The organism is Shewanella carassii (assembly GCF_002777975.1).
Classification (GTDB): domain Bacteria; phylum Pseudomonadota; class Gammaproteobacteria; order Enterobacterales; family Shewanellaceae; genus Shewanella; species Shewanella carassii.
The window spans coordinates 56,992-114,662 of the sequence record NZ_NGVS01000014.1; the positions used below are offsets into that span (position 1 = coordinate 56,992).

General features: G+C 54.6%; 54 protein-coding genes (2 of these 54 only partly in view). 36 read left to right on the top strand and 18 right to left on the bottom strand.

The features are described from left to right. The 6 genes from modA to CBE72_RS08900 all read left to right on the top strand — a co-directional run. Window positions 1-766 carry the 3' portion of a molybdate ABC transporter substrate-binding protein gene (gene modA, locus CBE72_RS08875; RefSeq protein WP_100143226.1) on the top strand. The gene continues 2 nt to the left of window position 1, outside the view, so only the last 766 of its 768 coding nucleotides appear in the window; the start codon is cut by the window's left edge — 1 of its three bases falls inside, at window position 1; the stop codon is at window positions 764-766. Between the two features lie 16 nt (window positions 767-782). Further along, window positions 783-1,475 carry a molybdate ABC transporter permease subunit gene (modB, locus tag CBE72_RS08880; RefSeq protein ID WP_028780857.1) on the top strand — a complete coding sequence of 231 codons (693 nt, stop codon included), beginning with the start codon at window positions 783-785 and terminating at the stop codon, window positions 1,473-1,475. Then, window positions 1,469-2,557 (top strand): molybdenum ABC transporter ATP-binding protein ModC, encoded by a 1,089-nt coding sequence (gene modC / locus CBE72_RS08885; protein ID WP_100143227.1) that lies wholly within the window; start codon window positions 1,469-1,471, stop codon window positions 2,555-2,557. The genes modB and modC overlap by 7 nt, the downstream gene beginning before the upstream one ends. 135 nt (window positions 2,558-2,692) lie before the next feature. Further along, on the top strand, window positions 2,693-3,418 hold the full coding sequence (gene ompR / locus CBE72_RS08890; RefSeq protein WP_025010803.1) for an osmolarity response regulator transcription factor OmpR: 726 nt from the start codon (window positions 2,693-2,695) through the stop codon (window positions 3,416-3,418). Further along, window positions 3,415-4,731 (top strand): two-component system sensor histidine kinase EnvZ, encoded by a 1,317-nt coding sequence (gene envZ, locus CBE72_RS08895; RefSeq protein WP_100143228.1) that lies wholly within the window; start codon window positions 3,415-3,417, stop codon window positions 4,729-4,731. The genes ompR and envZ overlap by 4 nt, the downstream gene beginning before the upstream one ends. 90 nt (window positions 4,732-4,821) lie before the next feature. Continuing rightward, window positions 4,822-6,747, top strand: a complete 1,926-nt coding sequence (locus CBE72_RS08900) for a methyl-accepting chemotaxis protein (protein ID WP_100143229.1) — start codon at window positions 4,822-4,824, stop codon at window positions 6,745-6,747. A gap of 7 nt (window positions 6,748-6,754) precedes the next feature. Here CBE72_RS08900 and CBE72_RS08905 read toward each other — a convergent pair whose 3' ends face one another. From CBE72_RS08905 to CBE72_RS08915, 3 genes are all read right to left on the bottom strand, one after another. Next, on the bottom strand, window positions 6,755-7,228 hold the full coding sequence (locus CBE72_RS08905; protein WP_100143230.1) for a peroxiredoxin: 474 nt from the start codon (window positions 7,226-7,228) through the stop codon (window positions 6,755-6,757). Between the two features lie 81 nt (window positions 7,229-7,309). Next, the gene (locus tag CBE72_RS08910; protein WP_100143231.1) at window positions 7,310-7,834 is read right to left on the bottom strand and encodes a DUF2937 family protein; all 525 of its coding nucleotides are present in this window, start codon (window positions 7,832-7,834) and stop codon (window positions 7,310-7,312) included. 135 nt (window positions 7,835-7,969) lie between these two features. Next, window positions 7,970-8,728 carry a class I SAM-dependent methyltransferase gene (locus tag CBE72_RS08915; RefSeq protein ID WP_100143457.1) on the bottom strand — a complete coding sequence of 253 codons (759 nt, stop codon included), beginning with the start codon at window positions 8,726-8,728 and terminating at the stop codon, window positions 7,970-7,972. 131 nt (window positions 8,729-8,859) lie between these two features. Here CBE72_RS08915 and CBE72_RS08920 point away from each other — a divergent pair, with 131 nt between their 5' ends. Next, window positions 8,860-9,717 (top strand): 23S rRNA (adenine(2030)-N(6))-methyltransferase RlmJ, encoded by an 858-nt coding sequence (locus CBE72_RS08920; protein WP_100143232.1) that lies wholly within the window; start codon window positions 8,860-8,862, stop codon window positions 9,715-9,717. Window positions 9,718-9,864: 147 nt separating this feature from the next. On the opposite strand, the gene CBE72_RS08925 is transcribed toward CBE72_RS08920, so the two are convergent. From CBE72_RS08925 to CBE72_RS08940, 4 genes are all read right to left on the bottom strand, one after another. After that, a complete protein-coding gene (locus tag CBE72_RS08925; protein WP_100143233.1) occupies window positions 9,865-10,296 on the bottom strand; it encodes a hypothetical protein in 432 nt (143 codons plus the stop codon). A gap of 25 nt (window positions 10,297-10,321) precedes the next feature. Beyond that, window positions 10,322-10,990 (bottom strand): lytic transglycosylase domain-containing protein, encoded by a 669-nt coding sequence (locus CBE72_RS08930; RefSeq protein WP_373289262.1) that lies wholly within the window; start codon window positions 10,988-10,990, stop codon window positions 10,322-10,324. Window positions 10,991-11,145: 155 nt separating this feature from the next. Continuing rightward, on the bottom strand, window positions 11,146-12,180 hold the full coding sequence (locus CBE72_RS08935) for a DUF3137 domain-containing protein (protein ID WP_100143234.1): 1,035 nt from the start codon (window positions 12,178-12,180) through the stop codon (window positions 11,146-11,148). 21 nt (window positions 12,181-12,201) lie between these two features. Beyond that, complete coding sequence (locus tag CBE72_RS08940; protein ID WP_039035348.1) at window positions 12,202-12,771, bottom strand: LemA family protein; 570 nt, start codon at window positions 12,769-12,771, stop codon at window positions 12,202-12,204. 628 nt (window positions 12,772-13,399) lie between these two features. Between CBE72_RS08940 and CBE72_RS08945 the strand changes: the two genes are divergently transcribed. From CBE72_RS08945 to CBE72_RS08970, 6 genes are all read left to right on the top strand, one after another. Continuing rightward, window positions 13,400-14,998, top strand: coding sequence for an AbgT family transporter (locus CBE72_RS08945; RefSeq protein WP_100143235.1), 1,599 nt, complete (start codon window positions 13,400-13,402; stop codon window positions 14,996-14,998). A gap of 196 nt (window positions 14,999-15,194) precedes the next feature. Further along, window positions 15,195-15,599, top strand: a complete 405-nt coding sequence (locus CBE72_RS08950) for a hypothetical protein (protein ID WP_157929053.1) — start codon at window positions 15,195-15,197, stop codon at window positions 15,597-15,599. A 41-nt stretch (window positions 15,600-15,640) separates the two neighbouring features. After that, on the top strand, window positions 15,641-16,552 hold the full coding sequence (locus tag CBE72_RS08955; protein WP_025888223.1) for a cation diffusion facilitator family transporter: 912 nt from the start codon (window positions 15,641-15,643) through the stop codon (window positions 16,550-16,552). Window positions 16,553-16,785: 233 nt separating this feature from the next. Beyond that, the gene (locus CBE72_RS08960; protein WP_100143237.1) at window positions 16,786-18,972 is read left to right on the top strand and encodes an OsmC domain/YcaO domain-containing protein; all 2,187 of its coding nucleotides are present in this window, start codon (window positions 16,786-16,788) and stop codon (window positions 18,970-18,972) included. A gap of 236 nt (window positions 18,973-19,208) precedes the next feature. Then, window positions 19,209-20,330 (top strand): membrane-bound lytic murein transglycosylase MltC, encoded by a 1,122-nt coding sequence (mltC, locus tag CBE72_RS08965; protein ID WP_229671982.1) that lies wholly within the window; start codon window positions 19,209-19,211, stop codon window positions 20,328-20,330. A 285-nt stretch (window positions 20,331-20,615) separates the two neighbouring features. After that, complete coding sequence (locus CBE72_RS08970; RefSeq protein ID WP_100143239.1) at window positions 20,616-20,888, top strand: DUF4242 domain-containing protein; 273 nt, start codon at window positions 20,616-20,618, stop codon at window positions 20,886-20,888. A 1,230-nt stretch (window positions 20,889-22,118) separates the two neighbouring features. On the opposite strand, the gene CBE72_RS08975 is transcribed toward CBE72_RS08970, so the two are convergent. The 3 genes from CBE72_RS08975 to hutI form a co-directional block, all read right to left on the bottom strand. Further along, window positions 22,119-22,691 (bottom strand): hypothetical protein, encoded by a 573-nt coding sequence (locus CBE72_RS08975; protein WP_157929054.1) that lies wholly within the window; start codon window positions 22,689-22,691, stop codon window positions 22,119-22,121. A 132-nt stretch (window positions 22,692-22,823) separates the two neighbouring features. After that, a complete protein-coding gene (locus CBE72_RS08980) occupies window positions 22,824-23,612 on the bottom strand; it encodes a hypothetical protein (RefSeq protein WP_028780545.1) in 789 nt (262 codons plus the stop codon). 373 nt (window positions 23,613-23,985) lie between these two features. Continuing rightward, window positions 23,986-25,212, bottom strand: coding sequence for an imidazolonepropionase (gene hutI / locus CBE72_RS08985; protein ID WP_100143241.1), 1,227 nt, complete (start codon window positions 25,210-25,212; stop codon window positions 23,986-23,988). A gap of 145 nt (window positions 25,213-25,357) precedes the next feature. On the opposite strand from hutI, the gene hutC reads away from it, so the two are divergent. Genes hutC through hutH form a run of 3 tightly spaced genes read left to right on the top strand, consistent with a single transcriptional unit; the run spans window position 25,358 to window position 29,339 of the window. Further along, entirely contained in the window at window positions 25,358-26,080 is a 723-nt protein-coding gene (gene hutC / locus CBE72_RS08990; RefSeq protein ID WP_100143242.1) for a histidine utilization repressor, read from the top strand. A gap of 47 nt (window positions 26,081-26,127) precedes the next feature. Next, complete coding sequence (hutU, locus tag CBE72_RS08995) at window positions 26,128-27,798, top strand: urocanate hydratase (RefSeq protein ID WP_100143243.1); 1,671 nt, start codon at window positions 26,128-26,130, stop codon at window positions 27,796-27,798. Beyond that, entirely contained in the window at window positions 27,798-29,339 is a 1,542-nt protein-coding gene (hutH, locus tag CBE72_RS09000) for a histidine ammonia-lyase (RefSeq protein WP_100143244.1), read from the top strand. Before hutU ends, hutH begins: the two co-directional genes overlap by 1 nt. Before the next feature lie 119 nt (window positions 29,340-29,458). Here hutH and CBE72_RS09005 read toward each other — a convergent pair whose 3' ends face one another. Beyond that, window positions 29,459-30,142 carry a DUF3157 family protein gene (locus tag CBE72_RS09005; protein WP_100143245.1) on the bottom strand — a complete coding sequence of 228 codons (684 nt, stop codon included), beginning with the start codon at window positions 30,140-30,142 and terminating at the stop codon, window positions 29,459-29,461. A 327-nt stretch (window positions 30,143-30,469) separates the two neighbouring features. Between CBE72_RS09005 and CBE72_RS09010 the strand changes: the two genes are divergently transcribed. Further along, entirely contained in the window at window positions 30,470-30,904 is a 435-nt protein-coding gene (locus CBE72_RS09010) for a hypothetical protein (RefSeq protein ID WP_100143246.1), read from the top strand. A 137-nt stretch (window positions 30,905-31,041) separates the two neighbouring features. Continuing rightward, window positions 31,042-32,322, top strand: coding sequence for a mechanosensitive ion channel family protein (locus tag CBE72_RS09015; protein WP_100143459.1), 1,281 nt, complete (start codon window positions 31,042-31,044; stop codon window positions 32,320-32,322). Window positions 32,323-32,352: 30 nt separating this feature from the next. Here the strand turns inward: CBE72_RS09015 and CBE72_RS09020 are convergent, their stop codons facing one another. Together CBE72_RS09020 and CBE72_RS09025 are read right to left on the bottom strand one after the other, a co-directional pair. Beyond that, window positions 32,353-32,973 (bottom strand): LysE family translocator, encoded by a 621-nt coding sequence (locus CBE72_RS09020; RefSeq protein ID WP_100143247.1) that lies wholly within the window; start codon window positions 32,971-32,973, stop codon window positions 32,353-32,355. A 64-nt stretch (window positions 32,974-33,037) separates the two neighbouring features. After that, window positions 33,038-33,595, bottom strand: coding sequence for a lysophospholipid acyltransferase family protein (locus CBE72_RS09025; RefSeq protein WP_100143460.1), 558 nt, complete (start codon window positions 33,593-33,595; stop codon window positions 33,038-33,040). A 386-nt stretch (window positions 33,596-33,981) separates the two neighbouring features. Between CBE72_RS09025 and CBE72_RS09030 the strand changes: the two genes are divergently transcribed. Further along, entirely contained in the window at window positions 33,982-34,407 is a 426-nt protein-coding gene (locus CBE72_RS09030) for a YybH family protein (protein WP_229671981.1), read from the top strand. A 62-nt stretch (window positions 34,408-34,469) separates the two neighbouring features. Next, window positions 34,470-35,039 (top strand): Tll0287-like domain-containing protein, encoded by a 570-nt coding sequence (locus CBE72_RS09035; protein ID WP_100143249.1) that lies wholly within the window; start codon window positions 34,470-34,472, stop codon window positions 35,037-35,039. Here CBE72_RS09035 and CBE72_RS09040 read toward each other — a convergent pair. Both CBE72_RS09040 and CBE72_RS09045 read right to left on the bottom strand, forming a co-directional pair. Next, on the bottom strand, window positions 35,002-35,781 hold the full coding sequence (locus CBE72_RS09040; protein ID WP_100143250.1) for an NRDE family protein: 780 nt from the start codon (window positions 35,779-35,781) through the stop codon (window positions 35,002-35,004). The two genes, CBE72_RS09035 and CBE72_RS09040, sit on opposite strands and share 38 nt — an antisense overlap. Before the next feature lie 78 nt (window positions 35,782-35,859). Beyond that, window positions 35,860-37,479 carry a ZIP family metal transporter gene (locus tag CBE72_RS09045; RefSeq protein WP_100143251.1) on the bottom strand — a complete coding sequence of 540 codons (1,620 nt, stop codon included), beginning with the start codon at window positions 37,477-37,479 and terminating at the stop codon, window positions 35,860-35,862. 186 nt (window positions 37,480-37,665) lie between these two features. Between CBE72_RS09045 and CBE72_RS09050 the strand changes: the two genes are divergently transcribed. The 4 genes from CBE72_RS09050 to CBE72_RS09065 all read left to right on the top strand — a co-directional run bounded on the left by CBE72_RS09050 (window position 37,666) and on the right by CBE72_RS09065 (window position 43,619). Next, window positions 37,666-38,253 (top strand): YhgN family NAAT transporter, encoded by a 588-nt coding sequence (locus CBE72_RS09050; RefSeq protein ID WP_100143252.1) that lies wholly within the window; start codon window positions 37,666-37,668, stop codon window positions 38,251-38,253. A gap of 59 nt (window positions 38,254-38,312) precedes the next feature. Next, window positions 38,313-40,415 carry an MGH1-like glycoside hydrolase domain-containing protein gene (locus CBE72_RS09055; RefSeq protein ID WP_229671980.1) on the top strand — a complete coding sequence of 701 codons (2,103 nt, stop codon included), beginning with the start codon at window positions 38,313-38,315 and terminating at the stop codon, window positions 40,413-40,415. 100 nt (window positions 40,416-40,515) lie between these two features. Continuing rightward, the gene (locus CBE72_RS09060; RefSeq protein WP_100143254.1) at window positions 40,516-40,803 is read left to right on the top strand and encodes a hypothetical protein; all 288 of its coding nucleotides are present in this window, start codon (window positions 40,516-40,518) and stop codon (window positions 40,801-40,803) included. Continuing rightward, the gene (locus CBE72_RS09065; protein WP_100143255.1) at window positions 40,800-43,619 is read left to right on the top strand and encodes an immune inhibitor A domain-containing protein; all 2,820 of its coding nucleotides are present in this window, start codon (window positions 40,800-40,802) and stop codon (window positions 43,617-43,619) included. Before CBE72_RS09060 ends, CBE72_RS09065 begins: the two co-directional genes overlap by 4 nt. A gap of 69 nt (window positions 43,620-43,688) precedes the next feature. Here the strand turns inward: CBE72_RS09065 and CBE72_RS09070 are convergent, their stop codons facing one another. Next, entirely contained in the window at window positions 43,689-44,267 is a 579-nt protein-coding gene (locus CBE72_RS09070) for a chorismate--pyruvate lyase family protein (protein ID WP_100143256.1), read from the bottom strand. Between the two features lie 105 nt (window positions 44,268-44,372). Between CBE72_RS09070 and CBE72_RS09075 the strand changes: the two genes are divergently transcribed. Both CBE72_RS09075 and rlmF read left to right on the top strand, forming a co-directional pair. Then, entirely contained in the window at window positions 44,373-44,780 is a 408-nt protein-coding gene (locus CBE72_RS09075) for a flagellar basal body-associated protein FliL (RefSeq protein ID WP_100143257.1), read from the top strand. Next, a complete protein-coding gene (gene rlmF, locus CBE72_RS09080) occupies window positions 44,773-45,852 on the top strand; it encodes a 23S rRNA (adenine(1618)-N(6))-methyltransferase RlmF (RefSeq protein ID WP_100143258.1) in 1,080 nt (359 codons plus the stop codon). The genes CBE72_RS09075 and rlmF overlap by 8 nt, the downstream gene beginning before the upstream one ends. Before the next feature lie 42 nt (window positions 45,853-45,894). Here the strand turns inward: rlmF and CBE72_RS09085 are convergent, their stop codons facing one another. Both CBE72_RS09085 and CBE72_RS09090 read right to left on the bottom strand, forming a co-directional pair. Continuing rightward, a complete protein-coding gene (locus CBE72_RS09085; RefSeq protein ID WP_100143259.1) occupies window positions 45,895-46,800 on the bottom strand; it encodes a helix-turn-helix transcriptional regulator in 906 nt (301 codons plus the stop codon). Between the two features lie 24 nt (window positions 46,801-46,824). Next, complete coding sequence (locus CBE72_RS09090) at window positions 46,825-47,655, bottom strand: formate dehydrogenase accessory sulfurtransferase FdhD (RefSeq protein ID WP_100143260.1); 831 nt, start codon at window positions 47,653-47,655, stop codon at window positions 46,825-46,827. A gap of 275 nt (window positions 47,656-47,930) precedes the next feature. Between CBE72_RS09090 and CBE72_RS09095 the strand changes: the two genes are divergently transcribed. The 10 genes from CBE72_RS09095 to CBE72_RS09140 all read left to right on the top strand — a co-directional run. Beyond that, window positions 47,931-48,389 (top strand): DUF3305 domain-containing protein, encoded by a 459-nt coding sequence (locus CBE72_RS09095; RefSeq protein WP_100143261.1) that lies wholly within the window; start codon window positions 47,931-47,933, stop codon window positions 48,387-48,389. Further along, window positions 48,389-49,015: a DUF3306 domain-containing protein gene (locus CBE72_RS09100; RefSeq protein ID WP_100143262.1), complete on the top strand. Its 627-nt coding sequence runs from the start codon at window positions 48,389-48,391 to the stop codon at window positions 49,013-49,015. The genes CBE72_RS09095 and CBE72_RS09100 overlap by 1 nt, the downstream gene beginning before the upstream one ends. Before the next feature lie 150 nt (window positions 49,016-49,165). Beyond that, window positions 49,166-50,830: a 4Fe-4S binding protein gene (locus CBE72_RS09105; RefSeq protein ID WP_100143461.1), complete on the top strand. Its 1,665-nt coding sequence runs from the start codon at window positions 49,166-49,168 to the stop codon at window positions 50,828-50,830. Between the two features lie 10 nt (window positions 50,831-50,840). Then, window positions 50,841-51,497: a TorD/DmsD family molecular chaperone gene (locus CBE72_RS09110; RefSeq protein ID WP_025889566.1), complete on the top strand. Its 657-nt coding sequence runs from the start codon at window positions 50,841-50,843 to the stop codon at window positions 51,495-51,497. Between the two features lie 75 nt (window positions 51,498-51,572). Further along, window positions 51,573-51,770, top strand: a complete 198-nt coding sequence (locus tag CBE72_RS09115; RefSeq protein WP_025010612.1) for a twin-arginine translocation signal domain-containing protein — start codon at window positions 51,573-51,575, stop codon at window positions 51,768-51,770. Between the two features lie 18 nt (window positions 51,771-51,788). Next, a complete protein-coding gene (locus tag CBE72_RS09120) occupies window positions 51,789-54,638 on the top strand; it encodes a molybdopterin-dependent oxidoreductase (RefSeq protein WP_100143263.1) in 2,850 nt (949 codons plus the stop codon). 27 nt (window positions 54,639-54,665) lie between these two features. Continuing rightward, on the top strand, window positions 54,666-55,262 hold the full coding sequence (fdh3B, locus tag CBE72_RS09125) for a formate dehydrogenase FDH3 subunit beta (protein ID WP_039035146.1): 597 nt from the start codon (window positions 54,666-54,668) through the stop codon (window positions 55,260-55,262). 45 nt (window positions 55,263-55,307) lie between these two features. Next, window positions 55,308-56,306 carry a formate dehydrogenase subunit gamma gene (locus tag CBE72_RS09130; protein ID WP_071239162.1) on the top strand — a complete coding sequence of 333 codons (999 nt, stop codon included), beginning with the start codon at window positions 55,308-55,310 and terminating at the stop codon, window positions 56,304-56,306. Window positions 56,307-56,678: 372 nt separating this feature from the next. After that, window positions 56,679-56,876, top strand: coding sequence for a twin-arginine translocation signal domain-containing protein (locus CBE72_RS09135; RefSeq protein ID WP_100143264.1), 198 nt, complete (start codon window positions 56,679-56,681; stop codon window positions 56,874-56,876). 18 nt (window positions 56,877-56,894) lie between these two features. After that, window positions 56,895-57,671 carry the 5' portion of a molybdopterin-dependent oxidoreductase gene (locus CBE72_RS09140; RefSeq protein WP_100143265.1) on the top strand. The gene runs 2,076 nt beyond the window's last position, so only the first 777 of its 2,853 coding nucleotides appear in the window; the start codon lies at window positions 56,895-56,897; the stop codon falls past the right edge of the window.

Here is a 57,671-nt window from a genome sequence, read left to right on the forward strand (position 1 = left end):
GAAGTCCCTGTTTCGTCCTGCCCTGAGTCTAGCTCTGGGGCTGCTGTTGGCCTTTAACGTCAGTGCCAAGGAAAAAGTCACCGTCTTTGCCGCCGCCTCTCTCACCAATGCTATGAATGAGTTGGGCGCCGAATATGACCGCAAGCATGACACTGAAACCGTGTTCTCTTTTGCGTCATCTTCGACGCTGGCCCGGCAGATTGCCCAAGGTGCGCCCGCCGAGCTGTATCTGTCGGCCAACCAGAAATGGATGGATTATCTCGATGAAAACAAAGCTATCGACAGTGATAGTCGGGTCACTCTGTTGCGTAACACGCTGGTGCTGATCGCGCCGAAAAGCAGTGCGCTGAACCAGGTTGAAATCTCGGCTTCCTGGGATCTCAAACAGGCATTGGGTAACAGCCGGATGGCGGTTGGCGATCCAGATCATGTGCCGGCCGGTCGCTATGCCAAGCAGGCGCTGGAAAACTTGGGTTTGTGGCAACAGGCCGAACCTCTGCTGGCCAGAGCCAATAGTGTTCGCGGCGCCTTGGCGTTGGTCGAACGCGGCGAGTCATCTCTGGGGATTGTCTATTCCACAGATGCCAAGGTTGCCAAAGGGGTCAAACAGCTGGCGGTATTCCCGAAAAAGACTCACAAGCCAATCAGCTATCCCATGGCACTGGTGGGTAAAGAGCACAGCAAAGGTGCCGAAGGTTTCTATCAATTCCTGCAGTCTGACGCCGCCAAGGCGGTATTTGCCAAATACGGCTTCGGCGTAAACTGAGAACTTGCCCTTGAGCATATTGACCGACTATGAAGTGGCCGCCTTGTTGCTCAGTCTCAAGGTGTCCACAGTGGCTGTGCTTTGCAGCCTACCGCTCGGCATTTTGTGTGCTTGGGTGCTGGCGCGGCTGGAGTTTCCCGGCAAGTCTGTGCTCGATAGCCTGATCCATCTGCCTCTGGTGCTGCCGCCTGTGGTCATAGGGTATTTGTTACTGGTCTCCATGGGCCGCAGCGGTTTTCTCGGTGGTTGGCTCTATGACACTTTTGGCTTCAGCTTCAGTTTCAGCTGGCGCGGCGCCGCGCTGGCGGCCGCGGTGGTGTCATTCCCGTTAATGGTTCGTGCCATTCGTCAGGCGCTCGAAGGGGTAGATGTGCGCCTGGAACAGGCGGCGCGCACCTTGGGAGCTGGCCGACTCAAGGTCTTCTTCACCATTAGCTTGCCGCTGACCGCGCCCGGCATAGTCTCGGGCATGGTGCTGGCCTTTGCCCGCAGCCTCGGGGAGTTCGGCTCCACCATTACCTTTGTTTCCAACATACCCGGTGAAACCCGCACCATTCCCTTGGCCATGTACTCCTTTATCGAGACCCCGGGCGCCGAGGCCGAGGCGGCCAGGCTGTGTGTGATTGCGATATTGATTTCACTGGCCTCGCTGATCGCTTCCCAATGGCTCAGCAAGCGGGCGCAACAGAGGACGCTGGGACAATGCTGAAAATCGCTATCAGACAACAGCTGGGGCAAACCTTGCTGGATGTGGACACAGAGTTACCCCTCTCTGGGGTCAGCGCCGTTTTTGGCCGCTCGGGTGCCGGCAAGACCTCGCTGGTCAATATTCTCGGTGGCTTGGCAACGCCGGATGCCGGAGAGATCCGCTTGGGGGAGCGCTGGCTGTTTCATAAAGACAAGAAGATCAATCTGCCTCCGGAGCGGCGTAACGCCGGTTTTGTGTTTCAGGATGCCAGGTTGTTTCCCCACTACCGGGTGCGCGGCAATCTCAACTATGGCCGCAAGGATAAAGACAGTCGCGAGTTTGACACAGTAGTGCAACTCTTGGGGCTGGAGAAACTGCTCGATCGTTTTCCCTTCACTCTCTCCGGTGGGGAAAAACAGCGGGTCGCCATAGGCCGGGCCTTGCTGACCCGCCCAGAGATCCTATTGATGGATGAACCGCTGGCATCGCTCGACTTACCGCGCAAGCGCGAGCTGTTGCCCTACCTACAGAGGCTCACCGCCGAACTTAAGCTGCCGATTATCTATGTCAGCCACAGTCTGGATGAGATCCTGCAACTGGCGGATCAGATGCTGGTGCTGGACAAGGGTCGCTGCGTCCTCAGTGGCCCGCTGGAACAGGTGTGGGACAGTGACGAGCTGAGACCTTGGCTCAGTGCCCAGGAACAAAGCTCACTGCTGAGTGCCACAGTGGCCGAGAGTCATCCCGAGTATGCCATGACCCGTTTGCAACTCGCCGACGGTAACAGCCTGTGGGTCAATGAACTGTTACCCCAACAGAATAAGCCGATACGGGTGCGGGTTCACAGCAATCAGGTTTCTGTGTGCCTGCAGGTGCCGAGTGGCAGCAGTATCCGCAATATCTTGCCGGTAACCCTGGAAGAGGTGAGCCGGGTCGATAGCCGCGACTATGTGCAACTCAGGCTGAGGTTGGCGGGGATGCCACTGTGGGCCAATATTACCCGCTGGGCCCTCGATGAGTTGGCGTTGCAGCCCGGAATGTCGCTCTTCGCCCAGATCAAAGGGGTCAGCCTCACGGCCGCCGACTTGGCTCGTTCTCACTGAGGTACAACAGAAGATCAACTACTGTTACAAAGTCTCGGGTGATTTTTGGTATTAAAATGGCTAAATTTAAGATATTTAGCCATTTTTTTAGATACTATTGTGCAAGTTGCAGGCTTGGCACTCGAGGAATAGCCCATGGGACAAGAAACCTCCAAGATTCTGGTTGTCGATGATGATATGAGGCTGCGGGCCTTGCTGGAGCGCTATCTGATGGAACAAGGCTATCAGGTACGCAGCGCCGCCAATGCCGAGCAGATGGATCGCTTGCTGGAGCGGGAGAACTTTCACCTGCTGGTGCTCGACCTTATGTTGCCGGGAGAGGATGGCCTGTCCATCTGTCGCCGCCTGCGGCAACAGGGCAACCCTCTGCCGATAGTGATGCTGACCGCCAAGGGCGATGAAGTCGACCGCATCATAGGTCTGGAACTCGGTGCCGATGACTATCTGCCAAAACCCTTCAACCCCAGAGAGTTGCTGGCACGGATCAAGGCGGTGATGCGCCGTCAGGTGCAGGAGATCCCCGGTGCGCCTTCGCAGCAGGAAGAGATGGTCAGCTTCGGCGAGTTCAGCCTCAACCTGGCCACCCGCGAGATGTACCACAACGAAGAGTCCATCGCCCTCACCAGTGGTGAATTTGCCGTGCTCAAGGTGTTGGTGACTCACCCTAGGGAGCCACTGTCCCGCGACAAGCTGATGAATCTGGCTCGTGGCCGCGATTATTCGGCGTTGGAGCGCTCCATCGACGTTCAGGTTTCCCGGCTTAGGCGGCTGATTGAAAAGGATCCCGCCAACCCGCGCTATATCCAAACGGTTTGGGGCCTGGGGTACGTGTTTGTGCCAGATGGTGCCGCCCGTAAATGAAGCTGCGCTGGTGGCAACGCCTGTTGCCCAGGAGTGCCTTCAGCCAAACAGTCATGCTGATAGGCTGCCTGCTGCTGATCAATCAGCTGGTCTCCTATTTGACTGTGACGGTTTATTTCATTAAGCCCAGCTACCAGCAGATCAACCAGCTTATCGCCCGCCAGATCAATCTGTTGTTTGTCGATGGGGTCGAGGTGGGCCGGGAACACCTCACCATAGTGGACGCCCTCAATGCCAAGGTGCGCGACGATGGCATGCATGTCTATAACCAGAAGCAGGCCAGGGAAGCCGGTATCGAGCGGGCGACCTACTATGGTTTCCTCTCAGCCCAGATGTCGGAATATCTCGGTGGCCCGGCCGAAGTGCGTATTGCCCAGAGCAATCTGCTGCAGATCTGGATCCGCCCGCCTCAGGCTCCTTCCATCTGGATTAAGGTTCCCCTCAATGGTTGGAACGAAAATGTATTGTCGCCCCTTAACCTCTATCTGCTGGTGATAGGCGCTTTGAGTGTCGCCGGTGGCTGGTGGTTTGCCCGGCAACAGAACCGGCCGCTGCGGCGGCTGCAAAAGGCGGCTATCTCAGTTTCCAGAGGCAATTTCCCTGATCCGCTGCCGCTGACCGGCTCAAGTGAACTTGTCGAAGTGACCAATGCCTTCAACCGCATGTCCCAGAGTATGAAACAGCTGGAGCAGGACAGGGCGCTGCTGATGGCGGGGATTTCCCACGACCTTAGAACCCCCCTGACCCGAATTCGTCTGGCTTCCGAGATGATGGTGGACGACGATGCCTACCTGCAGGAGGGCATAGTCAAAGACATCGAAGACATGGATGCCATCATCAATCAGTTTATCGCCTATATCCGCCAGGATCAGGAGAGCATTCGTGAGCCGGAACAGATCAACCGTTTAATCCGCGAAGTGGCCCAGGCCGAGAGCAACAGAGTCGGTGAGATAGAGCTGGTACTGGCCGAATGCCCCGAAGTGCCGATGCAGAGCCTGGCCATCAAGCGGGTGATCGGCAATCTGGTGGAAAACGCCTTCCGCTATGGCCGCGGCTGGATCCGGATCGCTTCCCAGGTGGAAAAACACCGCATAGGTTTCAGTGTGGAAGACAATGGCCCGGGTATTGCCGAGAGCCAGATCCCCAAGCTGTTTCAGCCCTTTACCCAAGGTGACAGCGCCCGCGGCAGCGTTGGCTCAGGGTTGGGACTGGCGATCATCAAACGCATCATAGACAGGCATCAGGGCAAGGTCATTCTCAGCAATCGCCCCCAGGGTGGGCTGCACGCTCAGGTGTGGTTGCCGCGAGATTAACACGCCATACGCTTTATTGCCGATTGTCATTCAACTGTCATGCTCCAGTCATAAACTGCGCTCAGTTCAATCAATTGGGCGCAGTTTGCCATGAAGATTTCCACCCTTTCTCTCGGCGCTTCGGCGTTATTGCTCTTGTTGGCGGCCTTGCTCGCCTCACTGGTGCTCTGGAGCAGTGAACAGAGACAAGAGGCAGAACTGCAGAGCCAGACGCTGCAAGGCTTGCAGCAAGAATTTTTGGTGGATATCCGTGCCAATTTGGATAAGTATCTCGCCAGTGGCGATGCCGGGCGATTGGAACAGGCCAGAGCCCAGCTCAATGATATTCATGACCGTTTGCCGGCAGATTCACAGTTGGCACAGGAGCTGGCGCAATTGGTGACGGCTCTGGATGGCAAATACCGCGCCGCCGGCAAGTTGGCCGGAAATCCCAGGCAGCTGTTGGCCCATGCCGAAACCGAAATGTTGGACAACAACAAGCGCCTGGTGGATTACGGCGATCAAGGGCTGGCAACGGCGCCACAAGCAGCGCATGAATACCTGCAGCTCAGTCGGGAGCTTCCGCCGCTGGTTTACCAGTTGTCACAGCTGACCCAGGATTACCTGCTCGGACGGGAGCAAAGACTCAAGCCTTACCTCGACAGCACCATAACTCAATTGGCCGACTGGCATGACAGACTCAGCGCCTTGCCACTGCTTGGTCTCTATCGCACAGTAGAGGCCGATGAATTTGCCCTGGGTGACGATGAACCCGAGCGCGAGGAGATAGGCGAGAGCTACCGCGCCGAACTTCTGAGTCTCAGCAGTCGCTACGCCAAGGAAGTGACCAATACCGAGCAGCAACTGTTGGATAACCGTCAGATGCAGGATGCGCTGCGCGCCGATATGCACAAGTTGCAGCAGAACTTGCTGACCATGGCCGCTGAGCAGCAACAGCGTACCGACAAGCTCAAACACGAGCTGCAGCTGTGGCTCTATCTGGCTTTGGCTGTGCTGGCCTTATTTGCCGTGGCCTATTTGATTTTGCAACAGCTCAGGGTGGTGAAGCCGTTGCAGCTGCTCAACACCGCCTTTAGTCAACTGAGTGAGTCCAATACCCGCGAGCGTCTCAATATCAGTCGCCGCTGTGAAACCGGCCAGATAGCCGCCCACTTCAATGCTCTGCTGAATCGTTTCGAGTCCGAGGATGAACAGCAGCGGCAGCAATTGGCACGTATCTCCCAAAGCCTATCGGCGCTGGTGCAAAAAATCAGTGAAATGGCCGGCAGTACCCGTGAGACCCAGCAAGTGGTGGATCAGGCCCGGCAGCAAACGCTGCAGCTCAGTGAATTGGCCGGACTGGTGAGTGACAGCTCAGCTGCGCTGGCCTCCCGTGCCGGCAATACCGCCGAGCAGATGCACCAGAGTGAACTCGAAGCGCAGCAGATGCTGGAAGCCACTGATTCAACCCGCACCGCAGTTGCCGAGTGTCATCAAGCGCTTGCCAGTCTGGATGATTCAGTGGCGGCCGTGGCGGGAATTATCGACGTGATAGGTAATATTGCCGGGCAGACTAATCTGTTGGCGCTCAATGCCGCCATAGAAGCCGCCCGTGCCGGTGAGCAGGGGCGAGGCTTTGCCGTGGTGGCCGATGAGGTGCGCAGCCTTTCCAGTCGCACCCAGAGCTCGCTCGATGAGATAGGTGCCATTCTCAATCGGCTTACCAATGCCAACAAGAGTCTGGGGCAGAGTATGGATGGCATAGCCGAGGCGAGCGACAGGCAGAGACAGAGAGCCGAGAGTCTGAAACAACTGGCGCAGGAGGTGAGACAGCAGGCTTTTGCCATGGCGAGCGGGACTCAGCAGGGCACTGAGTATGCCCAATCGCAGCTGGCGCATCTGCAATCCTTCTCCAGCGCCATGGAACAGCTGCGCAGCCAGGCGATCACCGCCTCAGAGCAAGGGCAGGCAATCGCCTCTCAGGTGGCTGCAGGTGTCGCCGAGATAGAACAGAATCTCGGCATTAAAGCCGCCTGAGTCGCGATTAGAGGCTCGCCAGTATGGTTTCAGCCTTGCTGACTTCGAAAGTCTTGGGCGCTTCCACATTCAACAAAGAAACCACGCCATCGTTTATCACCATGGCATAGCGCTGCGAGCGTAAGCCCCCGAAGGCGCCAGTGTCCATTTCCAGCCCCAGCGCCTTGGTGAAGGCACCATCTCCGTCGGCCAACATCATGATCTCACCGGCGTTTTGGGCTTCACCCCAGGCTTTCATCACAAAGGCATCGTTAACCGATACACAGGCAATGATATCGACGCCCTTGGCCTTGAGTTCATCGGCCAGCACCACATAACCCGGCAGGTGAGCTTCGGAGCAGGTGGGGGTAAAGGCACCGGGAACAGCAAATAGCACGGCTTTCTTGCCGGCAAACAGTTCCTTAACCTTGTGGTTGATCATGCCTTCTTTACCGAGTTGGCTCAGAGTGGCATCCGGCAGAGTTTGACCTTGTGCAATCATGGTATTTGTCCTTTCTGTGGGAGTTACAAACCATCATAGCCGTTAATGGAATGGACAAACACCGACATTCTACAGGGGCAATCAGGCGGCAGCCGGCCGCCGCCGAAACAGCGCCCGCAACGCCAGCCAGCATAAGCTGAGAAGCAGTTCTGCCGAGGCTGCAAGCAGCAGGCCACTGAGTAGGCCAATGGCAATGGCATCGCCCCTGAGCAGAATATTGTGGCTGTAGTTGTCCCAGACTTCGCGGCGGATATCCGCCTGTGGCGCAAACGCCAGTTGCAGGTAGGGGCTGTAGAGACTCTCGCGGAAGTCGGCCAAGGCCTGCTGCAACTCGGAGCGGCGTTCTACCATGGCGTTGAGCTTATCGCCGCCGGAGGTAAATACCGGATCTTTGTTGGTCACATAATGGGCGATAAGCTTATCCAAATCGCCATCGAAGAAACGGTCAGCGTCGCGCTGAAACCCGGCCAATTGGGTTTGGATCTCGCTCAGGTGGGCCTGCAGGCTCTTGCCGTATTGATCGACAAAGCCGGGGAGTTGGATCCCCGCCAGTACCCCCACAAAGAACAGCAGCAGTCTGAGATAGTCGCGTATGGTTCTAAGCATCATGTCTCCCTGAGTTTCGGCCAAACCAGATTGCCGCAGCCGCCCTGTATCTTATCTGACCGCTTCTGGCTTTGTTGCCCATAGCACCCGGGGCTGCAACCCAGATGGCTGCTGACTCAAGTGTATGGCTTGGTCTCAGTTCATCGCCGCCTTGACATAGACATCGAAGCGGTTTTTCTTGGTGGCGATAACTGTGCTGGGTTTAACTCCGGCCAGGTCTTCGGCATAGTCCGGCCGTTTGACCACTACCCGCTTGCTCGCCAGTGCCAACGCCGGGGCCAGCAAGCCGTCGGCATCGGTATCTGCGCCGACCAGGGTCTGAAATACCCGCATCTCTTTTTTTACCAGTGCCGACTTGTCTCTGTGAGGATACATGGGATCCAGATAGACCACATCCGGTTGCGGACTTATCTGGCTCAACGCCTCCAGACTGGAGTCGTGCAGCAGCACCATTCTTTGCTGCATCCAGGGGCCGATCTCGCTGTCCCGATAACCGCGGCTGAGACCGTCTTCCAGTAGCGCGGCCACCAAGGGGTTACGTTCAATCAGCGTCATTTGGCAGCCAAGGCTTGCCAGCACAAAAGCGTCACGGCCAAGACCGGCCGTGGCATCTACCACTGAGGGGCAGGCGCCTTGCTTGAGACCGACCGCCTTGGCTATGGCCTGGCCACGGCCACCGCCAAACTTACGTCTGTGGGCCACGGCGCCGCCGACAAAATCGACACAGATACCGCCAAGCTTGGGTTCGTCACGCTTGAACAGGGTCAGCATTTCCTGCTCAAACCCCAAGGCAAACACAGAGTCTTCTGAATGCTTCAGGCCCCAGCGCTCGGCAATGGCGCACAGACGCGGCTCCTGGGTATCAAAATAAATGCTATGGCTTGGTTGCTTCACTGTGTTTGAGTCCTTGGCTGAATTGGCGCCATTATGCCAAATGCCAACCTGACTGAATACGTTCAGCTGCAACTCGCAGGCAGAGCCGCTATAATGCCGCGGTCATTTACCCGTCAGTCATTGGGGAACCCATGCTCAGCTACCGTCACGGTTTTCATGCCGGCAACTATGCCGATGTGCTCAAACATTCCATCTTGTTGCAGGCGCTGAGCTTGTTGCAGAAGAAAGATAAACCTTTGGTTTATATCGATACCCATGCCGGTGCCGGTGGCTATGCGCTGGAAGATGATTTCGCCCAAAAGACAGGGGAATATCTGGAAGGTATAGGCAAGCTCTGGCAGGAAACGAGTGTGCCGCAGGCGATGACTGCTTATCTGGAGGCGGTGCGCCATTTCAATGAAGGCAATGAGGAGCAGGCCACGGACGAGCTGGCCTGGTATCCCGGATCTCCGGCGATAGTGGATATGCACCTTAGAGAGCAGGACAGAATGCTGCTGCACGAGCTGCATAATACCGATGTCGAATTGCTGCAGGAGTATTTTGAAGGTGCCCGTCAGGTGAAGCTGGTTCACGGCGACGGTCTGCAGGGCCTGTTGGCCGCCGTGCCGCCACTGGAGCGTCGGGCACTGGTGCTGGTGGATCCCAGCTATGAGCTCAAGAGTGACTATCAGGATGTGGCCGATACCCTGATCAAGGCCCATCGCAAGTTTGCCACCGGGGTGTATCTGCTCTGGTATCCGGTCGTCAATCGGGCCCAGACCGAAGCCATGCTGACGAAGCTGAAAGACAGCGGCATTCGGCGCCAGTTACGGATAGAGCAGAGTATCAAGCCTGACTCGGATGAATTCGGTATGACGGCGGCGGGTCTGTGGGTCATCAACCCGCCCTGGCAGTTGGATACCCAGGCCGAAGAGCTGCTGGAATGGCTTCACCCCAGGCTCAATCAGGGTGGCGGCAGCGTCACTGTCACCTGGGAAGTGGGCGAGTAAGCTTGGTTCCATCATAAAAACTTTTGGCCGGGTCACCGGGTATTAATTGGATACTAAGTCGGGTACCAAGCTGTGTACTAATTGCCCGGCCTGTTAACCGTGGCCTTTACGGCGTCTAAGCGACTGTGTGATAGCGACTGTGGTGAGTTATTCCGACAGTGCTTTCAGCTCGGCCAACGTCGCCTCATCTATGAGTCCGAGCGCCAGCGCCTGCTGTGGATTGGTCTCTATCATATAGGCACTGATACTCATCATATTGCGCAGCGCCATGCCGTTGGGGCCATCGTAAGCCGGCTGCTCGCTCCACTGGTCCTGAGCCCAGGCAGCCCAAGTGGCCTTGAGGCTGTAGCCCGCCTCACAGAAGATGGTGCGGGTCAGTTGGCTGCCCTTATCCAGCATCTCCTCGTCGTTCATGCTGTTGTCTAGCTCGCCCTTATGGCTTTGCATGACTTGCTTTACTGCCGTTATCGCTTCGGCGGTTGCGGGAACCGGCCCAAGTTGGCTGTCATCACAGGCTATTACGGTGGAAAAGGGCATCAGCAGACAGGCACAAAGGCCTAGGGACTTGAGGTTAAACATCTTCACTTCCTTGTTGTTGCGCCTCTCAGGCACGGCTCAAATTGCGGTAGCGTTCCAGCAAAATTTTCACCCGTTTCACATAGGCGCGGGTTTCCGGGTAGGGTGGCACGCCACGATATTGGCTCACTGTGGTAGGGCCGGCATTGTAGGCCGCCAGCGCCCGGGTCATATCGCCATCGAAACGGGCCAGCATCTGCGCCAGATAGCGGCTACCGGCATCAATATTCTGTGATACCACAAAGGCGTTGCTGACACCAAGCTCTTTGGCGGTATCCGGCATCAACTGCATCAGCCCCATGGCGCCGGTACGGGACAGGGCCTTGGCGTTGAAGGCCGACTCGGCGTGGATCACCGCCCTAATAAGCGCAGGGTCCAGATTGTAGGTTTGGGCGGCGAGGGCGATTTCGGCGGCATAGTCACTGCCAAACAGAGGGATTGCCTGCCAGTTCACCTTGGAGTCCGGTCGGCAGGCGAAGCAATCATAGAGAATGATCTGATATTCCTGGCTGCCGGGGGGCTTGTCGCTGAATGCCATTACACCGTTGGCCTGGCGGTACTGATAGACTTTACGCTTCGGCAGGCTGCTGTCGCTGATGCCGTGTTCCGAGTAGCGCGCCACTATACGGGGTTTGGCCGAAGGCTCTTTAGCTATAGCTGAAGGGTTTTCACTCATGGCTGAGGACTCTTTACCCATAGCTGAAGGCTCTTTACTTATAGCTGAGAGTTCTTCACCCATAGAGGCCTTTTCCGAAGGCATAGGTATCTCGGTGTCGGCAAGCGCAGCAAAGGGTAGCGCCGAGCTCAGCAGCCAGAGTAGCAAAGAGATGAGTCCTTGGCCGGAAGTGTGCTTCACGCCTGATAACCCGTCCGTGTTTCCAGTTTCAATATGTCAATGATAGCAAAGAGTTGCTGCATTTCACTGTGGATCTGGCTGAACTCCTTTTCGAAGGTGGCTCCCTCAAAGATGGAGGCGGTCTCGAATCTATCCTTGTTACTGGGAAACAGGATCAACAGCTGCCTGCCGTGGAAGGCGCAGCGCAGATCCCGGCCGAACTTCTTGCTCAAGTCCAGCAAACGCTCCATAAACAAGGGGTTCATCAACACCCGGCCATTGATCTGATTGTCGGCGAAGACATCGAACTCTTTCTCGAACACAGGATCTTCCAGCTTCATCTGCTTCAGCCCCGAATAGCTGGAAGAGAGTTTCCCCAGCAGGCCGCGGTCGCGGATCAATACCGCATGACAGCCGAAGTTTTGTGGCACGGTAAAGGTCATGGCCAGTCCCTTGAATACCTCGCTGGTACGCTTCTTATTCTTGCTATCCCGATATTCTGACTTCAGCACTAATTCACTGATCCCCAGTTCGACCTGTTTATAGCTACCGGTAATAAAATCGCTGGCGCGAGCTATGTCATGCTTGGGCAAAATGCCGGCATCGCGAAATGGTCGCAGTGGCAAACCATCGTTGGGACTAAAGGTAAAGTCGTCGCCGAAATAGCGAAAGATCAGCGGAAACAGATCTTTTTTAACCTGTGTTTGAAACGCCTTGATGGGTTTCTTACACCAGAAAAACATCAGCAAAGCCGGGGTAAGGGCGAGGGCAAACGAAGCTTCCGGGCCAAGGGAACTGTAGTACATAAGGTCGTACCAATAGTGCCAAACCAGCAGCAGAGTCACCACAAGTGTCAGTACAAACAGGGCTACCCGAGTTCGGCACTGCTTGAGGCTCTTGATCCTCAGTCTTTCATATTGACTGGCCTTGGGCTGTATATGCTGGCGATAGTATTGTTGCAGCTTGGGCAGGTCTTCGCTGGGGGCCTGTAGGCCTTTTCCCGGGCGTACCGGGGAAATCTTGGCCCCCATCAGGAAGGTGATAATATTCACGGGTCAATCTTTTACTCTGTCTCAGTTCAAGTAGTCGCCGGCATTGACCGGGCTTTTGGCGCTTTCATCCGCCTCATAGAAGGGCAGAGCCTGTACCTTGGCCATTGAGGCTATGATTGAACCCGGGAAGATTTCCACTGCATTGTTGAGTTCAGTGACCGCCGAGTTGTAGAAACGCCGCGCCGCGGAGATATGGGCTTCCACTTCGTTATAGGTCTGCATCGCCTGCAACATGGTGTTGTCTGACTTGAGCTCGGGATAGTTTTCTACCGACACCATCAACTGGCCGACACGGTTGTTGAGCTGGTTGGCCAAATCCAGGTGTTGTTTTACTGCATCTTTGTCGGCCGGATTGTAGCTTTGGGTCAGTTGAGTGCGCAATTCGGTGATCTCGGTCAGCAGCTGTTTTTCATGATCCATAAAGCGCTTGGCTATCGTGAGAATATTGGGCAGCAGATTGGCCCTTTTCTTGAGCTGGACATCTATGCCGGAGAGGGCTTCACGGGCCGTGTTGCGTTTTTTTATCAGGCTGACATACCAGAGATAAATCAGTATCACGGCGATCGCCAGTATCAACAAAAATCCATCCATATTTGCTAAAGTTCCCTGCAGTTTTTTTTGAACTGCGCCAGCTAATCATAAAATGGCCGCAAATGCATCTTTGTTGTGATTTTGAACCAGTGCTGACCCCTTGACGGCGAGTCTTGCCAAATCAATGAAAAACATCACTTATATGGCTTTAAAGATAGATTTAAGCAAAAGCTGGTAAATCAAAGGCTTGGACTGTACATTTTTAGTGCATAGAAACATTATCTAAATGATTTATTTGAAGTATTTATCTATTTTTGAGTGGTAAAAAAACAGCAGTTTTTGACTCAAGTCTGTCGGAAGCCGCCATAGACCCTGGGAAAACTGTTTACCGTGCGTCAAAGCGAAGAAATGGAATCATACTATTTGCAAACAGCTTTTATTATGTTCAGGCAAGGTTCAGACAGCGTGCTGTAAATTGTAATGACACAACGTTGGGGCAAAGCGAATAGTTCAGCGAATTTGCCTTTATGGACCCGCCCTGGGTCCTTTTTTTTGCTTCAATTTCCCTGCAATTTTTCCAGGTTAAGTTTCAGTTAAAAGTGTCACGGCAAAATGGCCGGCCGCTTGTCGTAGATGTTACGGCCATGAAAATAGAACCGGCAGCCGAGCCGGCAGACAGGGAAATCAGATGCAGTCCAATCATTCTCAGCAACCGCTCGAAACCGCCAAGAGTGGCTGGTTTATCCGCTTCCTCAATGTGGTCGAGCGCCTGGGCAACCTTTTGCCCCATCCCATCACACTATTTGCGCTGTTTTGCGCCGCCGTCATCCTGATCTCCGGCATTGCCGGTTATTTTGAAGTCACAGTGGTGGATCCTCGCCCCGAAGGCGCCAGTGGCCGCAGCGCCGATGGCCTGATCCATGTGGTCAGTCTAATGAATGCCGAAGGGCTGCGGATGATAGTCTCCAACCTGGTGACCAACTTTACCGGTTTTACACCGCTGGGCACTGTATTGGTGGCCTTGCTCGGGGTTGGGATTGCCGAACGTTCCGGACTCTTGTCCGCCGGCATGCGGGCGCTGGTGATGGGAGCCTCCAAGCGCCTGGTTACCCTGACCATTGTCTTTGCCGGAATCGTCTCCAATACCGCCGCCGAACTGGGTTATGTCGTGCTGATCCCCATGGCGGCGATGATCTTCCATTCTCTTGGCAGGCATCCCTTGGCGGGGTTGGCGGCGGCCTTTGCCGGGGTATCCGGTGGCTACAGTGCCAACCTCCTACTGGGAACCGTGGATCCCCTGTTATCCGGGATCACCGAAGCGGCGGCGCAGATGATAGACCCTGACTACACTGTGGGCCCCGAGGTCAACTGGTACTTCATGTTTGTCTCCACCTTTGTGATCTCTTTCCTCGGCGCCTTGGTGACAGAGAAAATCGTTGAACCCAAGCTCGGTCGCTATGATGTCTCTGAAGCCAGTGTCGATTTGGAACAGCAGCGGATGGAAACCGTCACCGAACTGGAGAAAAAGGGGCTGAAAATGGCTGGTTTGGCGGCGCTGCTGCTCGGCGCAGTCTTGGCCTTGACTGTGGTACCCGAGTGGGGCCCACTGCGTCACCCCGAGACGGGAGAAGTGGCCGGCTCGCCGTTTCTCAAGGGAATTGTGGTGTTTATCTTTGTCTGCTTTGCCATTCCCGGGCTGGTATACGGCAAGGTGGTGGGCACCATGAAAAAAGATACCGATGTGATTAACGCCATGTCCCACAGCATGAGCACCATGGGGATGTATATCGTATTGGTGTTTTTCGCCTCGCAGTTTGTGGCCTTCTTCAAGTGGACCAATCTGGGCGCCGTGTTGGCGGTGACCGGCGCCGACGCCCTCAGTGCCCTGGGGCTGACCGGGCCGATAGTCTTCCTGCTGTTTATCATGATGTGTGGCTTCATCAACTTGATGCTCGGCAGTGCCTCGGCCCAGTGGGCAGTGACGGCGCCGATATTTGTGCCCATGTTGATGTTGGTGGGTTATGCGCCGGAAACCATTCAGGCGGCCTATCGAATAGGTGACTCAGTGACTAACCTGATCACGCCCATGATGAGCTACTTTGGCCTGATCCTGGCGGTCGCCGCGCGCTACAAGAAGGACCTGGGGATAGGTACTCTGGTGGCTACCATGTTGCCATACACGCTGGTGTTTTTCGTCGGTTGGACCCTGTTCTTCTTCCTCTGGGTATTCGGCTTGGGACTGCCGGTTGGCCCAGGTGCGGCTACCTACTATTCACCGGCGGGCTGATAGCCAGCAAGGGTGAATGACTGAGGATTTTAGTGGAAAGGGGCTTAGGCCCCTTTTTGTTTACAGCGCAAGGCGGGGGTTTAACTGTGTAAATGAGGACGAAAATGGTTACTGTTTTGCTGTAAGTATAAGCAGTTGTTGAACTTTTTCTATTGTCATACACTATCGGGCCCTTTGGTTTGTTGGTTGGGCCCGCATGCGTTTTTCTTCTGCACGTCTGTTGCTGCTAATGGCTTGGTTGGCCACGAGTTTTACCCTGGCCGCCGAGATAGGCGACACGGCCGTGGTCGGTAAACTCTATTTCAGCGGCGCCGAACTGCCCGGGCAATTGACTCCAGAGGGGGCCGCTTGGTGGCCGGAGCCTATGTGGTTGCTGTGGCTCATGGGCCTTGGCAGCTTCTTTTGCCGTTTTCGTTGTTTTGCGCTCTGGCTGCTTGCTTTGCTGGCGTTGCAACTCAAGTTTGTTATTCGGGTCGACGACAGCCTGCTGTGGAGCAGTTGGCTAGTGCTGCTATTGCCTACACAAGTGTTGTTTGGCCTGATTCTGCTGTTGATTGACCGGGGCGAGGGCGCACGAGCCCAGGTAATCACCTTTGACTGACGATAGTCCAAGTCCCAAGCCGTATTGAGGGAGAATAATAGATGTCCAGAAAAGCCAGGGCCGCCATGGTCTCGGTCTGCTCCAATATTTCGCTGATCATCATGAAAGTGGCGGCGGGTATTGTCAGTGGCTCGGTCAGTATCATTTCAGAAGCGATTCACTCCGCCATGGATTTGGTGGCGGCCTTGATCGCCCTGTTTGCCGTGCGCCGCGCAGATGTGCCGCCGGACTGGGATCATCCCTACGGCCACGACAAGATAGAGAATGTTTCCGGGGTTATTGAGGCGCTGTTGATTTTGGCGGCGGCCGGTTGGATTATTTTCGAGGCCGTCGGCAAGTTGCTCAGCCCCTCAGAGGTGGAAGGCCTGGGCTGGGGGGTATTGGTGATGCTGTTGTCGGCGCTGGTTAACACAGGTGTCAGTGCCTATCTCTACCGGGTGGCCAGGGAAGAGCAATCGGTGGCACTTGAGGCCGATGCCCTGCACCTTAAGGCCGATGTGCTCACCTCTCTCGGGGTCGCCGTGGGGCTGCTGCTGATCTGGGTGGGCGGTTATTTTGGCCATAACCTGGCGCTGCTGGATCCCATAGTGGCCATAGGGGTGGCGCTGTTTATTCTCAAAGAAGCGATAAGCATGCTGGATCAGGCCTTCAAGCCGCTGCTGGATCACAGCATCAGCGAAGAGGAGCTGAACCAGGCCGCCGAGATAATCGCGCACCACTGTCCCAGCGAAGGGGGCTTTCACGACTTGCGCGGCCGTCAGGCGGGCAGACGGCGCCATATCGACTTCCATCTGACCTTGCCCAAGGAGATGAGCGTTGGCCATTCCCATGCCATTTGTGACCGTATCGAGCAGGCCTTGATGGCTGCCATTCCCCATGCGGCGGTGTTTATCCATGTGGAGCCGCTGGAAGAGCAGCCCGAAGAGGAAGGCTTACTGCAACAGGGCGCCTGAAACGGCGCCCGCGTTGGGCATCTGTCCGGGGGCATTAGCAGCCCTCAGGGCCGATGGCCGGTTTTGAGTTCCCTCCTGGCGGGCTGAGCCAACAATGACTTTTGCCGTTAAAAAGCGGATAATTCCCCCAATTTTGCTCAATTTGACCCAGATCACAGCCGGTCGCCGGTTTTACCGCTGCGGCGAGTGTCATAGGGCGAGCGGGAAACCCCGCCGGAACTCGGAACTATCCAATGGAAATCAAAGTAAATTTTCTCGACAACCTCAGACTCGAAGCCAAGTTTGATGACTTCAGTGTCATTGCCGACCAGCCAATCCGCTACAAGGGCGATGGCTCGGCGCCGAGCCCGTTCGACTACTTTCTCGCTTCATCAGCGCTGTGCGCCGCCTATTTTGTGAAGGTGTACTGTGTTGCCCGCGATATTCCTACCGAAGGCATACGTCTGTCGCAAAACAACATAGTCGACCCGGAAAACCGTTATAACCAGATCTTCAAGATTCAGGTGGAACTGCCGGACACCATCTCTGACAAAGACCGTGAAGGCATACTGCGTTCCATCGACCGCTGCACCGTGAAAAAAGTGGTTCAGACCGGCCCCGAGTTCCAGTTGGAAACCGTGGATAACCTGGATCAGGACGCCCAGGCGATGCTGATGCTGAAGCCGGATGACAGCCACAGCACTTTTATTCTGGGTAAGGATCTGCCGCTGGAGCAGACCATAGCCAACATGACCAACACCTTGGCCGAACTGGGGATGAAGATAGAGATCTCCTCCTGGCGTAACCTGGTGCCCAATGTTTGGTCGCTGCATATCCGTGACGCCGCTTCGCCCAAGTGTTTTACCAACGGCAAGGGCGCAACCAAAGAGAGCGCGCTCTGCTCGGCTCTGGGCGAGTTTATCGAGCGTCTCAGCTGCAACTTCTTCTACAACGACCAGTATTTCGGCCCCGAGATCGCCAACGCCGAATTTGTTCACTATCCCAATGAGAAGTGGTTCCAGCCCGGTCCCAACGATGAGCTGCCAGCCGGTATCCTCGATGACTATTGCCTGGAAATCTACAACCCGGATGGTGAGCTCTGCGGCTCCAACCTTATCGACACCAACTCGGGCAATGTCGAGCGCGGCATCTGCGCCATTCCTTATGTGCGTCAGTCCGATGGCGAGACTGTGTATTTCCCCTCAAACCTGATTGAAAACCTGTATCTCAGCAACGGCATGAGCGCAGGTAACAACCTGGATGAGGCCAAGGTGCAGTGTCTGTCCGAGATTTTCGAGCGGGCGGTGAAGCGCCGCATCATAGAAGATGAGCTGGTTCTGCCTGAGGTGCCGAAAGCCGTGCTGGCCAAGTATCCTTCGATAGTGGCCGGCATAGAGGCGCTGGAAGCCCAGGGTTTTCCGCTGGTGATCAAGGATGCCTCCCTCGGTGGCCAGTTCCCCGTCATGTGTGTGACCCTGATGAACCCCCGCACCGGCGGCGTGTTTGCCTCCTTCGGCGCCCACCCCAGTTTTGAGGTGGCGTTGGAGCGCAGCCTCACCGAACTGCTGCAGGGCCGCAGTTTCGAGGGCCTAAACGATGTGCAAAAGCCTACTTTCAACAGCATGGCGGTGCAGGAGCCGGAGAACTTTGTAGAGCACTTTATCGATTCCAGCGGGGTGATCTCCTGGCGCTTCTTCAGTAGCAAGCCGGACTATGAGTTTGTCGAATGGGACTTCTCCGGCAGCAACGCCGAAGAGAGCCAGAGCCTGTTCGGGATTCTTGAAGAGATGGGCAAAGAGGTCTATATCGCCGAGTTTACCGAGATAGGCAATGCCTGCCGGATCCTGGTGCCAGACTTCTCCGAGGTGTATCCGGTATCGGATCTGATTTGGGACAACACCAACAAGGCGCTGGACTACAGAGAAGATATTCTTAACCTGCATCGCCTCAGCGACAGCCAACTGCAAAGCCTGTCCGAGCGCCTCGAAGACAGCCAATTGGATATCTACACGGATATCATCACCCTGATAGGCATAGAGTTTGATGAAAACACCGTCTGGGGCCAACTGACGATACTCGAACTCAGGCTGCTGATCTGCCTGGCCATAGGTGAGCTGGAAGAAGCGCTGGAGCTGACCGAAACCTTCCTGCAGTACAACAACAATACCGTCGCTCGTGGTCTCTTCTATCAATGCTTGCAGGCGGTGTTGGAGATCAGCCTGGACGATGAGCTTGAGCTGGACGACTACCGTTACAACTTAGGGCGCATGTTTGGCCAGGAAACTCTGGATGCCGCCATAGGGTCGGTCAATGGCACAGTGCGCTTCTACGGCCTGACCCCAACCAATATGCAGCTCGAAGGCCTGGAAAAACACCAGCGGCTGATCGAAAGCTACAAGAAGCTGCACGCCGCCCGCGCCAGAGTGGCTGCCAAGAAGTAAGCTAACGAAAGGGCATGCTGCTGGCCAGTTGCCATTTGTATTCAAAGCCAACCCCAGCGGGTTGGCTTTTTTGCGATGGGCTCTGCTGTTGTTTGTAGCGTCATTCCTTCAGGGCTTTAGGCCCCGAGAGTATTTGTCGTTAAGCAGCAGATTTATACTTTGTCGGCTTCATAACATTCAAATGCGGGTCGCTTATGGATAATGACAATTTGTTTTATTGAGGGATGATTGACGTTTTGAAAAACCTATGGCTTTTGTTGTTGCCGCTAATTCTGTCTGCCTGTGCCCAGCAACCGGTAACCTGTGTGTGTGACAATCCTCAATCCAATCGCCCTCCGGTTCCCGTGGTCGCCATTTCGCCTTCTCAAGAGCGGCAGGCGTTTGAAAAAATCGTCAAATACTTCGCCTCTCAAGTCAAAAAACAGTGGGGCGATGATAACTATATGGTGGCCAGTAAACATCAATATGTGAAGTACATAGATGGCTACCGTACCCGAGCCCATATTGACTTTGACAAGGGCAAGATTTGGGTCAGCACCGTTTCTCGCCATCAGCCCAAGGCCAGATTAAAAAATGCCATAGTGGAAACGCTGCTGATGCCAGCTGATCCAACCAAGATAGATCTATTCAGTGACAAGAGAGTCATGATCTCAGGCAAGCCATTTTTGCTTGGGCAAGTGGTTGATCATGATGGTAAATCAATAGAATGGCAGTGGCGTGCCAACCGTTTTGCCGAGTATCTGTTGGCCAACAAGCTGGTGACGAAAAAGCTGAAAAAGGGGCAAGCCTATTATGTTGAAATTGACATGGTGCGTGACCACCTCAGTCAACGTGAATATCAGTACGCTCATTTGATCCGCGAGGCTTCCCGCCGCTATCAAATCAATGAAGATCTCCTGTATGCCATCATCAAAACCGAGTCCAGCTTTAACCCCTATGCCGTCAGCCACGCCGGGGCCTATGGGTTAATGCAAGTGATCCCCAAAACGGCCGGGGCCGATGTATTCAAGCTCATCAAGAATCGCAATGATATTCCAACCAGAGACTACCTATTTGATCCGGCTAATAATATTGATACCGGTGCGGCCTATTTTCATATTTTGAAGAATCGCTATCTCAAGGATGTCAGCAATCCTTCTTCGCGGCATTATTCGATGATTTCGGCCTACAACGGTGGAACCGGCGGTGTGTTGGCGACATTTGATCTCGACCGGCAGCGGGCGATGCGGGAACTCAATGCGTTGACACCCTCGCAAGTATACAAGGAGTTGACTACGGCGCATCCCAAGGCCGAAGCCAGAAGATACTTGCAGAAAGTACTGTATTTTCAAAAAGAATTTAATAGCGGTAATTTATAGTTTGCCTTCAGGCATAAGCGCCTATCGCTACCTCTGCTGATGAGTGGCTAGTTCAGCCATCAGAGCCTGGGAGGATGTACATCAGTTCTCGCAGCGTTCTCTTTTATAGAGAGTTGCGTGCATAACCATTGGCGCTCAGACCGCCTGACTTCGGCATGCCGGAGTCAGAGTTTGGCCGCGTTCACGGCGGAGTTTGGATCAACATGCCCCCGTTTGAACGCAGACCCAAGCGGAAGCCGCCCCCTTCAGGAACTATACTCAGAAAGATCCCGTAAGGAGGTTGTTATGCCTAAATTTATCATTGAAAGAGACTTACCCGGGGCCGGAGGTTTATCCGCCGCTGAGTTTCGTGAAATCTCGCAAAAGTCCTGTGCCGTGTTGGAAGAGATGGGGCCGAAGGTCCAGTGGCTAGAGAGCTTTGTGACCCCGGATAAGGTGTACTGCGTTTACATAGCCCCCAATGAGGCTCTGGTGCGTGAACATGCCGAAAGGGGCGGTTTTCCTATCAATGCCGTCAATGAGGTGAGACGTTCAATCGACCCAACGACAGCGGAGTAACTCAAAAGGGGCTTTGCATGTTCAAAGTCCCTTGTATCCCCAAAGGTATGCCGGATTGTTGCCAACGTTGCCACTTGGCTTGAAGCCATGATAGCCGCTGTGCCAGCGGCCTAAAGTCGTGGAGCTTCGCCCCACACCCGACCAAGAAGGGATCAACAGCAATCCCCTCTTGGATCTCCCTTGCCGCCCCACACGGTGTCGAAAGCCCCTCGGCCTAATGGCGCAAATAACTACCGCTTCAGACGTTCATCCCTGATTCGACTGTCGCTGCTTCGGCATCCAAATCCTTCCATGGATAAAGGCCAGCTCGCCTTCCTNTTCATCCCTGATTCGACTGTCGCTGCTTCGGCATCCAAATCCTTCCATGGATAAAGGCCAGCTCGCCTTCCTTGGCTCGCGCCCATAAGCACGCTCGCCACCGGCGAGCATTCGCCCTCAGCCACGTTATTTGCGCCAACGGCTTTCGGCGACACCGAGGGGGAGTAGGTGCAATTCTTCATCCCAAAGTGTCGTATTCAGCTGCAGATATACGCCTAATTCCAGGCGCAGGCGGAACTGTGACCTTCCGAGCCAGGGATGGCGAGGCAGAGCTTACAAGGATGTACTCGCAGCGTGTCACAGGATCGCCTGTGCGAGAGCGCACCGCAGGTGATGGGTTACATCGTGGCCGGAAGTTCGGCCAATACTAACTTAGATACTTTTAGCTGGAAGCTATGATAGCCGCTGTGCCAGCGGCCTAAAGTCGTGGTGTTCCACACCACACCGGGCAAGGGGCTTTGCTTGTCCAAAGCCCCTTGCATCCCCAAGGACACCCCGACGTAGCCGAAATCCCCGCTGGCTTATGAAACAAATTGGCTACACTCAGGACTCGCCTCCGTGCTCGACCTTCGAGCCTCGACATCCCTGTCTCGGCTACGCCAATTTGCAACAACGCCCGCGGCGGCTCCGAAGGGGGAGCGGTGCCATTCTTTAAGGTTTAAATGTACTGACTCAACACTATTTGACAGTTTTGATTTGATCGTAAACCTACATTCGGCGCTCATGCAGCTCAATTCTAAATAGCTGTTCCTAAATGTAGGTCACTGGCCTCATTAGTCATCATCGTGCTTAGTTTAGCATCCTTTAGCAAGGAGCCTTGTAGTACAGGGCTTTCCGAGTGTATGCGTATAAACTCAAGCCAAATAAGGCTTTCAGCAGGGTGTAGCACAATTAGGAACACTTATTTAGACATTAGCTTAATTCTGCAAGCTGGACAGCTTTTCTCGTTATTATGAATTTTCTGGTTCCTTTACTGCCGAAATCTAATCGAAGAATGCCAAACTCCACCAGAGTTTTAAGATCATCTTCTAGGAACCTAGGTTCTTTTATCACAAGTTGGCCTGCGCCATCTATTAATATGAGACTTGGAGTCATACTTCCCAATTGACTAGACTCCCAACATTCTCTAGCACCAGACTCACTGAACTGCTTAATGATAGAAATAGCTTGTTCTGAAAAAATACTGTCTGGACGAATCGTTGTGGCAAGATTAGCAAAACAATCAATATTAATCGCGATCGAGGCTAAGATTTGATCTAATGAATCTAATCGTTCAAGTAGATCTTGATGGTTTAAAAGCAAAAGGGCTTGGATCTCATTACCTAATACTCGATTGTGTTCAATACCAGAAACCACATCAATGTGATGTCTTTCTTTTAACCAACCAATAAACTCAGACAATTCCCTTCCAGAGTTCTCGCCTTTGAAATTACAAAGTAATCCAACAATGGTTGCAAAACTAGTTGCAATAGATATCGGCTCCATGCCAAATTCCCCAATGATTTTCACAGTGTACACAAAGTGAACTATTATTGAAATTTGGTCAACACGTATAAGCTTTCGACCAAAATTTTTCTGGCAGAAAGCTCGCAATGGGGCTCTTTGCTAGGTGATTTCTCAATCTAGCTCCATGCATGTCTGGCTTTTTAGTAACTTAAATATATCTGGACGTTCCTGTAAAAGAACATCGGACGCCATGTCTTGTATAAATGGAGCAACCCAATATTGTGAACCTTCAGGCGGGGTCATACCTACTTCTAAGTGATCCACATAATCTGATGACATCATATAGCTCTCATTTATTGTCAGTATGTATGACATATTTAAAATAAACACGTCACGGACATCCACCCTGAGTTGGTCTAAATGATGGAGACGCTCATCCATATAAACTTCACCGTCATTGAGCATCAGTAATGCAAAAAAATTATAATGCATATTATCATTACAACGCTCTCTGATACCGTCATATCGTTTATCAATTTTGAGTAATGAATTTAGATCAGATAAAGACGCCGAGCTATCAAGGTATTTAGACATCTTAGGCATTCTCGGTAATGGTTTTCTACCATGTAGCCAGTCATTTATTTCTGTAATGTAGTAACCGGAACGCCCTACATTATCATTTATATATAAATTGGTATATGCATTAACCATAACTGAGTCATAGTATTTTCTTAGAAGAGCATAAGCATCATTCATCTTTCCTTCTTTTAATACTAATCTTATTGACTCAATTGTGCCTTTCATCGACATGAAAACATATGTGTCCATATTAATTATTGAAGTTGTTCCAATAGTGATGAACCCCATCACTGCATCAGAAAGATTTTCGTAAAACTGTGCGTAATAGTTCAGTTCTTCGAATATTTGGTGATTAACATAATTATCGTCTGTTGATTGCATTATTTTATACTCTATCGACGCACACTGGAGAAACCGTCCCTGTCCGCGATGCTTTGCGGGCTAACACTGAGTCTTGTTATGCGATTTAAGGGCCACAGTTAGCATGCATATCAGATTGCCAATCTCTAAGCCCTCCAACTACTAGATCATACTTTTCTGGCTGCTCGGTAAGCAGAGTCATTTGATCATGCGAACCAATTTAGGCCAATCTGTCAGATATGGTCACGTCAAGGAAACGAAACTGACAGATTGGATCCATGCTAATCCAGTTAAAACTGATGAGTCAAAGCTGTGCAGCTATTCCCTGGCGCTGGGATGTCGGCGCGCAAGCCGACAGCAGGTCGGTGACCTGCCATCCAATCACTGGCCAAACTTATTGATGAATAAGTTTGCCCCCCTTGATGACATCCACCAACGGATTCACGCCGTAGCTGTAGGCCAGTTCCGCTGGGGTTGAGATCCGCCACAGGCAGAAGTCGGCCTGCATGCCGACAGCAAGCACACCCACTTTGGACTCAATACCCAAGGCTTTGGCGGCGTTGCGGGTGACACCGGCCAAGGCCTCTTCCGGCGTCAGATGGAACAGGGTGCAGCCCAGGTTGAGCATCAACAGGGTTGAGCAGATGGGGGACGTCCCCGGGTTGAAGTCGCTGGCCAGTACCATGGGCACCTGATATTGGCGCAGCAAGGCTATCGGTGGCAGCTGGGTTTCTCGCAGGAAGTAAAAGGCGCCGGGCAACAGGGTGGCGCAGGTGCCACTCTCGGCCAGGGCCTTGACCCCGGCTTCATCCAGATACTCGATATGATCCACAGACTTGGCCCCCAGATGGGCGGCCAGCATTGAGCCGCCCATGTTGGAGAGCTGCTCGGCGTGCAACTTGATATCCAGCCCTTTGGCTTTGGCGGCGCTGAGAATGGCTTCTGTTTGCTGCAGGTCGAAAGCGATATTTTCACAAAACACATCCACGGCATCGGCGAGATCTTCCGCCAATACCTGAGGTAGCATCTCCTCGATCACCAGATGCACATATTCCTGCTCCCGGCCTTGATATTCGGGTGGGAAGGTGTGGGCACCCAGGAAGGTGGTGACCACATCCACATGGTGGTGTTTGCCCAGCTCGCGGGCGACCCTGAGCAACTTGAGTTCGGTGGCGGTTTCCAGCCCGTAGCCCGACTTTATCTCCACCGTAGTAACCCCTTCCTTGGCCAGGGCGTTGAGGCGGCGACGAGCCTCGTCGAACAGTTCGACCTCGCTGGCCTCACGACAGGCCTTGACCGTGCTGATAATGCCGCCACCGGCACGGGCGATTTCTTCATAGCTGGCACCCTTGAGACGCAGCTCGAACTCGTTGGCGCGGTTACCGGCAAACACCAAATGGGTATGGGCATCTATCAACCCGGGCGTCAGCCAGCCGCCTTTGCCCTTGTAAACCGGAGTTGCCAGCACGTCGAAGGCAGGCAGTTCGCTGCGCTTGCCAATCCAGGCTATTTTGCCGTCTTTTACTGCCAGGGCTGCGTCTGTGATGGCACCATAAGCCTCTGATACAGAAGGGTCCATAGTGGCAATATTGATATCTATCCAAACCTGATCCCAGGACATGCTTGCTCCTTGTTGTTTGCCTTACGCTTGCCTTAATGATGGCAATTGTTGTGATTTTGTGAGCCAACTTGTATTTACTTGTATATACAAGTTAGGATTATAGCCGAGTTTTTGAGCAGATTGAAACCAACACAGAGTCGATTCGATGAGCACAGCCAAGTTCGCCCGCATTAAACAGTACATCTCAGACCGCATTGAGTCGGGTGAATGGGTGGAGCACTCCAGGGTGCCTTCCGAAAACCAACTGGCGGAGCTGTTTGAGTGCAGCCGGATGACGGCCAGACGGGCATTGACCGAGCTGGTGGACAACGGCGTACTGGAGCGCAGTCAGGGGCTGGGTACCTTTGTGGCCGAGTTCAAGTCGCAGTCATCCATGTTGTCTATCCGTAATATCGCCGATGAGATCAAGGCCCGCGGCCATGGTTACAGCGTGCAGGTGTTGGAGCTGACCGCCATAGAGGCCCTGGCGCCTATCGCCATCGCCCTGGGGCTGGAGACCGGCAGCCGGGTGTTTTACTCGGTGCTGGTGCACTGTGAAGAGGGGCTGCCGCTACAGCTCGAGGAGCGCTTCGTAAACCCTCAGTTAATCCCCGACTATCTGCAGCAGGATTTCAATTTGCAGACCCCTCATGAATATCTGTCGCAGGTGGCGCCTTTGACCGAAGCACGCCACACCATAGAGGCGATAGTCGCCAATGAACAGATACGCGCTCGCTTGGCGATCCCCGCCAGCGAGCCCTGTTTACAGATACTGCGCCGCACCTGGTCACGCCAGGGGGTGGTGAGTTTTGCCCGGCTGATCCATCCCGGCAGCCGCTTCCGTCTCGGAGGGCATTTGACCTTCAGAGGCGAAAATAAAGCTAAATAAAAACAACAAAATAAACCACAAGACAAGCAACAGAGGAATGGAAGTTTATGGATAAGAGACATGATCCGGCGCGCAAAATCATTGCGCCGACCGGCACCACTCTGAACTGTAAGAGCTGGCAGACCGAAGCGCCGCTCAGAATGCTGATGAACAACCTGCATCCGGATGTGGCCGAGCGCCCCGAGGATCTGGTGGTTTACGGCGGCATAGGCCGCGCCGCCCGCGATTGGCAGTGTTTCGACAAAATCGTCGAGGTGCTCAAGCGTCTGGAAGAGGATGAAACCTTGCTGGTGCAATCCGGCAAGCCGGTGGGAGTATTCAAAACCCACAGCGATGCCCCCAGGGTACTGATCGCCAACTCCAACCTGGTACCCCACTGGGCCAACTGGGAACACTTCAACGAGCTGGATAAGCAAGGGTTGGCTATGTACGGCCAGATGACCGCCGGCTCCTGGATCTACATAGGCACCCAAGGCATAGTCCAGGGCACCTACGAAACCTTTGTGGCCGTGGCCAAGCAGCATTTCGACGGTGAAGCCAAGGGCCGCTGGATCCTGACCGGTGGCCTGGGCGGCATGGGCGGTGCCCAGCCTCTGGCCGGTACCATGGCCGGTTTCTCTGTACTGGCCTGTGAAGTGGACGAGACCCGTATCGATTTTCGTCTGCGTACCCGTTATCTGGACAAGAAGGCCCACAGCCTGGACGAGGCACTGGCGATGCTGGAAGCCGCCAAGGCCGAGGGCAAGCCGGTTTCCGTCGGTTTGCTGGGCAATGCCGCCGATATCTTCAGTGAGCTGGTTGAGCGCGGCATTACTCCGGATGTAGTGACAGACCAAACTTCGGCGCACGATCCGCTGAATGGCTATCTGCCTCAGGGCTGGACGCTGGAGCAGGCCAAGGAGATGCGCCTCAAAGACGAGGCCGCTGTGGTCAAGGCCGCCAAGGCTTCCATGGCGGTGCAGGTTCAGGCCATGCTGGCGCTGCAAAGCCGTGGCGCCGCGACCCTGGACTATGGCAATAACATCCGCCAGATGGCGTTTGAGGAAGGCGTGGCCAACGCCTTCGATTTCCCCGGTTTTGTTCCCGCCTATATCAGGCCGCTGTTCTGTGAAGGCATTGGCCCGTTCCGCTGGGCGGCGCTCAGTGGTGACCCTGAGGATATCTACAAGACAGATCAGAAGGTGAAAGAGCTGATCCCGGACGACCCACACCTGCACAACTGGCTGGATATGGCTCGTGAACGTATCGCCTTCCAGGGGCTGCCGGCCCGTATCTGCTGGGTTGGCCTCAAAGACCGCGCCCGTCTGGCGCTGGCCTTCAACGAAATGGTGAAAAACGGCGAGCTGTCGGCGCCTGTGGTCATAGGCAGGGATCATCTGGATTCCGGCTCTGTGGCCAGTCCCAACCGGGAAACCGAATCCATGCTCGATGGCTCGGATGCCGTCTCCGACTGGCCACTGCTCAATGCGCTGCTCAATACTGCCGGTGGCGCCACCTGGGTGTCGCTGCACCATGGTGGGGGTGTCGGCATGGGCTTCAGTCAGCACTCTGGGGTTGTGATCCTCTGTGACGGCAGCGAAGCCGCCGCCAAGCGGGTCTCCCGGGTATTGTGGAACGATCCGGCCACGGGCGTGATGCGTCACGCCGATGCCGGCTATGAGATTGCCAAGCGCTGCGCCAAAGAGCAGGGCCTGGATCTGCCTATGTTGGAGGACTGATGATGACCACTCAAATCACTCTGACACCGGGAAGCCTGACCCTGTCTGAACTGCGCAGCATCAGCCGCGCGCCCACCCAGCTGCAATTGCACCCGGAATCGCTGGCGGCCATCAACAGCAGCGCCGCCGTGGTGCAAAAAGTACTGGATGAGGGCCGCACGGTTTACGGCATCAACACAGGCTTTGGCCTGTTGGCCAACACCAAGATTGCCCCGGCGGATCTGGAACTGCTGCAGCGCTCTATCGTGTTGTCCCACGCCGCCGGTACCGGCCAATTGATGCGCGATGAAACCGTGCGGCTGATGATGGTGTTGAAGATCAACTCGCTGTCCCGCGGTTTTTCCGGGATCCGTCTCGAGGTGATCAACTTCCTGATCGCCCTGGTCAATGCCGGTGTCTATCCTTGTGTTCCCGAGAAGGGCTCAGTGGGGGCCTCGGGCGACTTGGCGCCGCTGTCGCACATGTGTCTGCCGATCATAGGCGAGGGCGAAGTGCGTTATCAGGGGCGTATCATGCCCGCCATTGAGGGCTTGAGTATCGCCGGGCTGAAACCGATTGAATTGGCTGCCAAAGAGGGCCTGGCCCTGCTCAACGGCACCCAGGCATCGACGGCGCTGGCACTGGAGGGCTTGTTCCATGCCGAGGACCTGTTTGCCGCCGGCTCTGTGGTCGGCGCCATGAGTGTCGAGGCGGCCATGGGCAGTCGCAGCCCGTTCGACCCGAGAATTCATGCGGTGCGCGGCCAAAAGGGCCAGATAGACTCGGCGGCTGTATTCCGTCATCTACTGGGGAGCGGCTCCGAGATTGCCGAGTCACACGCCAATTGTGAAAAGGTGCAGGATCCCTACTCCCTGCGCTGTCAGCCTCAGGTGATGGGCGCTTGCCTGACGCAGATCCGTCAGGCGGCCGAAGTGCTGGAAATTGAAGCCAACGGTGTGACAGATAACCCACTGGTGTTTGAAGATACCGGCGAGATCATCTCAGGCGGTAACTTCCATGCCGAACCCGTGGCCATGGCGGCGGATAATCTGGCGCTGGCGATTGCCGAGCTGGGGGCCATCAGTGAGCGCCGCATTGCGCTGCTGATCGATTCCAACCTTTCCAAGCTGCCGCCATTCTTGGTGGAAAACGGAGGGGTTAACTCGGGCTTTATGATTGCCCAGGTGACAGCCGCGGCACTGGCCAGTGAGAACAAGACCTTTGCTCATCCGGCCTCTGTCGACAGCTTGCCGACCTCGGCCAACCAGGAAGATCATGTTTCCATGGCGACCTTTGCCGCCCGCAGGCTCAAGGATATGGCGGAAAACACCCGCGGCGTGCTGGCAGTGGAACTGCTGGCTGCGGCCCAAGGGCTGGATTTCCGCGCGCCGCTGCAGCCAAGCCCGGCGGTGGCCAAGGCCAAGGCTGAACTGCGCGAGCGGGTTGCCTTCTATGACAAGGACAGGTACTTCGGTCCGGACATCACCAAGGCCACTGAGCTGTTGGCGAGTGGGCGCTATAACGTCTATCTGCCAAAGGAACTGCTGCCAAGCAGCCTCTGAGCCGGGAATCGTTACAAGGTCCTGTGGGCCCTTGGGCACCTTAGGGGCAAAAGTCTGTATATAAAACACAAAGAGCGCCATTTGGCGCTCTTTGTTTATTAAAATAAATCAATGCCGTGTTACCAGGCATCCAATTCTGTGATCTTCAGATTCAGCAGTTGTTTCTGCCACTGGTTTTTATCTACCCCTTCAACCCAGATCACCGAGGATTGCCGCTGCTGGCCCTTGCGCAGATAGGTTTCCGGCATACGTTTGATGGCACGCCAGACCTGTAGCTCCTCTTCTTTCATCTTGCGACCCTGATCGTTGTAGAAGCTGGCGCTGATCAGTACGCCAACCATATCTTCACTGCTGTTGCTGCCAAGTTCGAAGGTCAGGCCCAGCTTGTCGCCTTGCCACTGTACCTGCTGCAGTGAAACGCTGATCCCTTCTCTGGCTGTCTTGCCAAGTAGTCCGGGAGTGGTCATGGCGCTCTGGGTCAACTGTTCGACCACGGCGGTTTTGCTTGGATCTGGTTTGGCGGCCATTTCCACTGCAGCTGCTGTGGCGGCTGTGGTATGGGCGGCCGTATTCGGCATCTCGGCCACCACTTCTTCAGTGGTCGTTTCGGGTTCGGCGGCGCTGATCACAGCTTCAGTGAGCACATACTCCCAGGTGAAATCATCTTTGAGTATGATTCTGGCGCCGTTTTCAAGAGTGACTTCGGCCACCTGGGCCGGCTCGGCAACGGCAAAACTTGAGCCCAATAGTAACGCCAGGGCACTGATGGCAAAGCCGGGTTTGAAAAGGTTCTGTTTGGACATGAGAAAATTCGTTTGGCTGAATCCTGGGTCAACAATAACTGCGGGCGCCGCGGCTGGCAATGAGGTTGATGGCATTAATGTATGATGAGCAAGCTCGACCTTGGGCCCTGGGAATTTTGCCAAGGCCTGTTTGTGGCTATGCTTGAGTCGAACCTCAGAGCATAAAGCGAATCTTGATGAGGTCATTTGACTCGGCGTGGTTTGATCCATTCATTAGTTTGATTAGTGAAACAATCAAAGAGTTTGTAACTCTTTGGTCAGCATTTACTTACAGAATGCCCCTCTATATGATCCCGCCAGTAGTCTATTTAAAAGTATGGAGTGGGTATGCCGTCGAATCTGAAGGCCTGGTTGTCGAAGGCCCTGCAATTTGGCGGGGGGTGTTTTTACCTGTTATTGGCCTCATGGAGTCTGTTTCATGTGGCCGGATGGGTTGGTACCTTGCCCGAGCACAGTCAGCACTGCCAGGACTCGATACTGCTCAGTAGTTGGTCGCCTGACAAGGGCTGGCAAGCCGATGTCAGCTTTTCCAACTGTAGCCTGCATGGTCATGAGCATTGGCAGAGTCAATTGAGTTTGACCGATTTGGAGTCCGGGCGACAGTTTCCCGGTTTGCTGGTGGTATCCGGTCGCCACGATGAATTGGTTCTCGATTGGCACAACGATAGAGAATTACGTATCTCCGGCATTCCCTACGATCATCTGTTGCATTTTCAACAACCTCACAGTGCTGAGGTGGTTCTTGGTCTGAAAGGTGATTGAGAGCACGAACTCCCCTGAATGCACAAAATTCCGTCATAAACCTCAGCACGTTCTGACACCTGTATGTTAGTCTGCACCCAGCCCCTATTTGAGTGTTGGGTGAGTGTTTTTTCTCTGAGAGGTTAATTTTGGATAACTTGGACAAAGACTTGAGATTTGAGCTGTCTCATTGGCTATCACAATTGGGAATCGACATTATCCCGGAAGATGGTTTGTCCACTTCGATCATGGTGATTGCCTGCCTGTTGTTGGCGGGACTGGCTTATTTTATTGTCCGTCGCGGCGTAGTACGGGCGATGAACCTGGTGATTCAACGTTCCAAAGTGACTTGGGACGACATCTTTATGCGCCACAGGGTGCTGGAAAAGCTGGCGATGCTGGTGCCGGCGCTGGTGCTCAACCTGCTGATCCCTATTACGCTGACCGACCATAAACTATTGGCGGGCTTGGTCGACAAACTGCTCAGTGTCTGGCTGGTCGTCTTGCTGATCCGCGCCGCCTATGCGGCATTGGATGCGGTCGATGAAGTGGCCGACGTTAAGTTGATTAGCCGCCGTTTACCGGTGAAGAGCTTTGTACAGCTGATCAAGCTGTTCCTATTCTTCGTTGCCATCATTATTTCCATCTCGATTTTGGCCGACCAATCACCAGTTTATTTCCTCAGCGGCCTGGGTGTCGCCACAGGTTTGGTGATGTTGGTGTTCAAGGACACCATTCTGGGTTTTGTCGCCGGTATTCAGCTGGCGGCTAACCGCATGGTCAGCACCGGTGATTGGATCCAGATGGATAAATACGGCGCCGATGGCGCGGTGGAAGAGGTGTCGCTGACTACGGTCAAGGTTCGCAACTGGGACAAGACTATCACCATGATCCCGGCCTATGCGCTGGTGTCAGATGCCTTCCGTAACTGGCGAGGCATGTCCGAGTCAGGCGGTCGCCGAATCAAACGTTCGGTCAACATAGATATCAACAGCATACATTTCCTGACCGAAGAAGACAGGCAGCGTTTGGCGAAGATTAATTACCTCAAAGAATATCTGCCGCAGAAGATCCATGAGATTACCGAGTCCAATGCCAAGGTGTCGGATATTGATATGCCGGTCAATGGCCGTAGGTTGACTAATGTGGGGACCTTCAGAGCCTATCTGCTGGAGTATCTCAAGCACCATGACAAGGTGCACAAGGATATGACCCTGATGGTGCGGCAATTGGCGCCCACCACCGAAGGGCTGCCGATCGAGCTGTATATCTTCACCAATGATACCCGCTGGGCATACTATGAAGATATTCAGTCCGATATCTTCGACCACATCTTTGCTATCTTGCCGCAATTCGGACTGCGGGCCTTCCAGGGGCCGACCGGCAACGATATCCGCAGCTTGAAAGATAATGGAGCCAGCGCAAATAAGCCTACATAGGCTTATTCGCACCTACCCTAAAGCGCTTCCCTAATCTTTAACGGCCAATACAGTGGCGAGGGTGACAAACACCCCGCCACTGACACGATCCAGCCAATGCAAGCGTTGGCTGCGCTTCAACCATGAGGCCATCACGCTGGCCATAGAGGCGTAAAGCATCACAAAGCTGAAGTCCACCAAGGCCCAAGTCGAAGCCAATACTGCCAGTTGTGGCCCCTGCGGCGTAGTCACATCGATGAATTGTGGAAATAGAGCGGCGAAAAACAGCAGATCCTTGGGATTGCTGATCCCTACCAGAAACGCCTGCCTAAACAGACTGAGAGGATGGCCATGTCCCTTGGGGGCGATACTCTGTTCGGCCGCATGGGGCTTGGTGAGCAGCAGCTTAATCCCCAGATACATGAGGTAGGCGGCACCGCACCACTTGAGTAGGGTAAAGCCGTATTCGCTGGCATGCAGCAAGGCGCTCAGCCCGGCGATGGAGGCCAACATCAACAGCAGTGCCGCACTGACACTCCCCAAGGCCGTTGCCAGACTGCGGCGTTTACCAAAATGGATCCCGTGAGAGATAGACAACATGGCGATCGGGCCGGGAGAAATGGCTATCAATAAGATCGCAAACAGGTACAGCAAGAAAGTCTGGTGATCCATAGTTTTGTATACAAAGTTTCCGGTTAAGCGTCACTATAGTCGGCCAAGGTTTGCCGAACAAGCATCACTTGTTCGGCGAATAGTCCGGGATCGCCTTGGGAAAGCGGCCGCGAATACCGCGGTAGAAGGCGATAAGTTGGTCCATGTCATGTTGCATGTCAGCACTCGGTATCAAAGGCTGATTGATCACCACCGCCTTCTGACTGAAGTCCAACCCCACGGCCACAATCGGCACTCCTGCCTGGGAGGCGATATGGTAGAAGCCAGTCTTCCAGCGTTTTACTGGGCTGCGGGTGCCCTCAGGCGCCAGTGCCAACTTGAAGTTGGGATCCTGACGATACAACTCGCTGACCGCATCGACCAGATTATTGTTCTTGCGTCTGTCGACCGGGCTGCCGCCTATGGCCCTGAAAAACCAGCCCCAGGGCGGAATGAAGAGTTGATGCTTGCCGAGGAAGTGGATCTTCACCGCCAGAGCCCCTCGGGCGAGCACGCCGATAATAAAGTCCCAGTTACTGGTATGGGGCGCCACTATCACCAGATATTGCGAGGAGTCGGGCAGTTGTCCGCGAATTTGCCAGCCAAACAGAGCCAGCAGCCATTGGCAGATTTTCTTAAACATAGAGAGTTGCCAAACCTTGAGTTGATTAAAGGTATAGTTCAAAAGTGTTTGGGGTGGGCTGTCAGTCCAACCTTGATTGGCTTAGGAGTCTGAACATAGGCAGCACTTCCCCAAGCAGAGGCCTGAGAGAAAATATAATTTCAGTATTATCCCGTTTGTGCAAGCCTGGGTGCTATATCTTGCTATGGACTCGTCATTGGCTATGAATCGCTGTGGCGTAAGTTTGTTCAAAATGCGCGGTGGATTTGCTTACAATCTACTAAGACAATGTTTACTCGGACCTTTCCTGATCTCGGCACGGATGGGTTAGTATCGAGCATATAAGCTCAACGACAGTGTCGGCACGGTTTCCTGGCCTGGTTCCGGGAGGGTGCAAAGGAGGAAAGATGAAAAGGTTAATGTTTGGGCTCCTGTCTGTACTGCTGCTTGCGAGTGCTCCGACCAAAGCGGTACCGACAGATGAAATCACCGAGCTGCTCAATCGTCAGCAACAAGCCTGGAATCAAGGGAATATCGATGCCTATATGTTGGGTTACTGGCACGACCCTAAGCTGAGGTTTGTCTCCAAGGGCGAGTTCAAATATGGCTGGGACAAGATGCTGGCCGCCTATAAACGTAGCTATCCGGATCGCGCGACTATGGGCCAGCTCAAGCTGGAGCTCAAGGATGTGCAGATGTTGAGTAACTATTCTGCCTTGGTGGCCGGTCGCTGGGTCTTGCTCAGACAAAAGGACAGCCCATCCGGAGTCTTTACCCTGCTGTTGGAAAAGAAAGACGACCATTGGGTGATCACTCACGATCATTCATCCTGACTTGCATAGGGAATTAGATTTATCTAATATCAGTCCATTAAAAAAATCTAATGGAGCACCCTATGTTAAAACCCACACTGACCGCCTTGCTGGCCTTTGCCTTGGTGAATCAAGCCATAGCCGAGCCGGCTGCCGCAGAATTCAAAGCTGAGGCGGCCGCGCTGGCCAAGCGTTTTGCCCAAACACTCAAGCCGCAACTGCAGCAAGCCCTGGCCGAAGGTGGCCCGGTGGCGGCCATCGAAGTTTGTTCCCGTAAGGCGCCGGAAATTGCCCGCCAGCTCTCCGCCGAGAGTGGTTGGCAGGTAAAACGTGTCAGTCTGAAACCCCGTAATCCGGCGGCCGAGCCGGAGGCTTGGCAGCGACAGGTATTGTTATCATTCGATCAGCGGGCCGCAGCCGGTGAAGACCCACAAACCCTGAGTCATATTGATCAGACTGAGCCACAACTGCGCTTTATGAAGGCCCAGGGGGTTGCGCCGCTTTGCCTCACTTGTCACGGTAGCCAATTGGCGCCCGAAGTCAAAACCGCATTGGATGAGCACTACCCGAATGATAGTGCCAGAGGTTATCAGCTTGGGCAGATCCGCGGCGCCATTAGCATAGAGGCTCCGCGTTTGTCAGCGCAAAACTGAACTGTTCCAACCCCAGTTGTCGCCCCTTGCCATCATACCTGGCTTCGTAAAAGTTCAGTTTCCCCTCGCGGGAGAGGAATATCAGGCTGGTGGCCCGGGTGCCGTATTCCGGGTGGCGAATATAGATGGATGACAGACGGCGCTCCCACTCTAGGCTGACTCCTGTGTTTGGCAGGCTGGTGTCCGGCGCCGGGGTCTCATCACGCATTATTGCCAGCAGCTTATCTATATCCGGCTTGGCCGATTGGCTAATCAACTGCTCCAACGCCTGCTCGCCGCGGGCCATCTTGGGCCAGATATCATCCAAGGCGCCATTGCTGATGGCGTGAAAGCCCCTGTTCAAGCACCGCAATGACTTATCCGGGCTGTGATAACACCAAAATTGCCTGCCCTGGCCGAAAACTAGATTGAAAGGATTGTAGTTGTCGCTGTGGTCACTGAGCCATTGCGGCTCTATTGGCGATTGGCTATCGAGCGCCTTGAGCACCAACTCCCCGCGGCTGCGCATGCCTTCCGGCTGCGTGATTGGCTGGCGGATATTGGTGAGACCGGCCACCATTCCCAAACGATTACAGCCAAGCCAGGTTCCCCCAGCCTGCAGATCCTTACCCGCCAGCAGTTGCTGCTGTGGTGGCCAAAAGTGTGCCGGGGTCGTGGGCCTGTGATGAAACTCATCGCGGTTGGCGCAGAGGATCAGCGGATAATCCGGATGCTGATCCAGCGCCAGAAACAGAATGCACATGGGCTGTCCTTATGCCTAGTCTAAATGCGGGCTTATCCCACAAGTTAGCTAACAAAGGCGCCCATTGACAGGGTTAAATCAGTGAGAGCCTTTGTCTTGATGCTCGTGGCCATGCTGGTGAGCATGGCTGTGTGAACCATGGCTATGTGAACCATGGTTGTGGCCTGAGTCATTGTGCTGCCCCGAGCCGTGGTCATGGCTATGGCCTTTGGCCAGCCACATCCCCCGCAAAAACTTGCGTGGCCCCTGACGCAGCAAGCTGCTGGAGTAGAGCAGACACAGCAGCGTCAGCGCCGGGTAGCTTATCTCTTTCGGCAGATCGCCCAGCTCACGCCACTGTGGTTGCCACCAGGCAATGCCGCTAAGCAGAATGGATAGCAGCAGCAACATGCCGAGCCGTTGGCTCCAGTTCATCAACTTGAGTTGTGACAGGTTAAGCACAGGTGCGGCTATCAGGGTCAAGGCTACCGCCAAGGGGCTCCAGCCGCTGTAGGCCAGCGACATCGCCAACACGGCAGCGCCCAGATTGCAGAAACGCAATGGCAGAAACAGCAAGGCCAGCACCAGCACTTGTGCCAGCGGGTGCGACAGCGGCACTGACGGATGGCCTATCAGATTGGCGAGGATCAGACTGAGCAAGATCCAGGGCGCGCTTCTATCCACCAGATGAGTGAAACCGAAATGCCAGGCGGACTGCGGCACCTTGGGGTGAGGATCGGTCAATTCAATGCGGGCATAACTCAAAAACAGTCCCAGTGCGGCGAGTGCGAGTGCTTGCAGCAGGGCAAATTGCCAGCCCAGCAGCACCAAGGTCAGCAACAAGGCTTCGGGGCCGGCGAGCCGTTGCAGCCAGCGTCCCGGCAGCGAGGCTTGAGTAGGAGACAAACCTGCGGCAAAACGTATGCTGGCCAAGGCGTAGGCCGCCAGCAATACCGGAGCCAGTAACAGCAACCAGTGCAGCAGTTGATCTGTGCTGTGGTCATGGTGAGCGTGTTGGTGGCCGCCGGAATCCATCATCAGCAGCAATGCCAACAGCCCTATCCCCAGCAGGCTGCCTATGCCGGCCTGGTATTCATATTTGCTGCTTGGGGTCTGCTGCCCATGGCCGTGGGGCTGATGCAGCACCACATGCAAAATAGAGCCTGTGACAAAGGCTTGCAGGTACACTGTATTATCCAGGCTCAAATGGCTGAGCAGTTGCTCGCCGGCGAAGTAGCCCACAGATGTCAGCGCCATCATGGCCAGCAACACCAGACTGGCCCAACGGGTGCCAACCTGGGGTTTGAGCAACCACCAAATCGCCAGGCCCACGGGTAGCCTGTGCATGATCACCCCAAGCGCCAGCAGGCTGGAGTTACCTTCCTGTTGTGCCAGCACCATTGCGCCGCCATCTGTGATGGTGTGCAACAACAAGCCGCCGATCCCCAGCGTGAGGGTCAAATTATGGGTGATCTCTGAGTAGCGATGAAACAGCTTCTCACTGGCACTCGGGCCCCAAAGGCCGAGGATCACGAAGACAATCGCCAGTATGCCGCCGTGCTCCAGCAGTTCCGGTAGGATATGGATCAATACCAAGCCACCGAGAGATACAAAAATAAAGCCGTCCAGGCCCTTCTGCAAACCGCTGCCTGAAGAGAAATAGCGGTAAAACAGCGGGCCCAGGAGCAGGGCGATAAAACTGGCGACAAGATAGAGCATGTATTTCACGGCTGAAGTTTAGAGAACGCCATAGTATACCAGTAGCCGCGCAAATGAGCAGTGCCGTTACCTGGAATTTACCTTGAAGGATTTTCCCCCCGAGACCACAGATAAAAGTCCACAGCCGGTGACTAAAAAGTTATACAATAGTCGACTCTATGTTGTTGTATTGGTGAATGGATATTTATGGATACTCTGTCGGCTGCCGTAATGCTGTTTCTTATTATGGATCCCTTGGGCAACTTGCCTATCTTTGCTTCTATATTGCGTCATATCGAGCCCAAGAAACGCCGTCGAGTGCTGATCCGAGAGCTTATTTTTGCCTTGTTGATCATGCTGTTATTTCTATACGCCGGTGAAGCCATCCTGAGTTTCCTCAACCTCAAGTCAGAATCGGTCAGCATTGCCGGCGGCATTATTCTGTTCCTGATCGCCATCAGGATGATCTTCCCCCAACCCGGTGGGGTGGTGGGCCTGGCCGCCGGTGAAGAGCCCTTCATTGTGCCGATGGCAATTCCCTTGATGGCCGGTCCTTCGATTTTGGCGGCACTGATACTGCTGGCCCATACGGATAGCAGCCGGATGGCCGACTGGACCATAGCTCTGGTAGCGGCCTGGGGCGCCAGCGTGGTTATCTTGATGTTTTATAAGTTATTTACCAAGGTTTTGGGCGACAAGGGGCTCACTGCGGTCGAGCGCTTGATGGGTATGGTGCTGGTGATGATCTCGGTGCAGATGTTCCTCGATGGCGTCTCCCGATATTTGAACCCCTGAGTTGTTAATCGTTGTGTTAAGTCGAGGTAGAAGTGCTTAGTTGTGCCCTGATATGTGCATTGAGTCTGGCCGCCGGAGATTATGACAATCTCTTGCCCTATCAAGGCACGCCGCAACAAGCGCAGGAGCGGGACGTCGCCGGGAATCTGACTATCCCCGCGGTGTACATGGATATGGGCGCCTGGCATGGGTATCACCTGCCGGATGAGCCTGCATTTTATGGCAGCTTCAGCGGCCCCTTGATCATCGCCCAAGAATACAGCTTGCATTTGGCGCCCAGCTTGCAGCACCTCAGCATATTGGAGTTGAGCACAGGCCAGGCGAAGAATTTTGCCGAAGCGAAAAGACGCCTGTTCAGTCGCCCGGATGGCCTGTATCAGGAATATCGCTGGCCAGATCTTAGCCTCAGCACCAGACTCTATTTTGCCGATGAGCGCAGTTCACTGATTGAGACTGTGCTGGAAAATACCGGCACCCAAGCGGGTCAGTGGCAGTTGCAGTGGCAGGGAGAACCCTTCGACACTGCGGTAGGCAAGCCCTGGATTGCCGGCAGACAGTTTGCGACCAATCAACTGGAGTGGCAGTTTCGGCCACTTAGAAAAACTTGGTCGCTAATGCTCGATGATGCCAAATTCCGCATAAGCTTCCGTGAACCCACCTTTCTGGAAGAGTGGGGCGCTCGGGGCTACCGAGCCAGTTCTGAAGTGCTGAACCTGGCCCCCTCTGAGCGGCGCAGTTTTCTCAGTGCCCAGCAATATTTTCACACCGCAGCAGAAGCCAAGCCGCTGCAGTGGCCTAAGTTGTTGCTGAGCGCCGAGCGCAACCATAGTCGCTGGGGTTGGCGTCTGGCCAAGTTGGCCGATGGCGACTTGGGACAAAAGCGCATGGCCGCTCGGGCCATTAGCACCCTGACACACAACTGGCGCAGCCCGGCCGGAGCACTGCGTCACCACGGGGTAACGCCTTCGGTCACCTACCAATGGTTCAATGGTCTCTGGGCCTGGGATAGCTGGAAACAGGCGGTGGCCTTGGCGCGTGTCGAGCCCTGGCTTGCCAAGTCCAATGTGCGGGCGATGTTTGACTATCAATTTGATGCGCAGGATCCCGTCAGACCCCAGGATGCCGGCAGCATGCCGGATGCAGTGTTTTACAACCAAGATGCAGCCCGCGGCGGTGATGGTGGCAACTGGAATGAGCGGAATGGCAAACCGCCGTTGGCGGCCTGGGCCGTATGGGAGATCTACCTTCAGGACGGTGACAAGGCATTTGTTGCTGAGCTCTACCCAAGACTGATGGCTCTGCATGCTTGGTGGTATCGCAACCGGGATCATGATGGCAATGGTTTGGCGGAATATGGCGCCAATCTGCATCCGTTGCACGGTGAGCCCGGGGCACCTAATCGTGATGCCATCATTCAGGCCGCAGCCTGGGAGTCCGGGATGGACAATGCGCCCAGATTCGATGCCGATAACAGCCTGCAGGTACTGGAAAATCGCGACGCTAAAGGGCGTTTGCTCGGTTACTCACTCAATCAGGAGAGTGTCGATCTCAATGCATTTCTCTATGCCGATAAGCAGTATCTGGCGCAGATGGCCAGTCTGCTGGGACGGGAAGCCGAGGCAATGCAACTGCGGCAACAGGCCCAGCGGTTGGGACAGGCGATTCGGCGGGACTTTTTCGACCCTGCCAGCGGTTTCTTCTACGATGTACGTTTCGATGCCGAGGGTAAGCGGCGCTTGCTCAGCGACAATAAGGGCACTGAAGGTTGGATCCCGCTGTGGGCCAGTGTTGCTTCGCCTGAGCAGGCAGAAGCGGTGGTAAAGCAACAGCTTAGGCCAGAAAGCTTCGGCACCCAGGTGCCGTTTCCGAGCGTGAGCCGCGACAGCCCAGCGTTTGCCCCCGACAGATACTGGCGCGGGCCGGTATGGCTGGATCAGGCCTTCTTTGCCATTAAGGGGTTGCAGCATTACGGTTACCGGCAGCAGGCAAGTGCAATGTCGCGGCGCTTACTGACGGCCATCGCCGCCGAGAGCCGGGATCTGCCGATACGGGAAAACTACCATCCACTCAGTGGGGAAGGACTGCATGGCAGCAACTTTAGTTGGTCTGCTTCGGTCTTAATGCTGCTTTATAGCGAAGGTTTGTTGTCTGAGGCTGAATAATCGCTGAATGAGGCGAATTGGCCGCGACTTTCTGCTGTGCAATCTTAACAGCCGCTGTTAATCTTCTGTACTCTCTCTGTTAATAATTAAGGTGCCACCGGTGCGACTGCCCTCAACTCTTGCCATCTGTTTGTTTCTGGGTGCCTGTCAGGCTGGAAACGAAGCGGGAACCGATGCCATTGCGGATAAAAACCGCGCGGTTAAACCCTTGTTGCCCTGTGGCAGTGGGGCACCTGTGGTAAATCGGGCTAAAATTAAAGCCAGTCTGATCGAGCGCAACATCATTACTCCGCAAATGAGCGAACAAGAGGCCGAAGCCAAGGTCTCTGAGTATATTCAGCAGCGCAATCAAAAGTTTGAAAAGTGTATCAAGGAGCCAAAGTCATGAGTTTGAAGTCGGTACTGGCCCTGGCCTTGGGGACAGCTTGTCTCTTTGGGGCAACGAATATTTTAGCCGCCACGGCTCCGGCGGATCCCGGAGTCATTAACAAAGAGCAGATCCTCTATTGGTTGGTGAAACGCGGTGAACTCGATGCCGATGCCTCTGAAGAGGAGCGGCAACAGGCGCTGGCAGCCTATACGGCCAAATCTACGGGGGCGGGCAGTAAGACAGCGCAAGTGCTCAAGGCCAAGGAGCAACAACTGCTGCAACAGGCGCGAAGCAACAGCCTGCGTCAAAGCAAGTTAATGCGGGCACAGTCGCGGGTAGCCGATACCGATGTGACCAAGCGGGTCAAGGTGTTGGCCGTGCTGGTGGATTTCCCCGACTTGCCTTATAACGCCAATCGCCTGAGTCCCGGCGATACCGAGATGTATTACGCCAACTACTCGGTAGCCCATTACCGTGGCCTGTTGTTTTCCGATGCAGGTTTCCCTGGGCCCCAGGGGCAAGTACTGCCCTCAGCCTATCAGTACTATCAAGCGGTTTCCGGTCAGAGCTTTTTCTTCAATGGTGATGTGAAAGGCTGGTTTAGAGCCAGCCAGAATGCGGCCTACTATGGCGCCAACGACCCGAATAACAACAATGACGACACAGCCGCTACCGAATTGGTGGAGGAAGCGGTCGCGGCTGCAGTTGCCAGCATGAGCGCCGCTGAGCTGGCGCAGTATGATATTGAAGATCCCTATGATATTGACGGTGACGGCAACCTGAATGAAGCCGATGGGATTTTGGATCATGTGATGATCTTCCATTCCAGCATAGGTGAAGAGGCCGGTGGCGGCGTGCTCGGTGATGATGCCATCTGGTCACACAGATTTTTTGTGCCCTCGGCGCCCGGTCAATATGGTCAGGCTATTCCGGGGAGCAATATGCGTCTGTTCGGTTACACCATACAGCCGCTGGATGCCGGTACCGGTGTCTGTACCCACGAGTTTGGTCACGACCTCGGTTTACCTGATGAATATGACATCAGTAGCAATGCCAGCGATGGTTCGCCAGTCGGTCTCTGGTCTCTGATGTCCGGCGGTAGCTGGGCCGGTTCTCCAAGAGGTTCACAGCCCAGTGGTTTCAGTCCCTACGCCCGCTCATTCCTGCAGGATAGATACAAGGGCCGCTGGGTCAACGAACAATCCTTGGATTATCAAGCACTGGATAGCAATGGCACTCAAGTGACATTGGAGCATGCCAATAGCAGTGGCGTAAACCAGTTGGCCATCAAGCTGCCATCAAACTCCATCGCCTTTACTCCGGCCTATCAGGGGCAATACCAGTACTATTCGAATCAGGGCGATCAGCTCAACAACGCCATGTCGTTCGAGCTGCAACTGCCCATGAGTACCAAGCTAACACTGAAGATGAAGGCCCATTGGCAGATAGAAGAGGACTATGACTATGTGCAACTGCTGGTGGATGGGGTGCCATTGGCTGGAAGCCATACCAAGAGCAGCAACAGCATTAACAATGCCGCCTATATCATTAGCGGTGACTCGGCGGCCTTGTCTGGTGGTGAGGGGGAACAGGGCTGGCAGGAGATAAGCTTTGATCTCAGTGCCTATGCCGGGATGAACAAGCGGATAAGCCTGGTATATCGTACCGATGAAGCGGTCGGTGGCTATGGCTTTGTGGTAGATGATATACGTCTCGAGAGTGACGGCAACCTAGTCTACAGCGACAATGCCGAGACGGCTCTCGAGGCGGTAAATCTTTCGGGTTTTGTTCGCACCGACGACACTCGCCCAGGCGCGCCGCGGCGTTATCTGTTGCAACTGCGTAACTATCAGGGCGTGGATAGCGGGTTGCAGCAAGACAGTTATGAGCCGGGACTCTTGGTTTGGTATGAAAACTTAGCCTACAGCGACAATAAGGTGGCCGAACATCCTGGATATGGCCTCATTGGGGTGGTGGATGCGGATCAAAACCTGATTGGCAACCGTGATACCGATGTGCAGGTTCGTGATGCCAGCTTCAGTATTTATCCACAGTCGGCGTTTTTCGGTGATACTCATCTTGGCAACAATAGCCTGTTTGATGACAGCGACGACTACAGCGCGCCGCTTAAGCCTCAGGCCGGTCTGGTGCTGCCCCAGCTGGGTCTGATGGTGCAGTTGTTGACTCAAGAGCCAGACAGCAGCCAGGCGCAGCTGTTGGTGAGTAAACGCAGCGACAGCAGCGGCACAGAACTCAGTGCCAGCATTTCAGCGCAGCAGGAGGGGGGCAATGTCAGTTTTAGCGCCAATCTCAGTGGCGGGACGGCACCTTACACTTACCTGTGGGACTTTGGGGTTGGCGGCGCCAGCAGTACCCAAGCGACGCCTCAATACAGTTACAGTGAGTCTGGTGTCTACACAGTCACACTGACTGTGACAGACGCCAATAACCGGCAAACCGTGACCCGCTTGCAGCTGACGGTCAGCATTCCTCTGTCGGCGCTGTTCGATATCAGTGGTACAGGTTTAACCGTGCAGTTCAATAACCTCAGCCGTGGTGGCAGCGGAGAACTCAGTTATCAGTGGGACTTTGGTGATGGCCAGAGCAGTACTGAGGCTTCTCCATCGCATACTTACAGTGCGGCGGGCAGCTACAGTGTGCGCCTGACAGTGACCGACTCACAGAATAATCAGAGCAGTAATAGTCGTACTCTGGTGGTCTCCAATCCGGTTGTGCCCAATACGACTGAAAGCAGTTCCGGCGGCGGAGGTGGTAGCCTCGGCGGTCTGAGCCTATTGGGGCTGGCGCTGATCGCCTGGCGGCGCAGGCACTGACAGAAATAAGGGACGCTCAAGCGTCCCTTATGTTTTTGGTCGTTCAAGAGAGGGATTACAAGCCCGTGCTCAAGGCGTAAGTTGGCCTTGATTGATGGCGGCAACCGCCGCCGGCAGGAAGATTTCACCGACAATCAGCTGCTGTTCCTGAAAGTGGAAATAACGTCTTCTGCCCCAGATAGCCTCTGTGGTGGGTTGCGACAGTGAATTGGCTAGGGAAGCGACCCGTGAATGGTTGTCGAAGCTGGCAACCTCTATGGCGCCGGGTTCAAAGCCGATATCACCAAATAACAACTCTCCCAGGGGGCGAGTACCCAACTTACCCAGTCTCTGCTGTTGCTCCAGCAGCTTTGCCGGGATCAGGGTGCGGCCAAAGACCCAGGGGGTTCCGTCCAGGCAGAGCAACACCTCTCTAATCCAGATGGCTTTGTGCTCCTTACCCTGCCACTCTTGAGCCGCGGTGGGCAGCATGGCTTCGCCGAGCAGTCTGACCTCAAAATGATGACAGCAGCTCTTGAGTCTCTTGGTGAGACTGCCGGTCGCCAGCAGCCAATCATGCAATGGTGCTGCGGGGAGTTGTTGTGATTGCTCTGGCGAAAACCACTGAATTGATTCACCATAAGGAAAGCTTAAACTGGTCACATTCATCGGATACCCGGTACAATACTACAACTCGGGAGTCTATCACGCTTGCCCTTGGGCAGATAGAGAGTACGAGGCATGGGCACAAGTCACGGGAGCTGGAAACTGAATATGAAACGCATTTTGACACTGTTGTTTTTTATGCTTGCAGGCATGTTGCAGCCTGTGATGGCGGCCGATGAAAAGCCTGCCGAAGATACCTATGCCTACTATGGCTTTGAGCCTGAAATAGTGACCAATTATATCTCCAACCGCAAGAAGTTGGGGTTTGTGCGTATCAGTGTTGAGCTTATGGTGAAAGACCCCCAGGATTTGGTAGCCTTGCAACATCATGATCCCTTGCTGCGGGCCGCGATAGTAGAGATCCTCGGTAACCAACCCGAGGATAGGGTCAAGTCGCTTACCGGTAGGGAAGAGATCCGCCGCGAGTGCTACGACACAGTCAATCGTTTGCTGGAGCAGGAAACCGGCCGGGCGCTGGTGGTGAATCTGCTGTTTACCAAGTACCTGTATGACTGAGGTAAAAAAGCATAGGTTCAACGCTTCGACAAGCAAGGCCAGGGCCGAAGTAAAGGTTAGGACAAAAGTAAAGAAAAAGGCTCCAAAGGCGACGGCCGGCAAAACCTCGGTTAAAACGGGCGGGAAAGCCAAGGACAAGGGCCTCCATCCGCGCAACCTGCACCGCCAAGGCTATGACTTTGCGACTCTGGTCGCCAGTTATCCTGCGCTCGCGCCTCACCTTATCACCACAGATTATGGCCAGGTTTCGATCCCCTTTGCCGAACCGCAAGCTGTCTTGGCACTTAATGCTGCCTTATTGCAGCACCATTATCAAATCCAGGGTTGGCAGTTGCCCGAGGGCTATCTGTGTCCGCCAATTCCTGGGCGAGTAGACTATTTGCATCATATCGCCGATCTGTTGGCTGAAGGCGGTAAGATCCCCCAAGGTCGGCGCATTCGCGGCCTGGATATAGGCACGGGAGCTAACGGCATCTACCCCTTGCTTGGCTCAAGTGTCTACGGCTGGCAGTTTGTCGGCGCCGATATCAACCCTGTGGCGCTGGATAATGTCGCCGGCATTTTACAGCACAATCTCAAGCTGGCCAGCGCCATTGAACTGCGGCTGCAGCCCAAGCCAGAGCAGATATTTCATGGTTTGCTGCAGGCGGGGGAGTGTTTTGACTTCAGCCTCTGTAATCCGCCGTTTCATGCCTCGGCCGCCGATGCCCGCAGTGGCAGCGAACGCAAGCAGCGCAATCTGGCGACCAATCGTGGTGAGCAACATCAGCGTCAGGAGCATAAGTTGAACTTTGGCGGCTGTCAGGCCGAGCTTTGGTGCGATGGTGGCGAGTTGGGCTTCCTGCTGCGGATGATTCACGAAAGCCGCGACTATGGCGGACAAGTGCTGTGGTTTTCTTCTTTGGTGTCCAAGGGTGACAACCTCAAACCCTGTCAGCAGGCGTTAAAGCAACTTGGCGCCAAAGAGGTCAAGATTCTGGAGATGCAACAGGGCAATAAGCAGACTCGGGTATTGGCCTGGAGTTTCTTCGATGCCGCAGCCAGGCGTCAGTGGTGGAAGTTCAAGGCTTGAGGCCCGCCGTTGGCAGGCCTTGAGTTGGTGCTAACAGCCTAATTACTCCGGGCTCCACAGCAACTGGCCGCAGTCGGTGAGGTCATAGCCGCCGAGTAGGGCGGCCATCTGCCGGGACTGACTGCCGCCGAGCATCTTGAACAGCTGTTGCAACTGGCGACGGAAGTAGATCCCTTGCGGCATGACGAAGTCGAAGGACTCAGTCACCAAAGGCACAAAACTCAGGCCGCTTTCCATGGCGACCGCCTGACAGCCAAAGCCGATATCGGCATCACCCCGGGCAATATAACCGGCCAACTCCCGCTCACTAAAGGCGGTGAGTACCGAGTTGAGTTGCTCGAGTTTGCCCCCCTGTTTCAACAGCCAGTGCTCCAGATGTTGTTGACTGCCGGCACCACCCTGACGGGTGACCCAGCGCCAAGGGAGTTGCAGTACCTTGCTCTCCTCCTGACATCTGTGATGCATATCCGGTCGCACGATCAACCCCTGTTGGCGGTTATAGCCATGCACCATGATCCATTGCTGGTGGTTGGAATATCCCTTCAGCAGCGCCGTATGACGGATATTGCGTTCCTCCAGGCTGCCCCAGTGCAAGGTACAGACATCGGCGTAACCCTTGGATAAGAGCTCCAATCCCAAGCGGGAGCCAGTGGCGCTGTAGCTGATCAGTTCTCGACTGCCCACCTGAGCCATCAGTCTGGCCACCTGCATCGACAACAGGGGATCATCACTGCCGGTGATCAGCAAGCGGTCTGTCAGCATGCCGCTGTGGCAGGAGTCCATGATCCAGCGGTCAATTAGTATCTTTGGAAACAGCCATTTGCCTGTGATTTTGGTCGCCGGCAGCATACGCTCATTGGCCATGGCATAGACCTTCTTTTCATTGAGGTCCAAATACTCGGCCACCTGCTTGGCGCTCATATAGACAAGTTCGCTGGGCTCCGTCATCACTTCTCCTTGGTATCTTGGGTATCAGCGTGGATTGCTGGCATCAAACTCGATATTGTCGGCGCCATTGTACACCAGGAAATGGCGCCCTTTGGCGCGGGCGACCATGGTGATCCCCAGCTTTTGCGCCAGTTCTAGGCCCATTTGGGTGACACCGCTGCGGGACAAGAGCACGGGGATCCCCATCTTGGCAACCTTGATAACCATCTCGGAGGTGAGTCGTCCCGTGGTGTAGAAAATCTTGTTGTCGCCTCTGTCCTGTTCCAGCCACATCTCACCGGCCAGGGTGTCGACTGCATTGTGGCGGCCAACGTCTTCAACAAAGGACTTTATCTTATCCGCTTCACACAGCCCACAGCCGTGAACTGCACCGGCATTCTTGTAGGTCTGGTTGTATTCACTGATGTTTTTCAACAGGGCGTAGAGCATGCTCTGCTTTAGTTGCGGTTGCGGCAGGACTATGTCGTCCAATCCATCCATAAAGCCGCCGAATACTGTGCCCTGACCACAACCTGTGGTGACCGTCTTATCGGCCAGTTTGGCGTCCAGATCCTCAGTCTGCTCCCGGGTGATCACGGCCGCTGAAGCCACGTCCCAGTCAACAATCACAGATTCCAGTTGCGAAACATCATTAATAAAACCTTGATTCTTAAGGTAGCCCAGTGCCAGAGCCTCGGCTCTTGCGCCCAGGGTCATCAGGGTGACTATCGGTCGCCAGTTGAGGTAAACAGTCAGCGGCCTTTCGCAGGCAACAAACTTTTCCTGCAACTGACCATTCTCATCGACTGCAGTCACGGCAATGGTCAAAGGAACCTGGGTGTTGGTCTTGATCAATTGGGGTTTGGCATTGGTCATTATCGAATCTTCACTGAGAGCTTGAACCACAGCATAGCAATATTTATACCGACACAGGGTTCAGGCTGCTAAATGCGTGATCCGCAGCAAGCGCCGTCGGCGCACAGGTCATGAATGTCCCAGGGCAGATTGCATATTGGACAAAATGTCCTATTTTTAGCCTTAAATAGATGATTGAGTTCAAACTTATTTCTAATATCGTAACTGGCATCAAATTTGCAGATCACCTGAAACCTTACTTATGCCCGAAAATAATCCTATCGGGGGGAGTCAGTATGCAACATTCCGAAAGCGTATGGCCCATGTACGTTTCACTGAAAAAAGTGGAGAAACAGGTCGGTCGTTGGACATCCATCAGCTGGGAGTTGGATCAAGTCGTGCCCGCCACCCATGAGGCGCCGCCCGGAGCCAAATTGATACTGTTGGAGTTGTTTCGTGATGAGCGCGCCAGTTACCGTCTCAATCTGGATATGGACAATCCCATGCTTTACATCGTCTGCGATGAAGATGTCGAGGGTAACTGGATCCCGGCTGCCATCTCTGCCGACCAAAATGTCGCAGCCGGCTGTCTCGAAGGAGATACCCCGGTACTGAACATGCCGATGCCAGAGGCGATTGCCTGCTGGATCGAAGCCTTCATTACCCGCCATGGTGAAGTGGAAATCACCGCCCACAGACGCAAACATGTTAACCGCCGCAAGGAATTGGCCGAAGACAACATTCGGAGGCACTGATGGCCGAGAAGAGTGGATTCCTGAGCCGCTGGGCACTGCGTAAGCAGCAGGTGCAGGACGGGGAAACCCCAATCGATGAGCCGCTGGCAGAAGTCAGCCCTCAAGAAGACGCCGCCGCTGCGTCTGTGGCAGAAACTCAGGCCGCGCTCGACCCCCAACCAGAGGCCGAGCCGCAGGAAGAAAAACTGCTGACTGCCGAAGACTTGCCCGATCCCAAGGGTATTGAGGTTGGCGGCAGCTTCGCCAGCTTTATGGCCAAGAATGTCGACCCGGCAGTGAAGACCGCCGCGTTGCGCACCCTGTGGAAGCAACCCCATTTCAACGAAATCGACGGCTTGCTTGAGTACGCCCTCGATTACAGCAACCAGCCCAAGCTAAGCGCCGAAGCTTCGGCCGAATTGGCCAAGAAGGTGTTCCGTCACGTACTGGAAAAAGAGGAGCCGGAAGAGGCAGAAGACGCCCTGGCCGAAGCCGATGCTTCTCTGGTGGATGCCGAGGCCGATGCGCCACAGTTGGCCGAGCAATCTGCGCCACAGTCGCCAACGGACAATTTGGACGGGGAGATGCCTGCAGAGGTCCAAAATGCCACAGATACCGTGACTGAAACTCATAAGCCGGTTGTTTGACGTCAGTTTAACAGCCTTTAATGCCCATAAATTTGGTATGTGAATTGCTGTATTCAGGCTATAGCAAGCTGTAAATCAATAATAAAAGCAGCAAGATAAAGAATACGGCCACCGCCATAAACTGTTCAGGAACGCAAAGTGAACAATAGTGTGAGCAATAATTCCGCCCAGCAAGCGCTGCGGCAGGTGCGTCGAGAGGTCAGCCAGCAGACTCAGATTCTGCAAAACCTGATCCCGCCGACCGTAAGTTACACCACAGAGGGAAATGTCCTGGTGATAGGCCCCGAGGATCTGGCCCGGCTGGCGGCAGACAAACTGTCTGCCATGGCCGGTAGAGTGATCTTGGCCAATGAGCCGATCACCAGCCAGGAAGAGGCCCATCTAGAAGCCGTCATGGCTGCCGCCGAAGAGGTTGAGAGCTACTACAACAAGCTGATTGGTATCAAAGGCTTCCTCGGTCAATTCCAGGTGAGTGTCGAACACGACAACGGCGCTGCCGAGCTCAGTGTGGTTGCGCTGCGTAAGCCGCATTTTGACCTGATCCTCGACCTGAGCCGCGAGCCGCAAATTCAACTGGAAATGCTGCCACCCGGCTATTTCTATGTGGGGCAGGACCCGCAGAAACTGGCCGAAGCCTTGCAAGAGTTGCCTCAGATGATCGGCCAGTTCGACAAGCCACGCTATGTTAAGGTCAACGCCGATCTCTGTGCCCACAACCGCAACGGCAATAATGGTTGTAACCGCTGCCTCAACTTCTGTCCGGCCGATGCTATCAAGAGCGTGGCCAAGCAGATTGAGATAGACCCCTATCTGTGCCACGGCGCCGGCAGCTGTACCAATGCCTGCCCAACCGGGGCCATCGCCTACGACCAGCCAACCCCTCAGGCGCTGCATTCATACCTGAATAAGTTGATTTTCCGCTTCCGCGAGCAGGCCCAAACTGCGCCTGTGGTGCTGTTCCACGACATGGGACAGGGCGGCGCCTTGATCAATGATGAGCTGCCGGGCGAAGTTCTGCCGGTCGCGCTGGAAGAAGTCACTGTGGCCAGCATGGATCACTGGATGGCTTCTCTGGCCTGGGGCGCACGCCAGGTGTTGATCCTTAACACCAGCGCTACGGCACCGACCCTAACCCAGATGCTCAAGGGCGAACTGGGGTTGGCCAACGCCATTTTGGATGAGATGGGACAGCCTCAAAGGATTCGGGTTATCGACGAAGCCGAGCTTGCCAATCTCTGGCCTATACTGGATGTGAGCATGGACTGGCCTGTGATTGTGCCTGCGGCGCTCACTGAGGGGAACAAGCGCACCCAGCTGTATGCCGCTATCGACCATCTCAATGAGCAGGCAGCCAATGTAGATACCCAACTGGCCATGGGCAATATTCCCTATGGCCTGGTGAATATCAATGCCGACAAGTGCACCCTGTGTATGTCCTGTGTCGCGACCTGTCCTACCCAGGCGCTGACCGACGGTGGTGACACACCAGCACTGTATTTTGTCGAGCAGGATTGTGTGCAGTGTGGCCTGTGTGAGGCCGCCTGTCCGGAGAAGGTGATCAGCCTGACTCCTCAGGTCAATCTGGATAAGGCTGCACGGCAGCAGCGCCGGATCCTGAAAGAAGAAGCTCCGTTCGAATGTATTCGTTGTGGAGCACCGTTCGCGACCCAGTCTATGGTGCACCGGATGCTGGATATGGTCGGAAGCCACAGCGCCTTCAGCGCCAACATAGAGCGCTTGAAGATGTGTGGTGATTGTCGGGTGAAGGATATGTTTGAAGACATACTCCAGGATCCGGAAAAGCAACTGAGATAAGAGATCCGCTATGACCGAAACAGTAAGAGAAGTATCAGAAAACGATCAGCTTAGAGCAGATATCTATCAGCTGCTGGCGGCGCTGCTGAGGCGCCACCCCAGCCCGGAATTGCTGAGTTTTCTTGGCGACCTCGAAGTCGATGCCAATGACGACAGTGACATGACCAAGGCCTGGTTGGCGCTCAAGTTGGCGGCCGTCCAGTTCGACAGTAATCAGTTGGAAGATGAGTATTTCAACATCTTCCTCGGCGTGGGTTCGGGGGAAATCCTGCCCTATGGCAGCTGGTTTATGACAGGTTCGCTGATGGACAAGCCCTTGGCTTTGCTGCGTCAGGACCTGATGCAACTTGGCTTCGAGCGCGAAGAAAACGTCAAGGAGCCGGAAGATCATGTTGCCGCTCTGTGCGAGGTGATGAGCGTATTGCTGCTGGAGGCTCCGGCCCATCAGCAACTGGCCTTCTACCGCCGCCATATCGGCAGCTGGATCATACGTTTCTTCGATACCTTGTCCCGTTGTCCCTCCGCCGCGTTTTACGCCGTGGTGGCACAACTCGGCCGGGCCTTCTTTGAAACCGAAATCAATGAGTTTGAACAGCTGGTGCTGAGCACGCCCGTGGTGGAAACCCCGGCGGTACAGATCCAGCCCAAGGCCAGCGAGCTGGCCTGAGAATTTGCCCGTGGTAACACGGGCTAAAGCATGCGGGGGAGTTTCCCCCGTCTACCTTCAACACGAGGAGACACTATGAAGAAGCAAGCTTCCGACATGGGTCGTCGTCAACTGCTCAAGGCATTGGCGATCGGCAGTGCGGCAGGCGCGGTTGCGACTGTCAGTGGTCAAGCCTTGGCGGCCAAGCCTGAAGCACCAGAAGTGCCAAAGGGTGAGGGCTACCGTGAGACTGACCATGTGCGCAATTATTACGCCTCATTGCGTAACAAATAACGATAAGGAGAGTGTGTGATGCGATTAACCCGCAAAACAGACCAGGTCGCTGTGGCTGCAAAGCCCGCTCTGGGTCTGAATCGTCGTCAGTTCCTTAAGTCTGCCGGTTTGGCTACCGGTGGGATTGCCGCAGCGTCTATGCTGGGCGCAGGAATGATGCGTAAAGCCGAAGCCAAAGATGTTCCTCACGATGCACCCACTGAAGTGAAGCGTACTATCTGCTCTCACTGCTCAGTAGGTTGTGGTATCTACGCCGAAGTGCAAAACGGTGTTTGGACCGGGCAGGAGCCTGCCGTGGACCATCCATTCAACCGTGGTGGTCACTGTGCCAAGGGCGCGTCACTACGTGAGCACGGCCATGGTGAGAAACGTCTCAAGTATCCAATGAAACTCGAAGGCGGTAAGTGGAAGCGTCTCAGCTGGGAGCAGGCTATCAATGAAGTCGGCGACAAGATGCTGAAGATCCGCGAAGAATCCGGCCCTGACTCTGTGTACTTCATGGGTAGTGCCAAGTTCTCCAACGAGCAGTCTTACCTGTACCGCAAACTCGCAGCCATGTGGGGCACCAACAACGTCGACCACTCGGCGCGTATTTGTCACTCTACCACTGTAGCCGGTGTGGCCAACACCTGGGGCTATGGTGCGCAAACCAACTCCTTCAACGATATGCACAATGCCAAGTGCATGCTGTTTATCGGCTCTAACCCCAGTGAAGCTCACCCTGTGGCGATGCAACACATTCTGGTAGGTAAAGAGCGCGGTGCCAAAGTCATAGTGGTTGATCCACGTTTCACCCGTACTGCAGCCAAGTCTGACGAGTACGTGCATATCCGTCCCGGTACCGACATTCCTTTCATCTACGGCCTGCTGTGGCATATCTTCGAAAATGGCTGGGAAGATCAGAGCTTTATCGATCAGCGTGTCTACGGCATGGAACGTATCCGCGAAGAGGTGAAGAAGTACAACCCTGCCGAGGTTGAGCATGTTGCCGGTGTCGGTGAGGCTCAGATGCGCCGTGTCGCCAAGATGATGGCCGAGCACAAGCCTGGCACTATCGTTTGGTGTATGGGTGGTACTCAGCACCACGTAGGTAACGCCAATACCCGTGCTTACTGTATCCTGCAGTTGGCTCTGGGTAACATGGGTGTTTCCGGTGGCGGTACCAACATCTTCCGTGGTCACGACAACGTACAGGGCGCCACTGACTTTGGTCTGCTGTTCGATAACCTGCCTGGTTACTATGGTCTGACTTCCGGCGCCTGGGCGCACTGGTGCAATGTGTGGGATCTGGATCCTGCCTGGGTCAGCAGCCGTTTCGATCAAGGCGAGTATTTGGGCCAGAAGCCACAGACTTCAGCCGGTATCCCTTGTTCCCGCTGGCACGACGGTGTGTTGGAAGACAAGAACAAGATTGCCCAGAAAGATAATATCCGTCTGGCCTTCTTCTGGGGTCAGTCTGTCAACACCGAAACCCGTGGCCGTGAGGTGCGTGAAGCACTGAACAAGATGGACACTGTGGTCGTCGTTGACCCATTCCCAACCATGGCCGGTGTTATGCACCAGCGTAAGGATGGCGTCTACCTGCTGCCTGCCGCGACTCAGTTCGAAACCTATGGTTCTGTGTCAGCTTCCAACCGTTCACTGCAGTGGCGTTCTCAGGTCATTGACCCTCTGTTCGAGTCGCTGCCTGACCATGTGATCATGTACAAGTTGGCCAAGAAGTGGGGCGTTGAGAAAGAGTTCTGTAAGCACATCAAGGTCAACGGTGAAGAGCCGCTGGTTGAAGATGTCACCCGCGAGTTCAACCGCGGTATGTGGACCATAGGTTACACAGGTCAGAGCCCTGAGCGTCTGAAGATGCACCAAGAAAACTGGGGTACCTTCGACTTTGATACCCTCGAAGCACCCGGCGGCCCAGCCAAGGGTGAAACTTATGGTCTGCCATGGCCATGTTGGGGCACGCCTGAGATGAAACATCCAGGTACCCAAATCCTCTATCGTACCGACCGTGAAGTCCGCTACGGTGGTGGTAACTTCCGTGCCCGTTACGGTGTTGAGCACAATGGCAACAACATACTTGCCGAAGGTTCCTTCTCCAAAGGCAGTGAGATTCAGGATGGTTACCCTGAGTTTACCGACAAGATGCTCAAGCAGCTGGGTTGGTGGGATGACCTGACCGAAGAAGAGAAGAAACACGCCGAAGGCAAAAACTGGAAAACCGATATTTCCGGTGGTATTCAGCGCGTGGCCATAGCTCACGGCTGTATCCCTTATGGTAACGCCAAGGCCCGTTGTATCGTATGGAACTTCCCGGACGACATTCCGTTGCACCGTGAACCTCTATACACGCCTCGTCGTGACCTGGTCGCCAAGTACCCCACCTACGAAGACCGTATGGTGGCGCGTCTGCCGACCCTGTACAAGTCAATTCAGGACAAGGACTTCTCCAAAGACTTCCCGCTGGCACTGACCTCTGGTCGTCTGGTGGAATATGAAGGCGGTGGTGAAGAAACCCGTTCCAACCCTTGGTTGGCCGAGTTGCAGCAAGAGATGTTTATCGAGATCAGCCCAGGCGATGCTGCCGACCGCGGTCTACGCGATGGCGATGATGTTTGGGTACACAGCCCAGAAGGCGCCAAGATCAAGGTCAAGGCCATGGTTACGCCAAGGGTGATCAACGGTGAATGTTTCATGCCGTACCACTTCGCCGGTATCTTCGAAGGCGAGAGCCTGGTGAAGAACTATCCGGAAGGTACTGTACCTTACGTTCAGGGTGAATCGGCCAACACGGTTCTGACTTACGGCTATGATGTGGTGACACAGATGCAGGAAACCAAATCCAGCCTGTGCCAGATCACCAAAGCCTAACCGTACTTGATGAGGAGATAAGCCATTATGGCAGTCATGAAATTCTTATGTGACACCAAGCGCTGCATCGAGTGTAACGGTTGCGTCACAGCCTGTAAAAACGAAAACGACTCCGCGCTTGAGTGGGGTATCCAGCGTCGCCGCGTGGTAACCATCAATGATGGTCAGCCCGGTGAAGCGTCCATTTCAGTTGCCTGTATGCATTGTACCGACGCGCCTTGTATGGCGGTTTGTCCTGCAGACTGCTTCTACCGCACTGACGATGGCATAGTGCTACACAATAAAGATACCTGTATCGGTTGTGGCTACTGCTTCTATGCCTGTCCTTTCGGGGCGCCTCAGTTCCCGAAAAAGACCGCCTTCGGCAGTCGCGGCAAGATGGATAAGTGTACTTTCTGTGCCGGTGGTCCAGAGGAAAACTTCTCTGAAGCCGAGCGCAAGAAGTATGGTGCCAACCGTATCGCCGAAGGTAAGCTGCCTATGTGTGCCGAGCTTTGCTCCACCAAGGCGCTGCTGGCCGGTGACGCGGAAGTGGTATCCAATATCTATCGTGAGCGGATGGCCGCCCGGGGTAACCCTGATGTCATTTGGGGCTACAATCCCAAGACCGGTGAGATCAACTGAGACAGAGCGAGGGTGGGCTAAGGCCCACCCTGACGAGGAGTGACTATGTTAATCAAATCACTGCGCAGTCTGTTCGCTCTGCTGGTATTGGTTGCCGGGCTGGGGTTTGCTTCCACAGCCATGGCCGCCGATGAACAGTCGAGCCAGCAACAGGCGCAAACCAGTGAGGCCGATCTTTGGCGCGCGGTAAAATCCGGTGAATCCGGCTATACCACAGCCAAAGGGGTTGAAACCGGCGTGCTGATCAACGTGGCCGGCAACCAGGGCAAGGAGCTGCGCAATCAGTACCTGACACCCGTTATGGCAATAGCCGTAGTCGGCGTGTTTGGGGCGTTCGTGCTCTTTTACCTGGTGAATGGACCATCCAAACTGCACCATGGTTTTTCCGGCAAGTTGGTGTTCCGCTGGAGTAAGGCGGACCTGATCATCCACTGGGTAGTGGCGATCAGCTGTCTTATCCTGATCTTCACCGGCCTCAACATCATGTTGGGCAAGCATGTGCTGCAACCCTATGTCAGTGGCGATATTTGGGCGGCACTGATCTATGGCTCCAAGACGATCCACGATTGGGTCGGGCCGCTGTTTATCGTCTCCTGGGCGGTACTGGTGGTGAAATGGATGCCGGATCAGCTGTTCAAGAGCTATGACCTCAAGTGGTTCATGCTGGTGGGAGGCTACATCAACTTCGGTCCCTTCAAGGGTAAGCACCCGGATTCGGGTTTTGCCAACGCCGGTGAGAAGATGTGGTTCTGGACCCTGGCCATTTTCGGTCTGTTTATCAGCATTTCCGGCATCATGATGGTGTTGCCTAACCTGGATTTGCCCCGTGAAGCCTCGATGGCAGCGTTGTTGGTGCATGGTATCAGTGCAATTCTGATCATCGCCTTCACCATAGTGCATATCTGGATGGCAACCGTACTGTCTGAGGGCGGTATGGAGTGCATGAAGTCAGGTTACTGTGATGAAAACTGGGCGATGCAGCACCACAATGTCTGGTACGACGAAATCAAGGCCAACGGTACGCTCAAATATCGAGATAATTGAGCCCTTGAGCTGATTTAAGACTGCAAACACCCCGGCTTGCCGGGGTGTTTTTTTATGATCTGTTTTTTAACATTCTTTTCCTCGAAATGTCGTCAAGAGTGACATTTTTCAACTCCGCTTATCGCTGAAAGTTTGAAGCAGTTAACGCTTTGAACAGCCGTTCCCATGGGGCTTACATCCAAACTGTCCCAGATCAAAACCACCTTACTAACAAAGCCTTATATTGCTCATGCTGATAGAAGGATTCTATTCATATTTAACGGATTTTTTACCTTTTTTGCGCATGGGAATAACTTGGATTGTCTAAGGGCTCAAGTGCACGAAAGAGGGTTGTATCACCCGCAGCGTGGGTGAAAATTATCAGGAGCAAAAATGAAAGACCAGAAGCCAGATCTGAACCGCAGATCCCTGCTGAAGGCTATCACCATAGGCAGTGCCGCGGGTGCCGCGATTGCTGCCACCGGAGTGAGTGCCGCTCAGGCCAGTGAAACTGTTGAAGCGAAATCCGAGAACACGGGTTATCACGAAACAGCGCATATCCGCAGCTATTACAACAGTCTGCGTAGCTAATCCAGGAGATCTCAAGCGATGAAGTTAACTCGCACATCTAATGTCGCCCCCAAGGCCGATAAACCAAAACTGGGGATCAGCCGTCGTCAGTTTATGAAAAATGCCGGTATTACAGCCGGTGGTATTGCAGCTGCCTCTATGCTGGGCACTGGCATGATGCGTCGCGCCGAGGCCAAAGATGTTCCTTATGACGCGCCGATCGAAGTCAAGCGCACCATTTGTAGTGCCTGCGCCGTAGGTTGCGGTCTGTATGCCGAAGTACAAAATGGTGTTTGGACTGGTCAGGAGCCTGCCTTCGATCACCCATTCAACGCCGGTGGTCACTGTGCCAAAGGTGCTGCACTGCGCGAGCATGGCCATGGTGAGAAGCGTCTCAAGTACCCAATGAAGCTTGAAGGCGGTAAGTGGAAGCGTATCAGCTGGGATCAGGCCATCAACGAAGTTGGTGACAAGATGCTGAAGATCCGTCAGGAATCGGGTCCGGATTCTGTTTACTTTATGGGTAGCGCCAAGTTCTCCAACGAAGGCTGCTACATGTATCGTAAGCTGGCCGCCATGTGGGGTACCAACAACGTCGACCACTCTGCCCGTATTTGTCACTCTACCACTGTAGCCGGTGTGGCCAACACCTGGGGCTATGGTGCGCAAACCAACTCTTTCAACGATATTCAGAACACCAAGGCTATTTTCTTCATTGGTGCCAACCCTGCAGAAGCACACCCTGTTTCCATGCAGCACATTCTGATCGCCAAAGAGAAGAATAACGCCAAGCTGATCGTGGTCGATCCACGCTTC

Coding starts and splice junctions, on each gene's coding strand:
- CBE72_RS08950 (WP_157929053.1), top strand. CDS start 15,195: ATGCGTTTTTCTTCTGCACGTCTGTTGCTGCTAATGGCTTGGTTGGCC.
- CBE72_RS09005 (WP_100143245.1), bottom strand. CDS start 30,142: ATGTCCAAACAGAACCTTTTCAAACCCGGCTTTGCCATCAGTGCCCTG.
- CBE72_RS09095 (WP_100143261.1), top strand. CDS start 47,931: ATGCAACATTCCGAAAGCGTATGGCCCATGTACGTTTCACTGAAAAAA.
- CBE72_RS08900 (WP_100143229.1), top strand. CDS start 4,822: ATGAAGATTTCCACCCTTTCTCTCGGCGCTTCGGCGTTATTGCTCTTG.
- hutH (WP_100143244.1), top strand. CDS start 27,798: ATGATGACCACTCAAATCACTCTGACACCGGGAAGCCTGACCCTGTCT.
- CBE72_RS08930 (WP_373289262.1), bottom strand. CDS start 10,990: ATGGGTAAAGAGTCCTCAGCCATGAGTGAAAACCCTTCAGCTATAGCT.
- CBE72_RS09050 (WP_100143252.1), top strand. CDS start 37,666: ATGGATACTCTGTCGGCTGCCGTAATGCTGTTTCTTATTATGGATCCC.
- fdh3B (WP_039035146.1), top strand. CDS start 54,666: ATGGCAGTCATGAAATTCTTATGTGACACCAAGCGCTGCATCGAGTGT.
- hutI (WP_100143241.1), bottom strand. CDS start 25,212: ATGTCCTGGGATCAGGTTTGGATAGATATCAATATTGCCACTATGGAC.
- CBE72_RS09035 (WP_100143249.1), top strand. CDS start 34,470: ATGTTAAAACCCACACTGACCGCCTTGCTGGCCTTTGCCTTGGTGAAT.
- CBE72_RS08940 (WP_039035348.1), bottom strand. CDS start 12,771: ATGGATGGATTTTTGTTGATACTGGCGATCGCCGTGATACTGATTTAT.
- CBE72_RS08905 (WP_100143230.1), bottom strand. CDS start 7,228: ATGATTGCACAAGGTCAAACTCTGCCGGATGCCACTCTGAGCCAACTC.
- CBE72_RS09110 (WP_025889566.1), top strand. CDS start 50,841: ATGACCGAAACAGTAAGAGAAGTATCAGAAAACGATCAGCTTAGAGCA.
- CBE72_RS09040 (WP_100143250.1), bottom strand. CDS start 35,781: ATGTGCATTCTGTTTCTGGCGCTGGATCAGCATCCGGATTATCCGCTG.
- CBE72_RS09135 (WP_100143264.1), top strand. CDS start 56,679: ATGAAAGACCAGAAGCCAGATCTGAACCGCAGATCCCTGCTGAAGGCT.
- CBE72_RS09115 (WP_025010612.1), top strand. CDS start 51,573: ATGAAGAAGCAAGCTTCCGACATGGGTCGTCGTCAACTGCTCAAGGCA.
- CBE72_RS08920 (WP_100143232.1), top strand. CDS start 8,860: ATGCTCAGCTACCGTCACGGTTTTCATGCCGGCAACTATGCCGATGTG.
- CBE72_RS08980 (WP_028780545.1), bottom strand. CDS start 23,612: ATGCAATCAACAGACGATAATTATGTTAATCACCAAATATTCGAAGAA.
- CBE72_RS09120 (WP_100143263.1), top strand. CDS start 51,789: ATGCGATTAACCCGCAAAACAGACCAGGTCGCTGTGGCTGCAAAGCCC.
- CBE72_RS09030 (WP_229671981.1), top strand. CDS start 33,982: ATGAAAAGGTTAATGTTTGGGCTCCTGTCTGTACTGCTGCTTGCGAGT.
- CBE72_RS08970 (WP_100143239.1), top strand. CDS start 20,616: ATGCCTAAATTTATCATTGAAAGAGACTTACCCGGGGCCGGAGGTTTA.
- modC (WP_100143227.1), top strand. CDS start 1,469: ATGCTGAAAATCGCTATCAGACAACAGCTGGGGCAAACCTTGCTGGAT.
- hutC (WP_100143242.1), top strand. CDS start 25,358: ATGAGCACAGCCAAGTTCGCCCGCATTAAACAGTACATCTCAGACCGC.
- CBE72_RS08960 (WP_100143237.1), top strand. CDS start 16,786: ATGGAAATCAAAGTAAATTTTCTCGACAACCTCAGACTCGAAGCCAAG.
- envZ (WP_100143228.1), top strand. CDS start 3,415: ATGAAGCTGCGCTGGTGGCAACGCCTGTTGCCCAGGAGTGCCTTCAGC.
- rlmF (WP_100143258.1), top strand. CDS start 44,773: ATGACTGAGGTAAAAAAGCATAGGTTCAACGCTTCGACAAGCAAGGCC.
- CBE72_RS09020 (WP_100143247.1), bottom strand. CDS start 32,973: ATGGATCACCAGACTTTCTTGCTGTACCTGTTTGCGATCTTATTGATA.
- hutU (WP_100143243.1), top strand. CDS start 26,128: ATGGATAAGAGACATGATCCGGCGCGCAAAATCATTGCGCCGACCGGC.
- CBE72_RS09065 (WP_100143255.1), top strand. CDS start 40,800: ATGAGTTTGAAGTCGGTACTGGCCCTGGCCTTGGGGACAGCTTGTCTC.
- CBE72_RS09025 (WP_100143460.1), bottom strand. CDS start 33,595: ATGTTTAAGAAAATCTGCCAATGGCTGCTGGCTCTGTTTGGCTGGCAA.
- CBE72_RS09100 (WP_100143262.1), top strand. CDS start 48,389: ATGGCCGAGAAGAGTGGATTCCTGAGCCGCTGGGCACTGCGTAAGCAG.
- CBE72_RS09085 (WP_100143259.1), bottom strand. CDS start 46,800: ATGACGGAGCCCAGCGAACTTGTCTATATGAGCGCCAAGCAGGTGGCC.
- CBE72_RS09010 (WP_100143246.1), top strand. CDS start 30,470: ATGCCGTCGAATCTGAAGGCCTGGTTGTCGAAGGCCCTGCAATTTGGC.
- CBE72_RS08955 (WP_025888223.1), top strand. CDS start 15,641: ATGTCCAGAAAAGCCAGGGCCGCCATGGTCTCGGTCTGCTCCAATATT.
- CBE72_RS08975 (WP_157929054.1), bottom strand. CDS start 22,691: ATGGAGCCGATATCTATTGCAACTAGTTTTGCAACCATTGTTGGATTA.
- CBE72_RS09130 (WP_071239162.1), top strand. CDS start 55,308: ATGTTAATCAAATCACTGCGCAGTCTGTTCGCTCTGCTGGTATTGGTT.
- CBE72_RS08945 (WP_100143235.1), top strand. CDS start 13,400: ATGCAGTCCAATCATTCTCAGCAACCGCTCGAAACCGCCAAGAGTGGC.
- CBE72_RS09075 (WP_100143257.1), top strand. CDS start 44,373: ATGAAACGCATTTTGACACTGTTGTTTTTTATGCTTGCAGGCATGTTG.
- CBE72_RS09070 (WP_100143256.1), bottom strand. CDS start 44,267: ATGAATGTGACCAGTTTAAGCTTTCCTTATGGTGAATCAATTCAGTGG.
- ompR (WP_025010803.1), top strand. CDS start 2,693: ATGGGACAAGAAACCTCCAAGATTCTGGTTGTCGATGATGATATGAGG.
- CBE72_RS09090 (WP_100143260.1), bottom strand. CDS start 47,655: ATGACCAATGCCAAACCCCAATTGATCAAGACCAACACCCAGGTTCCT.
- CBE72_RS09045 (WP_100143251.1), bottom strand. CDS start 37,479: ATGCTCTATCTTGTCGCCAGTTTTATCGCCCTGCTCCTGGGCCCGCTG.
- CBE72_RS08910 (WP_100143231.1), bottom strand. CDS start 7,834: ATGCTTAGAACCATACGCGACTATCTCAGACTGCTGCTGTTCTTTGTG.
- CBE72_RS08925 (WP_100143233.1), bottom strand. CDS start 10,296: ATGTTTAACCTCAAGTCCCTAGGCCTTTGTGCCTGTCTGCTGATGCCC.